This window comes from Stenotrophomonas sp. LARHCG68 (assembly GCF_052871705.1).
This window is the reverse complement of sequence record NZ_JBIXJV010000006.1, coordinates 113,400-169,070: the sequence shown is the minus strand read 5'-3', so window position 1 is coordinate 169,070 and position 55,671 is coordinate 113,400. Positions and strand designations below refer to the sequence as shown.

Annotated in this window: 54 protein-coding genes and 1 pseudogene (2 of these 55 running past the window's edge); 22 read left to right on the top strand and 33 right to left on the bottom strand. The window is 67.2% G+C overall.

All coding sequences use genetic code 11. The features are described 5' to 3' along the window. The 14 genes from ACIPR8_RS17285 to ACIPR8_RS17220 all read right to left on the bottom strand — a co-directional run. Positions 1-125, bottom strand: the 5' portion of a protein-coding gene (locus ACIPR8_RS17285; protein ID WP_192285809.1) for a flagellin. It extends 1,108 nt beyond the left edge of the window; the window shows 125 of its 1,233 coding nt (coding positions 1-125); it begins with the start codon at positions 123-125; the stop codon falls past the left edge of the window. A 274-nt stretch (positions 126-399) separates the two neighbouring features. Beyond that, a complete protein-coding gene (locus ACIPR8_RS17280; RefSeq protein ID WP_132863483.1) occupies positions 400-1,614 on the bottom strand; it encodes a flagellin in 1,215 nt (404 codons plus the stop codon). A 79-nt stretch (positions 1,615-1,693) separates the two neighbouring features. Beyond that, positions 1,694-2,896, bottom strand: coding sequence for a flagellar hook-associated protein FlgL (gene flgL, locus ACIPR8_RS17275; RefSeq protein ID WP_446541818.1), 1,203 nt, complete (start codon positions 2,894-2,896; stop codon positions 1,694-1,696). Continuing rightward, complete coding sequence (flgK, locus tag ACIPR8_RS17270) at positions 2,896-4,773, bottom strand: flagellar hook-associated protein FlgK (protein WP_446541817.1); 1,878 nt, start codon at positions 4,771-4,773, stop codon at positions 2,896-2,898. Before flgK ends, flgL begins: the two co-directional genes overlap by 1 nt. An 11-nt stretch (positions 4,774-4,784) precedes the next feature. Next, complete coding sequence (gene flgJ, locus ACIPR8_RS17265) at positions 4,785-5,975, bottom strand: flagellar assembly peptidoglycan hydrolase FlgJ (RefSeq protein WP_446541816.1); 1,191 nt, start codon at positions 5,973-5,975, stop codon at positions 4,785-4,787. A 1-nt stretch (position 5,976) separates the two neighbouring features. After that, entirely contained in the window at positions 5,977-7,089 is a 1,113-nt protein-coding gene (locus ACIPR8_RS17260) for a flagellar basal body P-ring protein FlgI (RefSeq protein WP_225591547.1), read from the bottom strand. An 8-nt stretch (positions 7,090-7,097) separates the two neighbouring features. Beyond that, on the bottom strand, positions 7,098-7,787 hold the full coding sequence (flgH, locus tag ACIPR8_RS17255) for a flagellar basal body L-ring protein FlgH (protein ID WP_446541815.1): 690 nt from the start codon (positions 7,785-7,787) through the stop codon (positions 7,098-7,100). Positions 7,788-7,810: 23 nt separating this feature from the next. Then, complete coding sequence (gene flgG, locus ACIPR8_RS17250) at positions 7,811-8,596, bottom strand: flagellar basal-body rod protein FlgG (protein ID WP_132863491.1); 786 nt, start codon at positions 8,594-8,596, stop codon at positions 7,811-7,813. Between the two features lie 258 nt (positions 8,597-8,854). After that, on the bottom strand, positions 8,855-9,604 hold the full coding sequence (locus ACIPR8_RS17245) for a flagellar basal body rod protein FlgF (RefSeq protein WP_132863492.1): 750 nt from the start codon (positions 9,602-9,604) through the stop codon (positions 8,855-8,857). Positions 9,605-9,738: 134 nt separating this feature from the next. Continuing rightward, a complete protein-coding gene (gene flgE / locus ACIPR8_RS17240) occupies positions 9,739-10,959 on the bottom strand; it encodes a flagellar hook protein FlgE (RefSeq protein WP_192285803.1) in 1,221 nt (406 codons plus the stop codon). A 29-nt stretch (positions 10,960-10,988) separates the two neighbouring features. Further along, positions 10,989-11,660 carry a flagellar hook capping FlgD N-terminal domain-containing protein gene (locus ACIPR8_RS17235; RefSeq protein ID WP_132863495.1) on the bottom strand — a complete coding sequence of 224 codons (672 nt, stop codon included), beginning with the start codon at positions 11,658-11,660 and terminating at the stop codon, positions 10,989-10,991. Between the two features lie 26 nt (positions 11,661-11,686). Next, a complete protein-coding gene (gene flgC / locus ACIPR8_RS17230) occupies positions 11,687-12,094 on the bottom strand; it encodes a flagellar basal body rod protein FlgC (RefSeq protein WP_192285801.1) in 408 nt (135 codons plus the stop codon). An 11-nt stretch (positions 12,095-12,105) separates the two neighbouring features. After that, a complete protein-coding gene (flgB, locus tag ACIPR8_RS17225; protein WP_132863498.1) occupies positions 12,106-12,504 on the bottom strand; it encodes a flagellar basal body rod protein FlgB in 399 nt (132 codons plus the stop codon). A 191-nt stretch (positions 12,505-12,695) separates the two neighbouring features. Continuing rightward, positions 12,696-13,640 carry a chemotaxis protein gene (locus ACIPR8_RS17220; RefSeq protein WP_132863500.1) on the bottom strand — a complete coding sequence of 315 codons (945 nt, stop codon included), beginning with the start codon at positions 13,638-13,640 and terminating at the stop codon, positions 12,696-12,698. A 110-nt stretch (positions 13,641-13,750) separates the two neighbouring features. Here ACIPR8_RS17220 and flgA point away from each other — a divergent pair, with 110 nt between their 5' ends. The 4 genes from flgA to ACIPR8_RS17200 all read left to right on the top strand — a co-directional run bounded on the left by flgA (position 13,751) and on the right by ACIPR8_RS17200 (position 16,429). Continuing rightward, positions 13,751-14,395 (top strand): flagellar basal body P-ring formation chaperone FlgA, encoded by a 645-nt coding sequence (flgA, locus tag ACIPR8_RS17215; RefSeq protein ID WP_446541814.1) that lies wholly within the window; start codon positions 13,751-13,753, stop codon positions 14,393-14,395. A 65-nt stretch (positions 14,396-14,460) separates the two neighbouring features. Next, a complete protein-coding gene (flgM, locus tag ACIPR8_RS17210; protein ID WP_446541813.1) occupies positions 14,461-14,763 on the top strand; it encodes a flagellar biosynthesis anti-sigma factor FlgM in 303 nt (100 codons plus the stop codon). A gap of 8 nt (positions 14,764-14,771) precedes the next feature. After that, on the top strand, positions 14,772-15,098 hold the full coding sequence (locus tag ACIPR8_RS17205) for a flagellar protein FlgN (RefSeq protein WP_446541812.1): 327 nt from the start codon (positions 14,772-14,774) through the stop codon (positions 15,096-15,098). Positions 15,099-15,208: 110 nt separating this feature from the next. Continuing rightward, positions 15,209-16,429 (top strand): ATP-binding protein, encoded by a 1,221-nt coding sequence (locus tag ACIPR8_RS17200; RefSeq protein WP_132863506.1) that lies wholly within the window; start codon positions 15,209-15,211, stop codon positions 16,427-16,429. A 44-nt stretch (positions 16,430-16,473) separates the two neighbouring features. Here the strand turns inward: ACIPR8_RS17200 and ACIPR8_RS17195 are convergent, their stop codons facing one another. Both ACIPR8_RS17195 and ACIPR8_RS17190 read right to left on the bottom strand, forming a co-directional pair. Continuing rightward, positions 16,474-18,204 (bottom strand): EAL domain-containing protein, encoded by a 1,731-nt coding sequence (locus tag ACIPR8_RS17195; RefSeq protein ID WP_132863507.1) that lies wholly within the window; start codon positions 18,202-18,204, stop codon positions 16,474-16,476. Positions 18,205-18,227: 23 nt separating this feature from the next. Then, positions 18,228-19,193, bottom strand: a pseudogene (locus tag ACIPR8_RS17190) (ATP-binding protein); the annotation flags it as partial. Between the two features lie 404 nt (positions 19,194-19,597). Between ACIPR8_RS17190 and ACIPR8_RS17185 the strand changes: the two are divergent. After that, on the top strand, positions 19,598-22,357 hold the full coding sequence (locus tag ACIPR8_RS17185) for a bifunctional diguanylate cyclase/phosphodiesterase (RefSeq protein WP_446541811.1): 2,760 nt from the start codon (positions 19,598-19,600) through the stop codon (positions 22,355-22,357). 402 nt (positions 22,358-22,759) lie between these two features. Here ACIPR8_RS17185 and ACIPR8_RS17180 read toward each other — a convergent pair whose 3' ends face one another. From ACIPR8_RS17180 to ACIPR8_RS17155, 6 genes are all read right to left on the bottom strand, one after another. Then, complete coding sequence (locus ACIPR8_RS17180; RefSeq protein WP_446541810.1) at positions 22,760-22,951, bottom strand: hypothetical protein; 192 nt, start codon at positions 22,949-22,951, stop codon at positions 22,760-22,762. An 85-nt stretch (positions 22,952-23,036) separates the two neighbouring features. After that, complete coding sequence (locus tag ACIPR8_RS17175; RefSeq protein WP_132863514.1) at positions 23,037-24,227, bottom strand: methyl-accepting chemotaxis protein; 1,191 nt, start codon at positions 24,225-24,227, stop codon at positions 23,037-23,039. A gap of 124 nt (positions 24,228-24,351) precedes the next feature. Further along, the gene (hflD, locus tag ACIPR8_RS17170) at positions 24,352-24,966 is read right to left on the bottom strand and encodes a high frequency lysogenization protein HflD (protein WP_132863515.1); all 615 of its coding nucleotides are present in this window, start codon (positions 24,964-24,966) and stop codon (positions 24,352-24,354) included. A gap of 9 nt (positions 24,967-24,975) precedes the next feature. Further along, positions 24,976-26,097, bottom strand: a complete 1,122-nt coding sequence (gene mnmA / locus ACIPR8_RS17165) for a tRNA 2-thiouridine(34) synthase MnmA (protein WP_446541809.1) — start codon at positions 26,095-26,097, stop codon at positions 24,976-24,978. Continuing rightward, positions 26,094-26,555 (bottom strand): NUDIX hydrolase, encoded by a 462-nt coding sequence (locus ACIPR8_RS17160; RefSeq protein WP_446541808.1) that lies wholly within the window; start codon positions 26,553-26,555, stop codon positions 26,094-26,096. The genes mnmA and ACIPR8_RS17160 overlap by 4 nt, the downstream gene beginning before the upstream one ends. Positions 26,556-26,557: 2 nt before the next feature. Continuing rightward, positions 26,558-27,040, bottom strand: a complete 483-nt coding sequence (locus ACIPR8_RS17155; protein WP_446541807.1) for a YbjN domain-containing protein — start codon at positions 27,038-27,040, stop codon at positions 26,558-26,560. Positions 27,041-27,143: 103 nt separating this feature from the next. On the opposite strand from ACIPR8_RS17155, the gene clpS reads away from it, so the two are divergent. Further along, positions 27,144-27,464, top strand: a complete 321-nt coding sequence (gene clpS / locus ACIPR8_RS17150) for an ATP-dependent Clp protease adapter ClpS (RefSeq protein ID WP_132863519.1) — start codon at positions 27,144-27,146, stop codon at positions 27,462-27,464. A 277-nt stretch (positions 27,465-27,741) separates the two neighbouring features. Beyond that, the gene (gene clpA, locus ACIPR8_RS17145) at positions 27,742-30,024 is read left to right on the top strand and encodes an ATP-dependent Clp protease ATP-binding subunit ClpA (protein WP_192285783.1); all 2,283 of its coding nucleotides are present in this window, start codon (positions 27,742-27,744) and stop codon (positions 30,022-30,024) included. Between the two features lie 271 nt (positions 30,025-30,295). On the opposite strand, the gene infA is transcribed toward clpA, so the two are convergent. From infA to trxB, 5 genes are all read right to left on the bottom strand, one after another. Next, positions 30,296-30,514, bottom strand: coding sequence for a translation initiation factor IF-1 (gene infA, locus ACIPR8_RS17140; protein ID WP_005409596.1), 219 nt, complete (start codon positions 30,512-30,514; stop codon positions 30,296-30,298). A gap of 85 nt (positions 30,515-30,599) precedes the next feature. Further along, positions 30,600-31,349: a leucyl/phenylalanyl-tRNA--protein transferase gene (gene aat, locus ACIPR8_RS17135; RefSeq protein WP_446541806.1), complete on the bottom strand. Its 750-nt coding sequence runs from the start codon at positions 31,347-31,349 to the stop codon at positions 30,600-30,602. Beyond that, positions 31,346-32,482: a GNAT family N-acetyltransferase gene (locus ACIPR8_RS17130; RefSeq protein ID WP_446541805.1), complete on the bottom strand. Its 1,137-nt coding sequence runs from the start codon at positions 32,480-32,482 to the stop codon at positions 31,346-31,348. The genes aat and ACIPR8_RS17130 overlap by 4 nt, the downstream gene beginning before the upstream one ends. After that, positions 32,479-33,372 carry a metallophosphoesterase gene (locus ACIPR8_RS17125; RefSeq protein ID WP_446541804.1) on the bottom strand — a complete coding sequence of 298 codons (894 nt, stop codon included), beginning with the start codon at positions 33,370-33,372 and terminating at the stop codon, positions 32,479-32,481. The genes ACIPR8_RS17130 and ACIPR8_RS17125 overlap by 4 nt, the downstream gene beginning before the upstream one ends. Before the next feature lie 24 nt (positions 33,373-33,396). Next, complete coding sequence (gene trxB / locus ACIPR8_RS17120; protein WP_192285775.1) at positions 33,397-34,374, bottom strand: thioredoxin-disulfide reductase; 978 nt, start codon at positions 34,372-34,374, stop codon at positions 33,397-33,399. A gap of 279 nt (positions 34,375-34,653) precedes the next feature. On the opposite strand from trxB, the gene ACIPR8_RS17115 reads away from it, so the two are divergent. Beyond that, positions 34,654-37,011, top strand: coding sequence for a DNA translocase FtsK (locus ACIPR8_RS17115; protein WP_132863529.1), 2,358 nt, complete (start codon positions 34,654-34,656; stop codon positions 37,009-37,011). Positions 37,012-37,060: 49 nt separating this feature from the next. Here ACIPR8_RS17115 and ACIPR8_RS17110 read toward each other — a convergent pair whose 3' ends face one another. Next, positions 37,061-37,672, bottom strand: a complete 612-nt coding sequence (locus tag ACIPR8_RS17110) for a hypothetical protein (protein ID WP_446541803.1) — start codon at positions 37,670-37,672, stop codon at positions 37,061-37,063. A gap of 13 nt (positions 37,673-37,685) precedes the next feature. Next, positions 37,686-39,902: a hypothetical protein gene (locus ACIPR8_RS17105; protein ID WP_446541802.1), complete on the bottom strand. Its 2,217-nt coding sequence runs from the start codon at positions 39,900-39,902 to the stop codon at positions 37,686-37,688. 281 nt (positions 39,903-40,183) lie between these two features. Here ACIPR8_RS17105 and lolA point away from each other — a divergent pair, with 281 nt between their 5' ends. The 10 genes from lolA to ACIPR8_RS17055 all read left to right on the top strand — a co-directional run bounded on the left by lolA (position 40,184) and on the right by ACIPR8_RS17055 (position 50,652). Continuing rightward, a complete protein-coding gene (lolA, locus tag ACIPR8_RS17100) occupies positions 40,184-40,825 on the top strand; it encodes an outer membrane lipoprotein chaperone LolA (RefSeq protein ID WP_192285769.1) in 642 nt (213 codons plus the stop codon). A 119-nt stretch (positions 40,826-40,944) separates the two neighbouring features. Further along, a complete protein-coding gene (locus ACIPR8_RS17095) occupies positions 40,945-42,255 on the top strand; it encodes a replication-associated recombination protein A (RefSeq protein ID WP_446541851.1) in 1,311 nt (436 codons plus the stop codon). Positions 42,256-42,294: 39 nt separating this feature from the next. Further along, entirely contained in the window at positions 42,295-42,681 is a 387-nt protein-coding gene (gene crcB / locus ACIPR8_RS17090; protein ID WP_446541801.1) for a fluoride efflux transporter CrcB, read from the top strand. Between the two features lie 90 nt (positions 42,682-42,771). Continuing rightward, positions 42,772-43,815, top strand: coding sequence for a glucokinase (locus tag ACIPR8_RS17085; RefSeq protein WP_446541800.1), 1,044 nt, complete (start codon positions 42,772-42,774; stop codon positions 43,813-43,815). A 30-nt stretch (positions 43,816-43,845) separates the two neighbouring features. After that, complete coding sequence (locus ACIPR8_RS17080) at positions 43,846-44,850, top strand: N(4)-(beta-N-acetylglucosaminyl)-L-asparaginase (protein WP_446541799.1); 1,005 nt, start codon at positions 43,846-43,848, stop codon at positions 44,848-44,850. Then, the gene (locus ACIPR8_RS17075) at positions 44,847-45,584 is read left to right on the top strand and encodes a copper homeostasis protein CutC (protein WP_446541798.1); all 738 of its coding nucleotides are present in this window, start codon (positions 44,847-44,849) and stop codon (positions 45,582-45,584) included. The genes ACIPR8_RS17080 and ACIPR8_RS17075 overlap by 4 nt, the downstream gene beginning before the upstream one ends. Positions 45,585-45,950: 366 nt before the next feature. Beyond that, positions 45,951-46,247: a hypothetical protein gene (locus tag ACIPR8_RS17070; protein WP_446541797.1), complete on the top strand. Its 297-nt coding sequence runs from the start codon at positions 45,951-45,953 to the stop codon at positions 46,245-46,247. Next, positions 46,247-47,296, top strand: coding sequence for a multidrug transporter subunit MdtN (gene mdtN, locus ACIPR8_RS17065; protein WP_446541796.1), 1,050 nt, complete (start codon positions 46,247-46,249; stop codon positions 47,294-47,296). The genes ACIPR8_RS17070 and mdtN overlap by 1 nt, the downstream gene beginning before the upstream one ends. Then, positions 47,277-49,142, top strand: a complete 1,866-nt coding sequence (locus tag ACIPR8_RS17060; protein ID WP_446541795.1) for an FUSC family protein — start codon at positions 47,277-47,279, stop codon at positions 49,140-49,142. Before mdtN ends, ACIPR8_RS17060 begins: the two co-directional genes overlap by 20 nt. 109 nt (positions 49,143-49,251) lie before the next feature. Continuing rightward, the gene (locus ACIPR8_RS17055; protein WP_446541794.1) at positions 49,252-50,652 is read left to right on the top strand and encodes a TolC family protein; all 1,401 of its coding nucleotides are present in this window, start codon (positions 49,252-49,254) and stop codon (positions 50,650-50,652) included. A 67-nt stretch (positions 50,653-50,719) separates the two neighbouring features. On the opposite strand, the gene ACIPR8_RS17050 is transcribed toward ACIPR8_RS17055, so the two are convergent. Both ACIPR8_RS17050 and ACIPR8_RS17045 read right to left on the bottom strand, forming a co-directional pair. Next, complete coding sequence (locus tag ACIPR8_RS17050) at positions 50,720-52,072, bottom strand: GntP family permease (RefSeq protein WP_446541793.1); 1,353 nt, start codon at positions 52,070-52,072, stop codon at positions 50,720-50,722. An 81-nt stretch (positions 52,073-52,153) separates the two neighbouring features. After that, positions 52,154-52,732, bottom strand: a complete 579-nt coding sequence (locus tag ACIPR8_RS17045; protein ID WP_446541792.1) for a gluconokinase — start codon at positions 52,730-52,732, stop codon at positions 52,154-52,156. Positions 52,733-52,883: 151 nt separating this feature from the next. Here ACIPR8_RS17045 and ACIPR8_RS17040 point away from each other — a divergent pair, with 151 nt between their 5' ends. Further along, positions 52,884-53,927, top strand: coding sequence for a LacI family DNA-binding transcriptional regulator (locus ACIPR8_RS17040; protein WP_446541791.1), 1,044 nt, complete (start codon positions 52,884-52,886; stop codon positions 53,925-53,927). A 219-nt stretch (positions 53,928-54,146) separates the two neighbouring features. Here the strand turns inward: ACIPR8_RS17040 and ACIPR8_RS17035 are convergent, their stop codons facing one another. Continuing rightward, positions 54,147-54,503 carry a hypothetical protein gene (locus tag ACIPR8_RS17035; protein WP_446541790.1) on the bottom strand — a complete coding sequence of 119 codons (357 nt, stop codon included), beginning with the start codon at positions 54,501-54,503 and terminating at the stop codon, positions 54,147-54,149. Positions 54,504-54,597: 94 nt separating this feature from the next. Continuing rightward, complete coding sequence (locus tag ACIPR8_RS17030) at positions 54,598-54,996, bottom strand: DUF3693 domain-containing protein (RefSeq protein ID WP_446541789.1); 399 nt, start codon at positions 54,994-54,996, stop codon at positions 54,598-54,600. 138 nt (positions 54,997-55,134) lie between these two features. Here ACIPR8_RS17030 and ACIPR8_RS17025 point away from each other — a divergent pair, with 138 nt between their 5' ends. The 3 genes in view from ACIPR8_RS17025 to ACIPR8_RS17015 are tightly spaced (each overlapping or abutting the next) and all read left to right on the top strand, a layout consistent with a single transcriptional unit that may run on beyond the window. Beyond that, entirely contained in the window at positions 55,135-55,311 is a 177-nt protein-coding gene (locus tag ACIPR8_RS17025; protein ID WP_446541788.1) for a hypothetical protein, read from the top strand. After that, positions 55,308-55,514 (top strand): hypothetical protein, encoded by a 207-nt coding sequence (locus ACIPR8_RS17020; RefSeq protein WP_446541787.1) that lies wholly within the window; start codon positions 55,308-55,310, stop codon positions 55,512-55,514. Before ACIPR8_RS17025 ends, ACIPR8_RS17020 begins: the two co-directional genes overlap by 4 nt. Beyond that, a protein-coding gene (locus ACIPR8_RS17015; RefSeq protein WP_446541786.1) for a hypothetical protein crosses the window boundary here: on the top strand, positions 55,507-55,671 show its 5' portion. It continues 30 nt past the right edge of the window; only the first 165 of its 195 coding nucleotides appear in the window; the start codon lies at positions 55,507-55,509; its stop codon lies beyond the right edge, outside the window. Before ACIPR8_RS17020 ends, ACIPR8_RS17015 begins: the two co-directional genes overlap by 8 nt.

Sequence of the window (55,671 nt, the reverse complement as noted above, 5' to 3'; positions counted from 1 at the left end):
TTGGCGCTGTTGATGCGCAGGCCCGAGGACAGGCGCTGAATCGAGGTGGCCAGGCTGGTGCCGCTGGTGTTCAGGTTGCGCTGAGCATTGAGCGACATGATGTTGGTGTTGATGACTTGTGCCATGATTCGGATTCCTTTTTGGCGTTTGATCCGGCAGCTCAACCTGACCGGTACTGGATGCAGTGGGGGTGGCGTAGGGCGCCGCAGTACCGCTGCTGATATCAATAACGGCACACACCCCGGCAGCTTTAGGCCCCGACGACAAGGTTTTTTTTCCGCCGGGCAGGGCGCCGGAAAAGCAGCCGGCAGCGCCGGCAAGCGGGTGCCCCGGCATGGTCGCCCCCAACGAAAAGGCCCCGGCATGCCGGGGCCTTTTCTGTTTGCCTCGCTGCAACGGTTACTGCTGCAGCAGGCTCAGCACGCTCTGCGGCTGCTGGTTGGCCTGTGCCAGCATGGCGGTACCGGCCTGCTGCAGGATCTGCGTGCGGGTCAGCTCGGCGGTTTCCTTGGCGTAATCGGTGTCGCGGATGCGGCTGCGCGAGGCCGACAGGTTTTCCGAGGTGGTGGTGAGGTTGGCGATGGTGGAGGTGAAGCGGTTCTGGATCGCGCCCATCTCCGCACGCGAGTTGCTGACCGCGGTCAGGGCCTTGTCGACGATCTCCAGTGCGCGCTGCGCGCCGGTGAAGTCGCGGATGTCCAGGTCCTCGGCATGCTGGGTGGACATGGTGGTCGGCACCGTCAAGGCACCGCCGGTGTAGGTCAGGCCGGTGCCGCCGGTCAGCGTGCCGAGGTTGGCGGCGGTGATGGTCTGGCCGGCCTTGAGCGACTGGAAGGTGAGCTCGCCGGTGGTGCCGTCCACCGAGGCGTACAGGCCGGTCTGGTCCAGCTTGTCGTTGATGGCCTGGGTGAGCTTGCGGTTGATGTCGGCGGCGGTGTCACCCACGTCGACCTTGATGTCGTCGATCTTGATCTGGGTGGCGCTGCTGGCACCGGCGGCCTGGACGCTGATGGTGATCCCGGAGACCTTGCCGACGGCGGTGCCGGAGGCGGCCGAGGGCACCGCGCCGATGCCGGTCATGTCACCGGCGAAGCCGGCCGTGCCGATGGTGTCGGTGTTGACGTCGACGATGCTGTTGATGCCGATGGTCTGGCCGGCGTCGGCGCCGACCTGGAACAGGGCCCCGGCGAAGCTGCCATCCAGCAGCTTGGTGCCGTTGAAGTTGGTCTGGTTGGCGACGCGGTCGACCTCCGAGAGCAGCTGGCGCACTTCGGCGTTCAGCGCTTCGCGGTCGGTATCGGAGTTGGTGGCGTTGGCCGACTGCACGGCCAGCTCGCGGATGCGCTGCAGGTTGTTGCCGATCTCCACCATCGCGCCTTCGGCGGTCTGGGCCAGCGAGATGCCGTCATTGGCATTGCGCACGGCCACGTCCAGGCCACGGATCTGGGTGGTGAAGCGCTCGGAGATGGCCAGGCCGGCCGCATCATCCTTTGCACTGTTGATGCGCAGGCCCGAGGACAGGCGCTGGATGCTGGTCGCCAGGCTGGTGCCGCTGGTGTTCAGGTTGCGCTGGGCGTTCAGCGACATGATGTTGGTGTTGATGACTTGTGCCATGGGACTTCTCCGTTGTGTTCTATGCCTGCATCAGGCGATGCGGTGATTCGGTTTGGCAGTGCGGCTGCCGTCAGGTGGGTCAGCGGATCATGTTGAACAGCGACATCGACTGCATCTGGGTGAAGATGGTCTGGGCCGCCTGGAGCGCCGCACCCTCGAGCTTGTATTGCCCGATGGCCTCGGCGTAATCGACGTCGCGCAACTGCGACAGCGAGCTTTTCAGGGTGACGGTGTTGGCCTCGCGCAGCGAGGCGGCGTCGTCGATGGTCTTCAGCTGCGCGCCGCCGGCGGCGCGTGCATCGATCATCAACTCGGCCGCGCGCGAGACATCACGCAGGCTCGCCTGCAGCCCGTTCTGCTGCGCGGTACGGCCGGCTTCGGTGGACACGTCCATGTCCAGTGCCTGCACCAGCCGGTCGATGGTGGAGAACACGTCGCGGCTCTGGGCCTGCCCGGCGCTGAACTCGTCGCCCGCCGCCGGCTCGCCCTCGATGCGCATGCGCAGCCCCCCGAAGGTGATGTCGTCGCCGCTGGTGTACGTGCCGGTGCTGACCACGGTGTTGCTCGCGTCGACGATCTCGTAGCTGTCGGCGGCGGTGAAGCGAACGGTATAGCTGCTGCCGTCCCAACTGCCGGAACCGTCGCGGCTCAGGTCGGTGAGCACGCCCTTGCCGGTGTTGGTGGCCGCAGCGCTGCCGTCGACCGTCCCATCGCCGGTGCGGATGCGCAGGAAGATCTCGCTGCCGGGCTGCGCGTCGCTGACGAACGTGCCCGGCGCCACTTCGACCTTGCGCTGGATCTGGTCGCCGTTGTAGGTGACCACGCCATTGCTGAGCGTGAACGGGGCATCGCCATCGGAGGCCCCGCCGAACAGGTAGCGGCCATTGCCGTCGGTGGTGTTGGCCAGCGCCAGCATCTGTTGCTTGATCGACTTCAGCTCGCTGGAGACAGCCTTGCGGTCATCGCTGGACAGCGAGGCGTTGTTGGCCTGGATGGTCAGGTCGGAGACGCGCTGCAGCAGTTCGCCGGCCTGGGCCAGGGCGTTCTCCTGCAGGCCCAGCCGGTTCTGGACGGTGTTGGCGTTGGCGCCGAGCTTTTCCAGTTCGGCCAGCATGCGGTCCATGCCGACCGCGGTACCGGCGCCGACCGGGTCGTCCTTGGCGGTGACGATCTTGCTGCCGGTGGAGAGCTGCTGCTCCAGGTGCGACAGCTTGCTCTGCTTGGATTGCATCAGCGCCACCGAGCGGTCGTAGATCATGCTGCTGGAGATGCGGGTATTCATCAGCCCACCGCCCTGAGGATTGTCTGGAACATGTTTTCTGCCGTGGAGATCAGCTGCGAAGCAGCCTGGTAAGCCTGTTGCAGGCGGAGCATGTCGGCCGCTTCCTCATCCAGGTTCACCCCGGACACCGAGTCGCGCGCGGCCTGCGCGTTGTCGTTGATGACCTGCTGGGCCTGCAGCGAGTATTCGGCCGAACGTGCCGCCGCACCGACCTGGGTGGTCAGGCCACCGAGGGCGCCGTTGAGGGTGACGGTGCCGCCGCTGAGCGCCTTGGCATCCTCCACGCCGGCCAGGCGCGAGGCGTTGCCGTTGTCACTGGAGCCGGGGCCGGTCTTGCCGATGGTGAAGGTGTCGCCAGCGGCGGGCTTGCCGTCCAGCACCAGGCTCCAGCCGTTCGCGCTGATGGCCTGGCCTGGCGTGTAGGTGAAGGGACCGGCGCCGTCGATGGTGTACTGGTTGGCGTCGATGAACTCGATGCTGGCGGGGTTGAGCAGGGCCGGGTCGGAGGCGTCGAGCACATCCAGCTTGCCCAGCACGCCGGTGCCGGTGTTGGCCAGGTCCGCTCCGGCCTTGACCGGGTTGGCCGCGGCGATGCGCGAGGGATCGGTGATGGCCACCGATAAGCCGGTGATCGCCGCGCCGGTGGGCTGCAGCAGGAAGCGATCATTCAATCCCGGGGTACCGCCCACCTCGAAGCGCACGCCATTGACAACGAACGGGTCGGCGGCGGTGCCGGTGCCGGTCATGGCGACGCTGGCACCGGTGTCGGCGCGGGTGGCCTCCCAACCGGTGCCGTTGTACTTGAGCAGGATGTTCTGGCCATCCAGGGCGGCCAGGTCGCCATAACTGGCGGTCAGGGTGGCGCTGCCGGTATTGCCGCTGTGCGCGCTCACCTTGGGCGTGCCCAGGTTGAAGAAGTCCGTGCCCATGTCCCCGTACAGGTCCATGCCCTCGGCGTGGGCCTGGTTGAACGTGATGGCCATGCCGACGGCGATCCTGCCCAGTTCATTCTGGGCAGGGGTGAGGACGCGGTCGCGGAACTCGAGCATGCCGCCGATCTGGCCACCGAGCGCATTGCCATCCAGCACGATGGTCATGCCCTGGGTCTTGATCGCCAGCTGCAGGCGCTCGGGCTGGTAGGGGTCGGCTGCGGTGGTGATCTGCGAGGCGGTCGAGCCGACCACCAGCGCCTGGCCACCGGCCGAATAGACATTGGTGATGCCGCCATCCTGGATCACCGCCGTACCCCCGGTGTAGCCGACCAGCTGGGTGATCAGCTGGTCGCGGCGGTCCAGCAGGTCCGGCGCGGCGGCATTGCCCTTGCTGCCGATCGCACCATTGAGCTGGGCGATCTCGGCGGCCAGCCGGTTGACCTCGGTGGTCGCGGCCAGCAGCCCGTTGTTCACCTCGCTGTTGAGGCTGTCCAGGCTGTTGTTGAGCTGCTTGAAGCGATCGACCAGGGTGGACGCGCTGTCGAGCATGTCGCGGCGTTCGGTGGTGGCCGCAGCGTTGGAGGACAGGCCGTTGACGGCATCGAAGAACTTGGACCAGACCCCGGTGACGTTGGTTGCGGTATCGGAGAGCAGCGCATCGACGCGATCGGACAGCGTGGACAGCTTTTCCAGCCGCGCCAGTTCGCCGCTGCTGTCCAGCAGCCGCGAGATGGCGAGCTGGTCGGCGACGCGACGGATGTCCACGATGCGGGTACCGGTGCCCACATCGCCATAGCCGACGTTGACCGAGGGCGCCGTGGCGAAGTCCACGGTCTGCCGGCTGTATCCGTCGGTCTTGATGTTGGCGACGTTGTTGCTGACCGTTGCCAGGGCGCGCTGGAACGCGATCAGGGCACTGGTGCTGGTGGAAAGAACACTGGACATGGACGTCTATCTCAACGACGGGTGAGGCCGGTCAACCCGGCGGCGGAAGCGAGGGTCTGGCCGAAGCGGTTGCCGACCTCGGCAATCGCACCGACCGCGCGGTCGATGGTCGGGCCGGCGGCAATGGCGGCGATCTTGGCGGCGTAGGACGGGTCGGTCGCATAACCGGCACGCTGCAAGCCCTGTGCAAAACCACGCACGTCGCTGCCGGCCTTCAACGCGGCCTGGTAGCGCGGGCTGTTCTTCAGCATTCGCACGTAGTCGTTGAAGCTGTCGGCCACCGAGCCATAGGCACGGAAGCTGGCGCGTTCGGAGCGGCGCTGTCCGTCCACGTACTCATGCGTGCCGGCGCTGGCACGCTCACCGCTCCAGCCGGTGGCCTTGATCCCGAACAGGTTGTGGCTGCTCTGGCCGTTCTCCCGCTTGATGTGGCGCTTGCCCCAGCCGGTCTCCAATGCCGCCTGAGCGACCAGGGCGCGTGGGTTCACGCCCAGCTCCTGCGCGGCACGCTGCGCGTGCGGCCAGATGCTGGCGACGAACCCTTCCGGCGTATGCGTGCCCAGGCTGCTGGCGGCCAGGTTGGCCTGCGTCGTGTCCACGGCGTCACCGCGTTCGGCGGCGGTCACCGCGCTCCAGCGGTCATCGGCGATTGTCCATTCGGCCTGCGCCGGCATGCCGCTGCCGTCGTACGGATGGGCGCTGCCCAACGCTGCGTGCAGCTCGCCGGTGTCACGCCCGGCGATCAGGTCCAACGCCTGCGATTGCGGGGCAAGATAGGCGGCGCGTTCGCTGGCGTCGAGCGCGGCGAACGGGTCTTCGCCGGGGCCGGGCTGCAAGGGCAGGGCAGGCGGGCGGATGTCCGGTGCGGCCAACTGGTAGGCGCGTGCCGCCGCGGCAGGCGTGATCGCCGGATCCACCGGCGCCGCGGTGGCCTGCTGTCCGCCGCCCAACTGCCTTGCGATCATCGCCGACAGGCCCAGGCCGCGCCCCCGCGTCATCGCCTCGGCGATGCGCTGGTCGTACATCTCGCGGAACATCTGGTTCTCGCCGGGGAACAGCGAGTCGCCGAAGCTGGCCTCGCGCATGCTCTTGATCAACATCTGCGCGAACTGGCCTTCCAGCTGGCGCGCGACCTTGTCGATCTTGGCCGGATCGTTGGCCGTGGCCGGGTTCAGCTCGAACGGCGCAGGAGCGATACGCATGTCAGATGACCTCGAGATCGGCGCTCAATGCACCGGCCTGCTTGAGGGCTTCCAGGATGGCGATCAGGTCACCCGGTGCCGCACCCACCTCGTTCACGGCTCGCACGATTTCGTCCAGCGTCGCGCCGCCGTCGAAGCGGAACATGCGGCTGCCTTCGTTGCTGGCGGTGATGGTCGATTGCGGGCTGGCGACGGTCTGGCCGTTGCCGAACGCATTGGGCTGGCTGACCTGGGTCGATTCGCTGACGGTCACCGTCAAGGAACCGTGCGAGATCGCCGCCGGGCTGACGCGCACCTGCGAGCCGATGACCACGGTGCCGGTGCGGGAGTTGACCACTACGCGCGCCGGCGCGGTGCCGGGCGACAGTTCCACGTTCTCGATGCGCGCCAGCATGCCGATGCGCGCGCCCGGATCGGTAGGGGCCTGCACCGCCACGGTGACGCCGTCGACCGCGCGCGCCGCGCCTTCGCCAAAGGTGGCGTTCAAGGCGCTGACCATGCGCGAGACGGTGGTGAAATCGTTCTGGTGCAGGTTCAGGGTGATCTCCCCGGAAGCACCGAACACATCGGGCAGGGCGCGTTCGACCGTGGCGCCGTTGGGCACGCGCCCAACGCTGGGAATGTTCACCGACACGCGTGAGCCGTCCTTGCCCTGTGCGCCGAAGCCGCCCACCACCAGGTTGCCCTGCGCGATCGCATAGACCTGGCCGTCGGCACCCTTCAGCGGCGCCATCAGCAGCGAGCCACCACGCAGGGAGACCGCGTTGCCCACCGAGGACACGGTGATGTCGATGGTCTGGCCGGGCTTGGCGAACGGCGGCAGTTCGGCGTGGATCGCCACCGCGGCGACGTTCTTCAACTGCGGGTTGACGTTGGCCGGCACGTTGACGCCCAGCTCGCCCAGCAGGTTCTTCAGGCTCTGCACGGTGAACGGGGCCTGGCTGGTGCGGTCGCCGCTGCCGTCCAGGCCGACGACCAGGCCGTAGCCGACCAGGGCATTGCCGCGCACGCCGCCGACCTGCGCCAGGTCCTTGATGCGTTCGGCGTGGGCGGGCAGGGCACAGCCCACCACCAGGGTGAGGAGCAGGCAACGGAAGAGGGAAACGGTTCGCATGGTCATGCTCAGAACAGCGCGAAGGCGGAGTTGAAGAAGCGGCCCAGCCAGCCCATGGCGTTGGACTGGGCAACCGCGCCGCGACCGCCGTAGGCGATGCGTGCATCGGCGACCTTGCTTGAGGCGATGGTGTTGTCCGGCGCGATGTCGGCGGCGCGGACCACGCCCTGGATCTGCACCAGTTCATCGCCCTGGTTCAGGCGCAGGTTCTTCTGGCCCTGCACCACCAGGTTGCCGTTGGGCAGGCGCTGGATGACGGTCACCGTCAGGCTGCCTTGCAGGCGGTTGCTCTGCGCGCTGTTGCCCTTGCCGTTGAAGTCGCGCGAGCTTTCCGCCGAGGCCCCTAGGATGTCCTTGCCGCCCAGCGTGACCGGGGCACCGAACAGGGTCGGCGTGCCGACGTCCAGCTTGGAATCCTTCTGGATGGCGGTGCTGGCCGTGGTGGTGGCGGTGGTGTTCTCGATCAGGGTGATGGTCAGCAGGTCGCCGACGTCACGTGCACGCCGGTCGCCGTACAGGTTCAGTCCCGGGCCGGCGGCATAGATGGCGCCGGCGGTGGGGGTCGCGGAGGGGGCGATGACCGGCTGGATCGGCGCCATCGGCGCGTAGGGGCGCACGTCGCCGGCCAGCGTGCAGCCGGCGCTGAGCACGGCGCACAAGGCGACGGGAAGCTGACGGAAGAATGGGGTGCGGCTCATGGCATTGATCCTGTGGCGACCGGTCAGACGTTGCTGTTGAGGTAGCCGAGCATGGCGTCGGTGGTGGAGATGGCCTTGGCGTTCATCTCGTAGGCGCGCTGGGTCTCGATCATCGCCACCAGCTCTTCCACCACGTTGACGTTGCTGCCTTCCAGTGCGCCCTGCACCACGGTGCCCAGCCCGTTGAGGCCGGGCGTGCCGTTCTGCGCCGGCCCGGAGGCCGTGGTCTCCACGTACAGGTTCTCGCCCTTGGCCTGCAGGCCCGCCGGGTTGATGAAATCAGTCAACGTCAGCGAGCCGATCTCCACCGATGCGGCCTCGCCGGCCATCTTCACGCTGATGGTGCCGTCGCTGCCGATGGTCAACGATTGGGTGCCCTCGGGAACCTGGATGCCCGGCTGCACCGGGTAGCCGCTGTTGGTGACCAGCTCCCCCTGCGCGTTGATCTGGAAGCTGCCGTCGCGCGTGTAGGCGGAGGTGCCGTCGGGCATCATCACCTCGAAGAAGCCACGACCATTGACCATCACATCCAGCGCCTTGCCGGTCTGCTGCTGCGTGCCCTGGTCGAAGTTCTTGGACGTGGCGACCACGCGCACACCGGTGCCCAGCTGCAGGCCGGTGGGCAGCTGGGTCTGCGCAGAAGAGGAACCGCCGGGCTGGCGAACCTGCTGGTAAAGCAGGTCCTCGAAGCTGGCACGGTCGCGCTTGAAGCCGGTGGTGTTGGTGTTGGCCAGGTTGTTGGAGACCACGGACATGCGCGTCTGCTGCGCATCCAGCCCGGTCTTGGCGACCCACAATGCCTGATTCATGACGCGTTCCTCTGCTGCTGATGCCGGCCGATGCGGCCCTTGCCAGGTTCAATGCATGGGCCGTGCCAAAACCGGCGACGGGATGCCGTCGCGAGCAGATCGCCGGTGGCAGCGGCCCGGGCCGCGAAGCAGGAAGCCGCCGAACCGCACGCATGAAAACGCCCGGACGCGATCTGCGCGCCCGGGCGACAGGGAACAACGACGACGTGATCGACTGCGGCCGGGATCAGATCCCGGCCGCAGGAGCCAATGGCCCGATCAACCGTTCAAGCGCAGCAGGGTGTTCGCGCTGCGCGCGTTCTCGTCGCCGTGCTTGATGACCTTCACCTGCATTTCGAACTGGCGCTGCAGCTGGATCATCTGCACCAGCGCGCCGGCGGCATCGACGTTGCTGGATTCCAGCATGCCGCTGTCCAGCGCCTTGCCCTGGCGTTGCGCGAAGGGCTGGGTGGGGTCGGTGTTGCGCATCAGCCCGTCCAGGCCGCGGGCCAGGCGTTCGTCGGGCGCCTCGACGACCTTCAATCGTCCGATCATCGCCATCGTCTGCGGGCCTTCGCCCAACGGGATGATCGACACGGTGCCGTCGTGGCCGATCTCCATCGCCTGGTGCGGCGGAATGGCGATCGGGTTGCCGTTGTCGTCGAGTACGGTGTTGCCTTCGGCGGTGACCAGTTGGCCGTTGGGCGTCATCGACAACGCGCCAGCGCGGGTGTACGCCTCACTGCCGTCGTTGGACTGCACCGCAAGCCAGCTGCCCGGCTGCAGCGAAAGATCCAGCGCGTTGCCGGTGATCTGCTGCGCGCCGATGCGACGATTGAAGCCGGCATCCACGTGCAGTGCGTCCACGCGCGAAGCGTAACCCGGGCCCTGGATGCGGAATGCCTCGGTGTTGGCCAGCGCTTCCTTGAAGCCCGGCGTGTCGGCATTGGCCAGGTTGTGCGACACGGTCCCCTGCGCCTGCAGCGAGGCGCGGGCGCCGGTCATGGCAACGTAAAGGGCTTTGTCCATTTGGGGGCAGGGAACAGGAAGTAGGGAAGGGGAGGCGGTGCGTCACCGGCAACGGGAAAAGGCGGGTGGGCGGTGGCTCCAGGCGATACCTGAGGCCCTCAACCCACCACCACGTCCTGTTCCCGATCCGGCGGTTAGCGGATGTTGATGACGGTCTGCGTGATCTGGTCCTGCGTCGAGACCATCTGCGCATTGGCCTGGAAGTTGCGCTGAGCCACGATCATGTTGACCAGCTGTTCGGTCAGGTCGACGGTGGACGCTTCCAGCGAGCCGGACTGGATCTGGCCCAGGTCGGAGGTGTCCGGTGCGCCGGTGCGTGCGATGCCGGACGCATTGGTCTCGGTCCACACGTTGTTGCCCATGCTCTGCAGGCCCTGCGGGTTGTTGAAGTTGGTCAGGGCAACCTGGCCGAGCGCGGTGTCGGCACCGTTGGAGTAACGCGCGTAGACCACGCCGGTGGTGTCGATGCTGATTTCGGTCAGCTTGCCCGAGGCGTAGCCGTCCTGGCGGGTGTCGCGTAGCGCGAACTTCTCGCCGTACTGCGTGGAGCCGCTCACGTCCAAGGTCAGGTTGAGCACGCCGGCGCCGGTGGCGGGCGTGAACGGATCCAGCGTGATCTGGCCGTTGGCCGGATTCAGCAGCGCACCGCTGTTGGAGAACTCCAGCGTGGTCGGCGCACCGACGGACTGGCCGTCGACATAGTTGTAGACCTGCCACTCGTTGGCGTTGGCACCCTTGACGAAGTAGGACGTCTGGGTGTGGCTGACGCCCAGCGAGTCGTACACGGTCACGCCACCGGTGGACTGGTTGTAGCTGTTGGAGTTGCTCGGGTCGAACGTTGCGATGGTCGGTTCGCTGGCGTTGGCCGGCAGGGTGAAGGCCAGGTTGACCAGGCCGGTCTGCTTGGGCGCGCTGTCGGTGGCCAGCACCTGCAGGTCGGTCAGCGTGCCGTCGAAGCGGGTGCCATCGGCGCTCGGCGCGTAGACCTGAAGGCGTGCGCCCTGCGGGTTGACGACATAGCCGCTCTTGTCGGTCTGGAAATTGCCGGCGCGCGAGTACACGCGCGTGCCGTTCATGCTCAGCGTGAAGAAGCCTTCGCCCTCGATGGCCATGTCCAGGCTGCGCCCGGTCTGGTCGATGTTGCCCTGCGAGAACTGCTGCGCCACGCCACTCAGGCGCACGCCCGAACCAATCGCATTGCGCGAAAGCCCGTAGCTGGTCGAGTTGAACAGGTCGGCGAACTCCGCACGCGACTCCTTGAAGCCGGTGGTGTTGACGTTGGCGATGTTGTTGGCGGTGACGTTCAGGTCGGCGTTGGCGGCGTTGATGCCGGACAGCGATACGTTGAAGCCCATGGTGGTAACTCCTGGCGGGTTCGGGGGGCTCAGCTGACGCGGAGCACGTAGTCGAGCGGGGCAGTGCCCAGGCCCTTGAGGTTCAGGTAGAGGCCGTCGGAACCGACGGTCACGCTTTCCACCTCGGCCTGCACGTAGGTGTTCAGCTTGGTCGAGGCGCCGCTGCTGTCCGAGTGGGTGGCGGCGATGGTGTAGCTGCCGGCGGGCATGCGGTTGCCGCTGGCGTCGGTGCCGTCCCACTGGAAGTTGACTTCGCCGGCGGCGTCGGCCGGCACACTCAGCGTGGTGACCTTCTGGCCGTTCGCATCGGTGATCTCGACGGTGACGGTGCCGGCCGATGGGGCCGCCACGGTGCCGCTGGTACCCCCTTCGCCTTCGAGGCTGAACTTGGTCGAAGGCACCATCACCTCGTGGCCGACCAGCGAGGCGCCCTTGAGGATCTGGTCGCTGGACATCGCCGACTGGAAGGTCTTGACGGTGGTGTTCAGGTCGGTGATGCCCTGCACGGTGGACAGCTGGGCCATCTGCGACACCATCTGGCTGTTGTCCATCGGCTTGGTCGGGTCCTGGTGCTGCAGCTGGGTGGTCATCAGCTTCAGGAAGTCGGCCTGGTCGAGGCTGTCGTTCTTCTTGGTCTTGGCATTGGCCGTGGCGTTCAGGCCGAGCGAGCCGTAGATATCGGAGGAGACGCTGGTGGTCATGTCGGTGGGTTCCGGTTGGGCGGGCGTCAACGGCCCATCGTCAGCGTGGCCAGGGCCAGTTCCTTGGCGGTGCTGAGCATCTCCACGCCGGCCTGGTAGTTGCGGGAGGTCGAGATCAGGTTGACCATCTGCGCCACCGGATCGACGTCGGGGGAGTAGACGTAACCGTCGCCGTCGGCCAGCGGGTGGTTGGGTTCATACCGCTTGATCGGGGCCGCATCGCTCTGCGTGACTTCCTTGACCTGCACGCCGGTGAGGTTGGGATCGGTGCGGCTGGTCACGGCCTGGAACACCGGTTCCAGCGGCTTGTACACCGCCTCCGGCGAACCGGCGATGGAATCGGCGTTGGCCAGGTTGGAGGCGATGGTGCTCATGCGCACCGACTGCGCCTGCAGCGCGGAGCCGGCGATGTCGAAGATCGGCAGGTTGCTCATGGCATCGTTCCTTACTGGCCGGTGATGGCGGTGAGCATCGTGCGCACCTTCGATTCGACGAAGCTCAGCGAGGCGCGGTATTCCAGCGCGGCGCGGCCGTAGGCGGCGCGCTCGGCGTCGGGATCGACGGTGTTGCCATCCAGGCTGGGCTGGGCCGCCTCGCGGGTGATCTGGAACGGATTCAGCCCGTCCCCGCCGATGGCGTAGTGCTGTTCGGCCGTGGCGGCCAGCTGGCCATTGCCGGCCATGCCCTGGGCGTGGCGCAGGGCGGCATCGAAGTCGATGTCACGCGCCTTGTACCCCGGCGTGTCGGCATTGCTCAGGTTGCTGGCGATCAGCTTCATGCGCTGCTCGCGCAACGGCATGGCCTGGGCATGGATGCCCAGATAGTCGGAAATCAGGTTGGCCATGTGGTGGCTCCCACGGAACGTTGCCGGGGGAGCTGCAAGCCGCGTGCCAGAACGCCCGGCTCGGCCCGCCTCAGTCACCTGGCGGGCAGCAGGTCAGCCAGGTTGCGGGGAAAGGCAGGAAACCGTTCCCTTCCCCCGCCAGCGGGGGAAGGTGCCCGAAGGGCGGCAGGGGGCGCGCTTCCGGCCCCGGCTCAGGCCGCTTCAGCTACGTGCCGGAGGCGCTGCAGCACGAAGTCGGCCAGTTCGTGCGGGCTGTACTTGGCGACGAAGGCGTTGGCCCCGACGCGCTCGACCATGGCGTTGTTGAATACGCCGGACAAGGACGTGTGCAGCAGCACGTACAGGCCCGACAGGCCTGGATGGCGGCGGATTTCCGTCGTCAGCGTGTAGCCGTCCATGGCCGGCATCTCGATGTCGGAGATGACCATGGCATAGCGTTGCGCCGGGTCTTCGCCGGCGGCCTGGATCTGCAGCAGGTGCTCCAGCGCCTGCTTGCCGTCGGACAGCAGGGTGGCGGTGACCCCCAGTTGGTCCAGCACGCTGCGGATCTGCTGGCGGGCCACGCGCGAGTCATCCACGACCAGTACCTGCATCGGCGGTGCGTCGGCCGGCAGCGCCATCGATGGATCCAGCACGGCTTCGCCGCGGACCTGGGCAATGTCGGCCAGCACGCTTTCCACGTCGATGACCTGGATCAGCTCGCCCTGAAAGCGCGTCACCGCGGTCAGGTAGGTGGACTCGGCACCCAGCTCCGGCGGCGGCTGGATGTCCTCCACCGCGATGTTGACGATCCGCTCCACGCCGCTGACCAGGAAGCCCTGCACCGAGCGGTTGAATTCGGTGACCACCAGGTAGCCCGGGGCAGTATCGGCTTCCGGCTCCCGCTCGGGGTGGCCGATCGCCAGGCCCAGGTCCAACACCGGCACCGAGCGCCCGCGCACGTCGGCCACGCCGGCGAACTGGCCGGGAAGGCCGGGCACCTGGAACAACGCCGGGCGCCGCAGCACTTCCTGCACCTTGAACACGTTCACGCCAAAAAGCTGACGGCCGCCAAGGCGGAACAGCAGCAGCGCGAGGCGATTGTGGCCGGCCAGCCGGGTGCGCTGGTCGATGCGATTGAGCAGGTCTTGTGACATGCAGCCTGTATCGGCGCGGGTCGGGGACAACTTGAGGCCGGCCTGGGCCGGGTTCTGGCACGCCGCTTGCCTGTGACCGGGCTGGAGTCGTTTGTCCGGAGCCCAGATCCATGCGCCTGTTCCTGTTGGCCAGCCTGCTGCTGCCGCTGAGTGCCCTTGCCACCGAGTTCCAGCCGGTGGAGAGCATCCGTGCGGCGGCGTTGTCGACCCTGGCGACCGGGGAGCAGGGCGAGGCTGGGGTCGACGCCGGCCTGCGCATGCCGCGCTGCGCGCAGGGGTTGCGGGCCCAGGCCACGGCCAACACCACGGTGGAAGTGAGTTGCCCGGACGCCGGTGGCTGGCGCCTGTTCGTGCCGGTCAAGGTGCGCCGCGAGCAGGCGGTGCTGGTGCTGGCACGCGGCGTGGCTGCTGGAGAAACCCTGGCCGCGGCCGATATCAGTACGGTCCGGCGCGACACCGCGCGGATCGCCGGCGCGGTACTCTCGGCGCCTGAACTGGCGGTGGGGCGGGTTGCGCGGCGCACCTTGAGTGCCGGCAGCCTGCTCTCGTCCAGCGACCTGGTGGCCCAGCGGATCGTCCGTCGGGGCGACAGCGTCGCCCTGGTCTCGCGGCGGGGCGGGGTGGAAGTCCGGATGGCGGGCCGTGCCCTGGGCGACGCCGGCGAGGGCGAGCGGGTATCGGTCGAGAACCTGTCTTCACGCCGAGTGATGCAGGGTGTCACCACGGCGGCCGGCGATGTGCTGGTCAGCCGGTAAATTTCCCTAAAGAACCCCCGGCCGCTGCCGTTATCGTTTTCGAACCGAATCAGGAATCCCATCACATGAGCCAGAAAATCGACGGCGGAATCGCAGCAGCGGCGCAGATGCGCAGTATTGCGGTCAACACCCGGGTCGCCCCGGCCGGCGAGTCCAAGGCCCAGGCGGTGCAGGCGGCCGACAGCGTCCGCCTGACCGGTGAGGCCACCCAGTTGCAGGCCATGCAGCGCGAGCTGAGCAACGCCTCGGCCATCGACCCGTCCCGCGTGCAGGCCGTGCGCCAGGCCCTGGAGAACGGCAGCTACCGGATCAACCCCGACGCCATTGCCTCGCGCATGCTGGACCTGGACCGGCAGCTGCAGGGATGAACCTCACCATGGCCGATCCGCTGCAGCGGTTGAGCGAGGCGCTGGAAGGCGAGCAGCGCGCCCTGGTCGAGCATGACGTGCCGGCACTGGTCGCCGCGACCGGCCGGAAGCTGGAAGCCCTGCGCGAACTGGAGCGCAATCCGCCGCTCAACGCTGCCGGTCGCCTGAAGGAACTGGCCGAACGCAACCAGGCCAACGGCGTACTGCTGTCGCGCCGCCGCCGCGAGGTCAACTGGACCTTGCGCCAGCTCGGTCGCAGCGAAGATGCCCCGGCATACGACGCCAAGGGCCAGACTGAAACCCTGCAGGCACGCCGACCGTTGGCAGTGGCCTGAGTCCGGCCGCCCGCTGCGGCGGCTGTTGAAGCACGCAAACGCGCAGTCCGGCAGCAAACGCCTGCCGGCATCCGGCTATAGTGACGGCCCCGTTTCAGTGCCGTACCGCCGTGACCCAGATCGATACCCCTTCCCTGGCCCCCCTTCCGTCGTCGGCCGCCCTGCGCGCCCTTGGTGAGCGGGTCAAGCATGGCCTGCTGGTGTTCAACAACCGGCTGGAGGTGAGCATCGCCAATGCGCTGGTACGTGAGCTGTTCGGCGTCGATGAAGCCGGCAGCAGCGGCCTGGCCCGCGAGCTGGAACGGCTGTTGCCGTCCTTCGCGATCCCGCAGGTCCGCGAGAGTGGCAACTGGAATGGCAGCCTGCCGATCGGCGAGCGCGTGATCACCGTGCACCTGCACCATCATGCCGACGCGGCCGGGGAATCCTTCCTGGCGTTGTTCCAGCAGGTGGATGGCCCGGAGGACTACGAGCGCGAGCTGCAGCAGCGCCACGCCGAGCTGCGCCAGGCCTACCTGCGCCTCAACGGTGCCCAGGAGAAGCTGCTGCAGTCGGAGAAGATGGCCTCCATCGGCCAGCTGGCCGCGGGCGTGGCCCACGAGATCAACAACCCGATCGGTTACGTGCATTCCAACCTGGGCAGCCTGCAGGAATACCTGCGCAGCCTGTTCACCGTCATCGAGGCCTACGAGCGCGCCTTGCGTGCGCCGGACCCCAAGGCGCTGATCGCCGAGATCGACGACATCCGCGACCGCCTGGACATCGACTTCATCAGCCGCGACCTGCCGCAGCTGATGGCCGAATCCCGCGAGGGCATCGAGCGGGTGACCCGTATCGTGCGCGACCTGAAGGACTTCTCGTACTCCGGCCGCGACGAGTCCTGGAAGCTGGCCGACCTGCACGCCGGCCTCGAGTCGACCATCAACATCATCTGGAACGAGCTCAAGTACAAGGTCACGCTGGAGCGCCATTACGGCGAGCTGCCGATGATCGAGTGCCTGCCGTCGGAGTTGAACCAGGTCTACATGAACCTGCTGCTCAACGCCGGCCACGCCATCGCCGAGCGCGGCAACATCATCGTCAGCACCGGGGTGGAGGGCGAGGAGGTCTGGGTGCAGTTCGAGGACGACGGCGCCGGCATCTCGCCGGAACTGCGCCAGCGCATCTTCGACCCGTTCTTCACCACCAAGCCGGTCGGCAGCGGTACCGGCCTGGGCCTGTCGATCTCCTACGGCATCATCAACAAGCACCACGGCCGCATCGACGTGGAGAGCACGGTTGGCGAAGGTTCGCGCTTCCGCATCGTGCTGCCGGTCCGCCAGCCCAAGTAGCAACACCCCCGGGCGCGAAGCCGAACCGCCCGTCCACGCCGGCGCTACGTCGGAATCCCGCCGCGCTTCTCGTCGTGGGTGCGGAAGGCCTGGCGGATGTGCTCGCGCAGCTCGTCGTCGTTCCACGGCTTGGTCAGGAAGCGATAGATCGCGCCGCGGTTGATCGCGTCGGTGACGGTGTTCAGGTCGGTGTAGCCGGACAGCACCAGCCGGATCGTGTCCGGATAGAGCATCTTCACCCGGCCCAGGAACTCGGTGCCGCTCATGTCGCTCATGCGCTGGTCGGACAGGATCACCTGCACGTCGTTGATCGCCAGCAGGTCGAAGGCGTCACGCACATTGCCGGCGGCCAGGATGCGGTAACCGTCGCGGCGGAACAGGCGCACCAGCGAACGCAGCACGTTCTCCTCGTCATCGAGCAGCAGCAGGGTGCGGTCCGGGCGGGTCTCGGCGAAGGCTTCCGGGCGCAGGTAGCGGCGGCGCAACGTCATGCCGGCCGCGTCGGAGGACATCGGCTCGCCGAACAGGTAGCCCTGGAACACATCGCAGTCATTGCGGCGCAGGAAGCCGAGCTGTGCCTGCGATTCCACGCCATTGGCGATCACGGTCATGCCCAGCTGGTGACCCATGGCGATGATGGCGCGACTGATGGCCGCCTCGCGGTTGGCCGCCGGCGCGCTCTTGATGAAGCTGCGGTCGATCTTGAGCTTGTCCACCGGATAGCGGACCAACGCGCTCAGGCTGGAATCACCGGTGCCGAAGTTGTCCAGGCACAGGCTGATGCCTTCGTTGCGCAGGTTGGCCAGGGTCTCGTGGACGAAGTTGACGTTGTTGGTCAGCGCGCTTTCGTTGATCTCCAGGGTCAGCATGCGCGGGGGGACGCCGATGCCCTGCAGCAGCGCCATCACCTCGGTGAAGAAGTTCGGGCGCAGCAGCTGCAGGGTGGAGACATTGACGGCGACGTTGAAGTCCTCGAAGCCCTGGTCGCGCCACAGCCGGGCCTGGCGCAGGGTCATCTCCAGTACCCACGCACCGATCTGCACGATGATGCCCAGCCGCTCGGCGGTGCGCATGAAGCGCTCGGGTACCAGCATGCCGAGGGTGGGTGACTGCCAGCGCAGCAGCGCTTCCATGCCGACCACGTGGCCGTCGCGCGCACTCACCAGCGGCTGGTAGCGCAGGCGCAGCTCGCCGTTGTCGATGGCATCCACCAGTTGCCGCGAAATGATGCTCTCGCTGTGCGCGCTGCTGGGCTTGTGCAGCACGTGCACGTGCACCGCGTTGCCGCCCTCGCGCGCGGCCTGGTGCAGCGCATCCTCGGCCAAGTCCAGCAGGGTGGTGGGGTTGGTGGCATGTTCGGGGCACAGCGCCGCGCCGATCTTGCCGGTCAGGAACAGGGTGTACGGCAACACCGACAGGGGCAGCTCGATCTGCTGGCGCAGCTGCTCGGCCAATTCCTCCGGCGGCGGCACATTGCCGCCGCGCTCCACCGCGATCAGGAATTCATCGCTGCCGTGCCGCCACAGCTTGCCGCGGCCATCCAGGAAGTTGCGCAGCCGGTCGGCGATCAGTACCAGTGCCTGGTCGCCCACTTCGGCGCTCATGTTCTCGTTGACCGAGGCGAAGTGGTCGATGTCCAGGTGCAACAGCATCATCGACGGGCCGTTGCGGCGAGCGGACTCGACCATCGCGGCGAACTCGGGATTGCCGGCGCCGAGGCGCACGGGGCGCACATCGTTGCGATCGGCAAGCACGGCGGCGGGGGAATTCCACATCGGCGGGGGTCCTGGAAAATCGGTTAATGCGGGAGCGCGGGGCAGGGCAGGTGCAGGTCGATGCAGGTGCCTTCGCCCGGCGCGGTTTCGATGCGCAGGCGGCCACCGGCACTCTGCGCGCGTTCGCGCATCACGATCATGCCCAATCCGCGCGGTCCGTTGGGGTCGAATCCCTCGCCATCGTCGATCACCCGCAGGTGCAGGCCGCCTTCGGGGGCGTCCTGCAGCAGCAGCGAGACCTGGCTGGCACGGGCATGGCGCAGCGCATTGGTCAGCCCTTCCTGGGCGATGCGGAAGCAGGCCTGCTCCACCTCGTTGCCCGGGCGCTGGCTGAGCGTGCGCACGTCCAGCAGCAGCTCCACCGGCGTGGAGCGGAACAGCATGCCGGCCTGCCAGCGCAAGGCAGCCTCCAGTCCGAGCGCGTCCAGCTGCGGCGGGCGCAACAGCATGGACAGGTTGCGCAACCGGATCACGGTGCTGTCGGCCAGTTCGATGATCTGGTCGATGTCCTCGCGGCGGCGTTCGGCCAGCTCTTCCTCGCGGGCGGCGAAGGCAGCCAGCTTCATCGCGGTGATCGCCTGGCCGATGTCGTCGTGCAGGTCACGGGAAATCGAGCGGCGTTCGTCCTCCTGCAGCGAGAACAACCGCCCGGCCATGGCCTGCAGTTCGGCATTGCTGGCCGCCAGCGCGGCGCGTCCCTGTTCCAGCTCGCTCAGGTCACGGATGACGAAGCGCTCGGCGGCCTGGCCCTCATGAACCACCGGGCCCGCGCTGAGCGATGCCTGGAACGCACCGCCGCAGGGGTGATGCAGCAGCAGGCGCGCGAGCGAAGGTTGTTGGGTGCGCGCGGCGCGCAGTTCGGACAGTGCGGTGGCGGGCATCCCGGTGCGGATCCCGAGCATGCGCCCGGCAGAGGCGTTGGCGTACAGCACCTGGTCGGCGCCAGCGATGATCACCGCGTCGGGCAGGTTGTCACTGATCTGCCTGAAGGACGAGGGCGCCGCCGGTGGGGTGGGGGCCTGCCGCATGCCGGACGGACGGCACAGCCAGCCGATCAGGATCCCGCCAACGGTCAACGCCACTGCGATGAACATCACATTTTCTGAAGGGCTGCCGACGAGCAGCCGCATGAACAGAAATGCCACCGCCAGCACCAGCCCGCACAGCCCGACCACCCGCAAAAGCACGCGGTGCTGTCGCTGGAGGCGACGGACAGGCACGGACGCGGGTGGAATGGGGGCCTTGCCGGCTTCCATGTTCGACATGCTGGGTATGGATTGCGTGATGTCATCTTAACGAGTTGTCCGGGTGCCGCGCGACGTAATGCTCAATTCCACCGGATTGCTGCCGTTATCACTCCTGTCCCCGGATTCCCGGGCAGGAGAAAGAGCGCGTGGATCGCGGGGTAATCGCAAGCCTGCTTAACCACCCATTGAACGCGGCCCTGGTGCTGCTGGACGTGGATGGACAGCCCCTGGCGGCCAACGCCAAGGCCAGGGAATTGCGCCTGCACGAACGCTTGTCGCGCTATTGCGCGCAGTTGGCGGGCTGTCGGGCGCAGGCGCCCGGGCAGAAGGCGGTCAGCTGCCCGTTGCCGGATGGCCAGGCGCGGCTGGATGGCTGGCTCAGCGCCGTCCACGATCCGGGCGGGAGCCTGCTCGGCTACCTGTATTCGTACTCCACCGACGCCTCCGCGCACGCCGCCCAATGGCTGGCGGCCATGGAGGCCGGTGGCAACGTCGCCTGGGACTGGGACGTGGCCGCCGACCGGCTCACCCGCCGCGGACCGCACGGAACCCACACCGAGCTGCGGCTGATGGACAGCGTGCATCCGGACGAGCAGCCGCTGCTGCGCCAGGCCATCGCCGCGCACCTGCACGACCCCGCGCAGCCCTTCGCCTGCCAGTTCCGCATCCGTGACGCCCAGGGCCAGTGGCGCTGGGTGCTGGACCGCGGCAGGGTGGTGGCGCACGCGGCCGACGGCCAGCCGCTGCGCATGGCCGGCACCTACACCGACATCCAGCCGCTGAAGGCGCTGGAAGACGACCTGCGTGCGCAGCACGCGCTGCTGTGCCGCGCCCAGCGCGTGGCCGGCATGGGCAGCTGGAGCTGGGATTGCGGCCGGCAACGGATGCAATGGTCGCCCGAGAGCCACGCCGCGATCGGCGTGGAGGCAGGCTCCCTGCCATCGGGCTGGGGCTGGATGCGGCAGCTCGGGCGCGACGCCCGTCGCCACCTGCTGACGGTCTGGCGACGCCTGCATGCCGACCCGCAGGCCACCGAGTTCGAAGTGTGCTGGGGCCGCGAGCCGGTGCTGCAACAGCAGCTGCGGGTCTGGCTGGAGCCCGAGCACGATGCGTCCGGGCGGCTGCGGCGCGTGGTTGGCCAGGTACAGAACATCAGCGGCCAGCACCGTACCGACGCGTTGATCCGTTGGCGTACCGAGCTGCTCAACCGCGTATCCGCGCTGGGCAGGATCGGTGGCTGCGAGATCGAGGCCAGTACCCGCGAGATGCAATGGACCGAGGAGTGCTACCGCATCCATGGCCTGCGCAAGGCACCGGTCACGCTGGACCAGGCGCTGGCCCTGTACACGCCGGACTCGCGCGACAGCTTCGAGGCGGCCCTGGCGCGCATCGCCCAGGGCGGGCTGCCCGAGCAGTTGGACCTGTGCTTCTATCGTCCCTCCGGACAACGTGTCTGGGTGCAGGTGCTGATCGAGCTGGACCGCCGCGACGGCCTGCCGGAGCGCCATGTGGTGCTGTTCCGCGACATCACCCGCGAGCGCGAGGCCGATGAGCGCCTGGAACTGCTGGCCCACTACGACCTGCTCACCGGTCTGCCGAACCGCATGCTGCTGCGCGAGCAGGCCTCCGAGGCCATCCTCGAAGCACGCGAGCGCGGCGCGATACTGGCCATGCTGTTCGTCGACCTGGACGGCTTCAAGGGCATCAACGACACCTTCGGCCATGCCACCGGCGACATCCTGCTCAAGGCCGCCGCCTCGCGCCTGCACCAGAACCTGCGCAACGCCGACCTGTTCGCCCGCTTCAACGGCGACGAGTTCATCGTCGTGCTGCGCAACCTGGCCGAGCCGGAGGACGCCGGCCACGTGGCCCGCAAGCTGATCGCCTCGTTGGCCGAGCCGCTGTATCGCGAGGACGCCACCCTCAAGGTGGGCGCCAGCGTGGGCATCGCCCTGCTGGACGAGACCCGCAACGACTTCGACACCTTGCTGCGCGCGGCCGATGCGGCCATGCATGCCGCCAAGGAAGCCGGCCGCAACACCTACCAGTACTACAGCCAGGATGCGCTGGCACGCACCCAGCGGTTGCTCGAGATCGAGCACGCACTGAACGGTGCGCTGGACCGGGACGAGTTCAGCCTGGCCTACCAGCCGCTGATCCATACCCGCGAAGGCCATGCGCCTTCCATCGAGGCACTGCTGCGCTGGAACACCCCCCGCATCGGTCCGTGCAGTCCGGCCGAGTTCATCCCGATCGCGGAGAAGTGCGGGGAAATCATCCGCATCGGCGATTGGGTCCTGAACGAGGTATGCCGCCAGGCCGTGGTCTGGGAGCAGGCCGGGCTGCGTTTTGACCGCATCGCGGTCAATGTCTCGGCCATCCAGTTGCGCGAGCGCGGCTTCGCCGAGCGCGTGATCGCGATCTGCGACCGTCACGGCTGGTCGCCGCGGCGCCTGGAGCTGGAGCTGACCGAGTCGGCCCTGATCCGCGACACCGAGGCCCTGCGCCAGTGCTTCGACGTGTTCGAGCAGCATGGCGTGCCGCTGGCGGTGGATGACTTTGGTACCGGATTCTCCAACCTGCATTACCTCAACCGGTTCCCGGTGCAGCGGCTGAAGATCGACCGCAGCTTCGTGCAGGGCATGCTGCATGACGCCGGTACCGCCGAGGTCACCCAGGCCATCGTGCACCTGGGCCACGCGCTGGGCATGCGGGTGGTGGCCGAAGGCGTGGAAACAACCGCCGAGGAGGCCATGCTGCGCCGGCAGGGCTGCGACGAGCTGCAGGGCTACCTGTACTCCAAGCCCTTGCGTTCACGCGAGATGATGCGCTGGCTGCGCGAGGGGGGCTGCGACACCAGCACGCCTCCTCCGGCCGAACACAGCCGGATCACCGCCACCCTGTGAGCGCGCAGGCCCGGCAGGAGCGCCTTCGGGCGCGAAACCACGATTGCCTCCGGAGCCGGTAGCCGCATTGCGTTACCGACGCACATGGTCTGCATCAACACCGGCATCGCGGCCAAGGCCGCTCCAACAGCACTGACACGGTAGGAGAGCGCCCTGGGACGCGAAACCACGGCTGCCACCGGAGCCGGTAACTGCATTGCATTCCCGACACGCGCGGTCTGCACCAACACCAGCTTCGCGGCCAAGACCGCTCCAGCAGCACTGACGCGTTAGGAGCGCCCTCGGGGGCGAAACCGCGGCTGCAACCGAAGCTCAAGCACGCTTCCGGCTTCCCCGGCCAACTGCCCCAGGGCAGCGGCAAGTCCCGCAGCCACGGCGACGACGCCCCGCGTCCGTCGCCGCCTAGACCACCGCCAGGTCCCATTGGATGCTGGTCACCAGCCACTCCTCGCTTGCCACGCCAATCCGTGCATCGCGGTACAGCGCCATCAGCTCATCGCGGCTGGACTGCTCCAGTCGCTGCAACTGTTCGGCGCGGCTCAGGCAGGAGGGGGCGGCCAAGACCACCCCGTCATCGGCCGCTTGGTGGCTCATCCGGGTCTCCCGTGATCCGCCCAGCGACGGACATGACAAAGCCCCGGCTTTCGCCGGGGCCGGGTTCTGGACGCCTGGTGGGGTATCAGAACAGCTCAACCGTACCTGCGCCCATGCTCTGCTGGGTCACCGGCTTGTGCGGCGGGCGTTCCCACTCGCTGCGCAGCTCGCGCAGGCGGCTGCCGGTGCGCTGCAGGGCGTTGACCAGTTCGCCATCGAACACGCCGCCATTGCGATGCAGCAGCTCCTGCAGGGCCACGGCTTCGCGGTTGATGGTGCCCAGGCGGTCCAGGTGGGTGTGCACGCCGCCCAGGGTCTGGGTGGCGATGTCCTCGAACTGCAGTGCACGCACCGCTTCGGCGACACTGCCGTCGATGGCGCGGCCGCACTCGGAGATCTCGCGCATGCCGTCGCCCAGCGACGCGTTGATCGCGGCCACGTTGTCGAGCATGGCGGCGGCTTCGTGGCGGGCTTCACGCGAGCGGTCCATGTCGCGCGAGGCCATGTGCGAGACGGTCTCGCGCACCTTGGCGATGGCGTCCTTGGAGCTGTGGGCCAACTTGCGGATCTGCTCGTTGAAGGTGGTCGAACGCTCGGACAGGTTGCGCACCTCGTCGGCCACCACGGCGAAACCTCGGCCGGCTTCGCCGGCGCGGGCCGCTTCGATCGCGGCATTGAGGGCGAGCAGGTTGGTCTGGTCGGCGATGGACTTCACGTCCTCCAGCAGCGAGAAGATGCCATCCAGGTGCTGGGCCATCTGGTCGATGTGCTGCACGGTGGTGCTGCTCTGGCCGCTGACTTCCTCCAGTGCCTCGACCAGCTGTTCCATCTGCTGGCTGGCGTGCTGGGCGAAACGGGCCACGTCCACGCCGGCGCTGCCGTCTTCACCGGCACGGTCGACCACGCGGGCCAGGGCCTGGCTCTGCTGGCGCGACTTGCGGTTCATCGCATCGAAGCTGCTGCCCAGCCCGGCGACGGCCTGGCGGATCAGTTCGCGGGCGCGCTCGACTTCATTGCGCGAGCCTTCGATCTCGTTGCTGACGAAGCTGCGCAGCTCGTTGAGCAGCATGTCCTGTTCGCGCATCACGCGGGCATGCTCGGGCGAGCGTTGGGTCTGCGAATGCACGCTCCACCAGGCAAACACCAGCCAGCTGAGCACCATGGTGGTCAGGATTGCCCAGAGCACCGCGGCGGGCCAGGTGAATGCCACGGCGAGCGGCAGCAGGAAAGTAAGGACCAGGGGGGCGGCCAGGCGGATTGCAATACGTGCGTACATGGACGTTCTCGGGAGAGTCACGGTTGCTGTATCGGCCGTGGGCAGGGTGTCTTTAGCCCTGCGCGCGCAATCCGGGGACATCGGCGTGAAGGCCTGCGGCCGGGGAGGGCGGCAGGCCGTTGCCTCAACGCACGCGGCGCTCGATGGCTTCGAGCATGCTCCGGCGCGAGAACAGGAAATCCCAGTAGGTGCCGCCCAGCTGGCGCCACAGCACCGCCGAGCGTACCGCCGCCAGCAGCAGCGCCCGGATCTCTGAGACCACCGCGGCCTGGCCGAGGTAGTGCGGGTTGCCCTGGACCATGATCCGCGGCTTGAGCTGGCTGATGGTGTCGGCATACAGAGTGCCCATGGCCATCAACACGTCCGGGTGGCTGCTGTCGCCCAGCTCCAGGGCGCGGTCGGCGGTGCGGCGGATGCCGGCGGTCACCTTGTCCACGGCCGCGTCCTCGCGGACGAAGCGGCGCTCCAGCTGCATCACCGACAGCGCCAGGCGCGGCAGCAGGTCGTCCTTGCCCTGGTTGCGGAAGTAGTCGCGCACCAGGCGCAGGCCCGGCTCCACCTGCGTGACGCTGCCGTACACCGCAGCCGGGGAGGCCGCGTCGATGCGCATCACGCTGTCCATCGCGGTCCGCACGATGGCGTTGTCCGAATGGCCGGTTTCGGCGATGCGACGTACCTGCTGCAGCGCCTGGGCAATGCCGGCCACGGCAAGCACGCGGTCATCGATGGAAAAACTCATGGTTACCTCTCAAGGGGAAACGGGAGCGCCAAGCCGGCGCTCCAAGGGAGCATCGGTGGCGGCGATCACGGCGCCGCCCAGGCACTCGGCGCCGTCGTACAGCACCAGCGACTGGCCGGGGGTCACCGCCCGCTGCGGGCGGGTGAAATGCACGTCCAGCGTGCCATCGTCACGTACCTGGACGGTACAGGGCTCGTCCGGCTGGCGGTAGCGGGTCTGTGCGGTGCAGTCGAAGCGCCGCGCCGGGGGCGCGCCGGCAATCCAGTGCATGGCCTCGCTGCGCAGCCAGTTGGACTGCAGCCACGGGCTGTCATGGCCCTGGTCCACGTACAGCACGTTGCGCGCCACGTCCTTGCCGACCACGAACCACGGCGCGGCCGGACGGCCACGTACCCCGCCGATGTTCAGGCCTTCGCGCTGGCCCAGGGTGAAGTAGAACACCCCCGGGTGGCGGGCGATGACCTTGCCGTCCGGGTCCTGGATCTCGCCCTCGCGGGCGGGCAGGTACTGGCCCAGGAACTCGCGGAAATCACGTTCGCCGATGAAACAGATGCCGGTGGAGTCCTTCTTGGCATGGGTAGGCAGGCCGGTCTCGCGGGCGATGCGGCGCAGCGCGCTCTTCTCCAGGTGGCCGATCGGGAACAGCGTGGCCGCCAGCTGGGCCTGGCCCAACTGGTGCAGGAAGTAGCTCTGGTCCTTGCCACGGTCGGCGCCGCGCAGCAGCCGCCAACGGCCGCCGGACTCCACCACCTGGGCATAGTGGCCGGTGGCGATGCGCTCGGCGCCCAGCTCGCGGGCCGCGTCCAGGAAGTGCTTGAACTTCACCTCGCGGTTGCACAGCACGTCCGGGTTGGGCGTGCGGCCGGCCGCGTATTCGGCGAGGAAGTGCTCGAACACGCCCTGCCAGTATTCGTTGGAAAAATCACGGAAGTGGAACGGGATGCCCAGCCGGCCACACACCGCCACCGCGTCGCGGCGATCTTCCTCGGCGCGGCAATGGCCGCTGCCGTCATCGGCCCAGTTCTGCATGAACAGGCCGGCCACGTCCAGGCCGTTCTGGACCAGGGTCAACGCGGCGACGGACGAATCCACGCCACCGGACACCCCTACGACTACACCGGGACTACTCACTGCACCTGCCTCAACATCGACAACGGATAACGCTGGCCAGCCAGCCAATCGGAAACGGTCTGCCAGACCAGCGGACTGCGCAGGCGGGCCATGTCGGCCTGCAGCGCGGTTGGGGTAAGCCACAACGCCTGCACGATGCCGTCGTCCAGCGCCTGCTCCGGGTGGTGGCGCAACGGCTCGGCGGCGAAGGCGAAACGCAGGAACGGCGTGCCATCGCCGGCCACCCACTGGTAGGTGCCGATGAAGCCGGTCAGCTTCACCTCCCAGCCGGTCTCCTCGCGGGTTTCGCGGATAGCGGCTTCCAGCAGGGTTTCACCGGCCTCCAGGTGGCCGGCCGGTTGGTTCAGCACCCGCCGGCCGCCTTTTTCCTCTTCCACCAGCAGCAGTTGCCCCGCGCGGGAGACAACGGTGGCCACGGTCACGCGTGGCGACCAGCGCGGGGGCTGCGCGGTGTCCACGCTCAGTATTCGTCCGCCTTGGTCAGCTCCAGCTCAATCTCGTCGGCGCTGGCCGAGGCCGCGTCGATGGCATCGGAAAGCTGCTTGGCAGTGGCGTCGGCGTCGGCGTCGATCTTGACCACGAACACCGCCAGGTCCTGCTGCTTCACCCAGGCGCCCAGCTTGGAGGCATTGGAGTCCTCGAGCAGGCGGTTGGCGACGCTGGCCGGGAAGTCCGGGCTCGGCGACTTGTAGCCGGGCGACCAGATCTCGCGGACGTTATGGGTGCCGTAGGACTCGACGTTGGAGCGCACGTAGACCAGCTGGGTACGGTCGTTGTCCAGCTCGAACACCAGCCGGTAGTCACCGTCCTCGTCGACCTCGTACTTGTACTCCAGTGAATCCAGCAGGCGACCGATGGCACGGTCCGGTTCACCGGCGACTGCGCTTCCTGCGGCTGCGGTCATCAGTGCTGCGATGACGATGCCGGTTACAGACTTCTTCATGTTTTCCCCGTCAGTGGTTGGTTGACCTGCAAATTGTGCGGTGGGCAGGGGGGTGTCGTCCAATGGCTGAAGGTCGAAGCCGGCAAACCGCTATAATTGCCCGATGCCCCAGAAGCCCCAACATGACAACGAGCACGGCCTGCTGGTTGCCCCCGGCAAGCCCGAGATCGCGCCGCCGCCGCAGTACCAGGTGATGCTGCTCAACGACGACTACACCCCGATGGACTTCGTGGTGACGGTGCTGCAGAACTTCTTCTCGATGGACCTGGACAAGGCCACGCAGGTGATGCTGCACGTCCATACCCGCGGCCGCGGCATCTGCGGGGTGTACAGCCGTGAGGTGGCCGAGACCAAGGTCGCCCAGGTCAACGAGTTCTCGCGGATGAACCAGCATCCGCTGCTGTGCACGATGGAGCGCGCCTGAGCCGCCCGCCGTCGCCGCTCGCGCACCTGCCTGCCGGGCCGGTTTTCCAGGGCGCCGGCTGTGTCCCCGATGGGAAACACTTTCCCGCCTGCGCCACCGTTGGCCGCCCCTCGGGGCGCAACGGCCGTCACGCCTTGCTCTTGAAGCTGAATGCCGGATTCACCGGGTGAACGAATCCCCACTTCCTGCTGACGTGGCCTCTACATGAACGCCGCTAGGGTGCTGGAAAACGTGCAGTCAGGCCGCATATTGTCAGCAACCGGAACCGGAGTGCCTCATGTTCAGTAAAGACCTCGAGCAGACCATTGGTCAGTGCTACAAGCGCGCCCGGGAAGCCCGTCATGAATACATGACGGTGGAGCACCTGTTGTTGGCCCTGCTTGAGAATGCATCCGCCCAGGCCGTCCTGAAGGCCTGCGGAGCCGACCTCGAGCGCCTGCACAGCGAACTGGAGAAGGCGATCAACGCCTCGGTCTCGCTGCTGGCCGAAGACGATGGCCGCGATACGCAACCCACCCTGGGCTTCCAGCGCGTCCTGCAACGTGCCGTCTACCATGTGCAGTCCTCGGGCAAGAAGGAGGTCACCGGCGCCAACGTGCTGGTGGCGATCTTCGGCGAGAAGGAATCCCACGCCGTCTACTACCTCAACCAGCAGGACGTTACCCGGCTGGACGTGGTCAATTACCTGTCTCACGGCGTGGCCAAGAGTGGCGACGAGTCGGACATGTCCTCGCCGCTGGAAGGCGAGGGCCGTGCCGAGGGCGGTGAGGGCGAGTCCAAGGGCGATTCGCTGACCGAGTTCGCCAGCAACCTCAACGAGCAGGCCAAGGCCGGTCGGATCGATCCGCTGGTCGGCCGGCGCGACGAGATCGAACGCACCATCCAGGTGCTGTGCCGCCGCCGCAAGAACAACCCGCTGTACGTGGGCGAGGCCGGCGTGGGCAAGACCGCCATCGCCGAAGGGCTGGCCAAGCGCATCGTCGATGGCGAGGTGCCCGAGGTGCTCGCCGACGCGGTGATCTACTCGCTGGACCTGGGTGCGCTGGTCGCCGGCACCAAGTACCGCGGCGACTTCGAGAAGCGCCTGAAGGGCGTGATCGGCGCACTGAAGAAGATCCCCAACGCGGTGCTGTTCATCGACGAGATCCACACCATCATCGGTGCCGGTTCGGCCTCGGGCGGCACCATGGACGCCTCCAACCTGATCAAGCCGGCGCTGGCCTCGGGCGAGCTGCGCTGCATCGGTTCGACCACGTTCCAGGAATACCGCGGCATCTTCGAGAAGGACCGCGCCCTGGCCCGTCGCTTCCAGAAGATCGACATCGTCGAGCCGACGGTGGGCGAGGCCTACGAGATCCTCAAAGGGCTGCGCCCGAAGTACGAGGCGCACCACGGCGTGACCTACGGCGATGACGCGCTGCAGGCCGCGGTGGACCTGTCGGTCAAGCACATCGGCGACCGCCTGCTGCCGGACAAGGCCATCGACGTGATCGATGAGGCCGGTGCCCGCCAGCGCCTGCTGCCCGAAGGGCAGCGCAAGTCGCACATCGACATCGAGGAAGTGGAGACCATCATCGCCAAGATGGCACGCATCCCGGCCAAGCAGGTCACCGCCACCGACAAGGACGTGCTCAAGCACCTGGAGCGCAACCTGAAGATGGTGATCTTCGGCCAGGACCCGGCCATCGACAGCCTGGCCTCGGCCATCAAGCTGTCGCGCTCGGGCCTGGGCAACCCGGACAAGCCGATCGGCAACTTCCTGTTCGCCGGCCCGACCGGCGTGGGCAAGACCGAGGTCACCCGCCAGCTCGCGCTGCAGCTGGGCATCGAGCTGGTGCGCTTTGACATGAGCGAGTACATGGAGCCGCATTCGATCAGCCGCCTGATCGGTGCGCCCCCGGGCTACGTCGGCTTCGACCAGGGTGGCCTGCTGACCGAGAAGATCGTCAAGACGCCGCACTGCGTGCTGTTGCTGGACGAGGTGGAGAAGGCGCACCCGGACATCTTCAACATCCTGTTGCAGGTCATGGACCGCGGCATCCTCACCGATACCAACGGCCGTGAAGCCAACTTCAAGAACGTGATCCTGGTGATGACCACCAATGCCGGCGCCACCCAGGCGGCACGTCGCTCGATCGGCTTCACCAAGCAGGACCATGCCACCGATGCGATGGAAGTGATCCGCAAGAGCTTCACGCCGGAGTTCCGCAACCGCCTGGACGCGGTGGTGCAGTTCCAGCCGCTGGGCTTCGACCACATCCTGCGCGTGGTGGACAAGTTCCTGATCGAGCTGGAGATGCTGCTGCAGGACAAGCACGTCTCGTTGTCGGCCACCCCGGCCGCCCGCGACTGGCTGGCCCAGCACGGCTTCGACCCGGAGATGGGTGCCCGCCCGATGAGTCGCGTGATCCAGGACAAGATCAAGCGTCCGCTGGCCGACGAGCTGCTGTTCGGCAAGCTGGTGGATGGCGGCAAGGTCAGCATCGACGTGCGCGACGGCGAGTTGATCGTCGAGACCCAGGCCGAGCCGGAGCACCTGCTGCCGGCCACGGTCGAGTAAGCCGGGCGGCTGATGCCGGACACCCGATGCCCGCATCCAACGATGCGGGCATTTTTGTGGGACGGGCAGGGGGTGGCCTTGGCCGCGAAGCCTCGAACGCATCACCGCAGGAAGATCCTGCACGCCGATCCTCGGCCTGCTTTCCGCGGCGAACCTGAGGCGGGGCCAGGTATTGCCCGCTCCGCGGCCGGGGCCATTCCTGCGAAATTTCGCCACGCAAAAAAGCCAGCGCGCGGGCTGGCTTTCCTGGCATAACGCCCGGCTTACCGCATTACTTCATGCGGTAGGTGATACGGCCCTTGGTCAGGTCGTACGGCGTCATCTCGACCTTGACGCGATCGCCGGTCAGGATGCGGATGTAGTTCTTGCGCATGCGGCCGGAGATGTGGGCGATGATTTCATGCCCATTTTCCAGGCGAACGCGGAAAGTGGTGTTCGGCAGCGTCTCACTGACGGTGCCTTCGAACTCGATGGAGTCGTCTTTCGACATGTAGTCCTGTGCGGTTCTGCGGACGGCCCCGAGGGCCTAAGGGCGGGCATTTTACGCCGCCGGGCGGATTCATGCAAAGTTTGCGTTAAACGCCGGCCGGTTCAGCCAGCGTGCTGGCGGGGAATTCCCCGAAGCCGCGTGTCCACGGGCCAACATCGGCCGGTTCGCGGACCAGTCGCCGCACCTGGGCCAGGAACGGCGCCCGTTCCAGCCGTTCGGCGCCCATCCGCACCAGGTGCGGGTTCTCGACCTGGGCGTCGATCAGCGGCCAGCCCCAGCCGGACAGCGTCCGGGCCAGCGCGGCCAGGGCGATCTTGGAGCCGCCAGTGCGGCCACTGAACATGCTTTCGCCAAAGAACATCCGACCGATCGCCACGCCGTAGATACCGCCGACCAGGGCATCCCCGTCGTAGACCTCCACGGAGTGCGCGTAGCCCAGCCGGTGCAACTGGAGGTAGGCCGCGAGCATGTCGTCGGTGATCCAGGTGCCGTCCTGGCCCGGGCGGGGCGCCTGGGCGCAGGCCTGCATCACCTCGGGGAACGCGGTATCGGCGCGGACCCGCCAGTCGCTGCCGCGCAATGCGCGACGGAAGCGCGAGGACAAATGGACCCCGTCGGTACGGAACACCATGCGCGGGTCCGGCGACCACCACAGCAGCGGCTGGCCGTCGGAAAACCACGGGAAGATCCCGTCCGCATAGGCGTTGAGCAGGCGTATGGGGCTCAGGTCACCGCCGACGGCGAGCAGGCCGTCGGGTTCGTGCAACGCCAGCTCGGCCGGGGGGAACGGCGAATCGCTGGCCTCGTCGAGCAGGTAGGGGCCTTTCGGGGTCATGGCCGGTGTTCGTCGGACTTGAACGGTGAATGATGCTGCAGCGCCTGCGCGTAGCGGGCAGCATCCTCGCGCTCGCGGGCACACCAGTCGCGCAGGGCCTGCCGGAACTGCGGGTGGGCGATCCAGTGGTGGCTGCGCACTTGCGTGGGCAGGAAGCCACGGGCCAGCTTGTGTTCGCCCTGCGCGCCCGGCTCGAAGCGCTGCAGGCCTTCGCGCAGGCAGTATTCGATGCCTTGGTAGTAGCAGGTTTCGAAATGCAGCCCGGGCAGGGCCGCGCCGCCCCAGTAGCGCCCGTACAAGGTATCGTCGCCGCGCAGGCACAGCGCGCCGGCCACCGGTTCACCATCCTGCAGGGCCAGGAACAGCACCAGCTGGCGCGGCAGTTGCGTGGCCAGGTGGCGCAGGAAGGGCAGGGTCAGCGCCGGCGCGTTGCCGTACTCGGCAAAGGTCTGCAGGTAGAAGCCGTGCATGGCACGCAGCTCGTCGGCACTGGCTTCGTTTCCGTGACGCGTCACGAAGGTGATCCCGGCGCGGGCGACCTTGGCGCGCTCCTGGCGGATGTTCTTGCGTCGCTTGTGGTCCATCGCGGCAAGGAAGTCATCGAAGGCCTGCCAGTCCGGCTCGCGCTGCCACTGGAACTGCACGTCGGTGCGCAGCAGCCATTGCCCGTCGAAACACGCCGTCTCCCCGGGCAGGTGGAAGTTGATGTGCGCGGAGGAAAGCTGTTCGGCCTGCACGTGCGCGACGATGGCATCGCGCAGGGCGCGGCGGTCCTGGTCATTGCGTGCCAGCAGCCGCGGCCCGGTCACCGGCGAATACGGCACCGCGCCCAGCCACTTGGGGAAATAGTCCAGGCCATTGCGCGCATAGGCATTGGCCCAGGCGTGGTCGAACACGAACTCGCCGTGTGAGTTGTACTTGCGGTAGCCCGGCGCGGCAGCGACCAGTGCGCCATCACGCCACAGGGTCAGGTGCTCGGGTTGCCAGCCCCAGTCCGGACGCAGGCAGCCGTGTTGTTCCAGGCCGCTCAGAAACGCATGGCTGATGAACGGATTGCCGCCGTCGTGCAGGGCATCCCACGCGGCCTTGTCAATCGCGTCCAGCGCGGAAATGGCGCGCAGTTGCAGGCTCATGGCTGGAGCTGCAGCACGTCGATGGTGGGCGGGTTGAACAGGCGCAAGGGCAGGCCGATTTCCCCCAGGCCCCGGGTGGTGAATACCCGCACCGGGCCGGCAGGTGTGCGCGCGATCTGTTCGCCGCGATCAAAGTCGTATTGGGTCGGGATGACCCGGCGGTACAGCCACGGGATACGGATCTGTCCACCATGGGTGTGGCCGGCAAGCACGACGGCGGCATCGGCCGGACGTAATCCCATGGCGCTGTCGGGGTTGTGGGCGATGACGATGGCCGGATGGGTAATGGCGTCGGCGACGCGCAGGAATGCGGGATCGTCCTTTCCGGCCCAGCGATCGCCGAGCCCCACCCATTGGCGGCCCTGGCTGTCGGTGATGATCTGGCCTTCGATGACCTGCACGCCATGGTGGCGCAGGGCCGTGCGCAGTGGCAGATCGATATCCGGACCGGGGGCTTGCTGGTCATGGTTGCCCAGCACGGCGTAGGCCGGTGGCTTCAATCGGGCCAGTGGCGCGAACAGATCCTGCAGTTCGCTGGCCTTGGGTTCGTAGGTCAGGTCGCCGGCGATGACCACCGCATCGACGGGCAGTGCATTGATCCGGTCGACCACCCGTTCCAGAAAGGCGCGGTTCTTGTACACGCCTAGATGGATGTCACTGATCAACGCGACCCGCGCGGTGATACCGGTGCCGGGCAGGGTGGTCTGCTCGACCTGGATGATCTGCGGTTCGATGAAGCGCGCCCAGGTGAACACGCCGCAGCCCAGCAGCAACAGCGCGAGCAGCCAGCGATGGCGGCCGCCACGCCAGCGCCACGACAGCCAGGCAATGGCAGGGAAGACCAGCCAGCTGCCGTGAAACAGCAGCTGCTTGATCAGCACCTTGTCCATGCCGGCAGCCGTGGCGGTCCGCCGTCAGAGGCTCTGCGCGTCCAGGAAGCGTTCGGCGTCCAGTGCGGCCATGCAGCCGAAGCCGGCCGAGGTGATGGCCTGGCGGTAGTGCTGGTCGGCCACGTCGCCGGCGGCGAACACGCCCTCCACGGAGGTCTGGGTGGCGTTGCCGCCCAGGCCCGAGCGGATTTCCAGGTAGCCGTTGTTCATCGCCAGCTGGCCCTTGAACAGGTCGGTGTTGGGCTGGTGGCCAATGGCCACGAAGAAGCCGTGCGCGTCGATGTCGCGGGTGCTGCCGTCCTGGGTGGACTTCACGCGCACGCCGGTCACACCCATCTCGTTGCCGAGCACTTCGTCGACCTGGTGGTGCCAGACGGTCTCGATCTTGCCGGCGGCCACCTTGGCGAACAGCTTGTCCTGCATGATCTTTTCCGCCTTCAAGGTGTCGCGGCGGTGCACCAGGTAGACCTTGCGGGCGATGTTGGACAGGTACAGGGCCTCTTCCACGGCGGTGTTGCCGCCGCCCACCACGACCACGTCCTGCTCCTTGTAGAAGAAGCCGTCGCAGGTGGCGCAGGCCGAGACGCCGCGGCCCTTGAAGGCTTCCTCGGACGGGATGCCCAGGTATTTGGCGGTGGCGCCGGTGGCGATGATCACCGCGTCGGCGGTGTACTGGGCGTTGTCACCAGTCAGGGTGAACGGACGCTTGGACAGGTCGGCGGTGTGGATGTGGTCGAACACCACCTCGGTGTCGAAACGCTCGGCGTGGGCCTGCATGCGCGCCATCAGGTCCGGGCCCATCAGGCCATGCGCGTCGCCCGGCCAGTTGTCCACTTCGGTGGTGGTCATCAGCTGGCCGCCCTGCTGCAGGCCGGTGATCACCAGCGGCTTGAGGTTGGCGCGGGCGGCATAGACGGCGGCGGTCCAGCCGGCCGGGCCGGAGCCCAGGATGATCAGCTTCTCGTGGCGGGAGGGCAGGGACGGGTGGCTGGAAGTGCTCATGTATACTCGCGAAAGTTCAGGATTGGCGGCCCGTTGGCGTGCTTCCGCAACTGTCCGGGCAAGCCCATAGAGTGGCGGTCGGCTCCCGGTGAATCAAGGCACGTGAATGGAATGGCGCGGCCCGTCGGATACAGTCTCCCTTCTTCCTCCCGGTTGGCTTGCCCTTGTGCGGCGGGTTTCTGACGCGTTCCGTACGTGTGCATCGTCGACGGGGTGAAACACAGCGGTCCGTCGTTTAATATCAATCACTAACCGTGCATTTCTAAGGTCTGGTCAAAGGTGGCGAAACAGGTCCCGGAACGTGGCAAGAACCCCAGCGCCGGCAATGCCGCGCGCAAGCCGGCCGCCGCGGCGGACAAGCCGCGGCGACACAAGTTATGGCGTGACCTTGCGCTGATCGCGATTGCCCCGGCGCTGCTGTATCTGCTGGCAAGCCTGTTCACGTATTCCCCCGCGGACCCGGGCTGGTCGCAGTCCGGCTCGGTGGTCGCGCCCGTGCACAACATGGGCGGCAGGGTCGGTGCGTACATCGCCGACGTGATGCGCCAGCTGTTCGGCTACGTGGCCTACCTGATCCCGCTGATGCTGGCGGCGGTGGCGTGGATCGCCATGTTCGGCCTGAACCGCGAGGAGCGCGGCCAGGACGACCTGGGCCCGGCGCTGCGGCTGGTCGGCATCGTCGGCTTCCTGATCGGCGCGACCGGCTTCCTGTACCTGCGCCTGCCGCCGGGGGATGTCGCCCGCGCCGGCGGTGGCCTGGGCGTGCTGGTCGGCAAGTCGCTGCAGACCGGCTTTGGCCCGGTTGGCAGCAACCTGTTCCTGCTGGTGCTGCTGCTGACCTCGATCACGCTGGCGACCGGGCTGTCCTGGTTCGTGGTGATGGAGAAGATCGGCAAGTGGGTGATGGCGCTGGGGCCGATGTTCGAGAAGAAGAAGGAACAGGCCAACGAGTGGCAACAGACCCGTGCGCTGCGCGAGGAACGCGAGGAAGTGCGCAAGGTCGACGCCGAAGTGCGCGCCAAGCGCGAGCCGGTGAAGATCGAACCGCGCCCGGCGCCGGTCATCGAGAAGAGCGACCGTGCCAAGCGCGAGACCCAGATCCCGATGTTCCAGGGCGTCAATGGCGATGGTTCGGACCTGCCGCCGCTGGCGCTGCTGGATGACCCCAAGCCGCAGCCCAAGGGCTACGACGAGCAGACGCTGGAAACGCTGTCGCGCCAGATCGAGTTCAAGCTCAAGGACTTCCGCATCGACGCGCAGGTGGTGGGCGCCTATCCGGGCCCGGTGATCACCCGCTTCGAGATCGAGCCGGCACCGGGCATCAAGGTCAGCCAGATCAGCTCGCTGGACAAGGACATCGCCCGCGGCCTGTCGGTCAAGTCGGTGCGTGTCGTCGACGTGATCCCGGGCAAGTCGGTGATCGGCCTGGAAATCCCCAACGTCACCCGCGAGATGATCTTCCTGTCCGAGCTGCTGCGCTCGAAGGAATACGACAAGTCGGCCAGCGTGCTGACCCTGGCGCTGGGCAAGGACATCGCCGGCCGCCCGACCGTGGCCGACCTGGCACGCATGCCGCACCTGCTGGTGGCCGGTACCACCGGTTCGGGCAAGTCGGTGGCGGTCAACGCGATGGTGCTGAGCCTGCTCTACAAGGCCAGCCCGAAAGACCTGCGCATGCTGATGATCGACCCGAAGATGCTCGAACTGAGCGTCTACCAGGGCATCCCGCACCTGCTCGCGCCGGTGGTGACCGACATGAAGGAGGCCGCCAACGGCCTGCGTTGGTGCGTGGCCGAAATGGAGCGCCGCTACAAGTTGATGAGCGCGGTCGGCGTGCGCAACCTGGCCGGCTTCAACAAGAAGATCAAGGACGCCATCGACGCCGGCCAGCCGTTGATGGACCCGCTGTTCCAGCCGAACCCGGAAATGGGCGAGGCCCCGCGTCCGTTGGAGCCGCTGCCGTTCATCGTCATCTTCATCGACGAATTCGCCGACATGATGATGATCGTCGGCAAGAAGGTCGAAGAACTGATCGCGCGCCTGGCGCAGAAGGCGCGTGCGGCCGGCATCCACCTGATCCTGGCCACCCAGCGCCCGTCGGTGGACGTGATCACTGGCTTGATCAAGGCCAACATCCCGACCCGCATCGCCTTCCAGGTCAGTTCGAAGATCGACTCGCGCACCATCCTGGACCAGTCCGGCGCCGAGGCCCTGCTGGGCAACGGCGACATGCTGTACCTGCCGCCGGGCACCGCCATGCCGGACCGCGTGCACGGAGCCTTCGTTTCCGACGAGGAAGTGCATCGCGTGGTCGAGCACCTCAAGGCCAGCGGTCCGGCCGAGTACATCGAGGGCGTGCTGGACGAGGTGCAGACCATGGGCGACGGCGTGGTGGTCGGTGCCACTGGCCTGCCGGAAAGCAGCGCGGCCGGCGACGAGTCCGACCCGCTGTACGACGAGGCGTTGCGGATCGTCACCGAAACCCGTCGTGCGTCGATTTCCGGCGTGCAGCGGCGCCTGAAGATCGGCTACAACCGTGCCGCGCGCCTGATCGAGGCGCTGGAAGCCGCCGGCGTGGTCACCCCGCCGGAGCACAATGGTGATCGTACCGTGCTGGCACCGCCGCCGCCGAAGTAAGTCGGCGGGGCAGGGCAGGCCGCCAGCGGGCGGCCTGCATGCCGGCGTGTCAATTGCCGGCGGTGAAATCCATCGACTTGAACAGGGCCGCCAGGGCCTGGCCGTCCTCGCTGCTGTGCGGGGACCGCGTGGACAGCCAGTGCACGTAGGCCACCGAGCGGTCATCGTTGCCCGCCACCAGGATCAGCTGGCCGGTGGTGCCATTGCGGATCATCGAGGCAGGGCGCTTGCTGGCTTCGGTTTCGGCCAGTGCCAGTTCACCATGGGGCAGGGCCTGGGTTTGAGCGTGCTTCAGCGTGAACACGACGCTGGCATCTGGGGCGGCAGGCAGCAGCTGCGGCGGGCTGCCCGGATCCACTACCAGGCCGCGTTCCCGGGCCGCCTCACGCAGCGGCACCTGTTTGACCTCAAGCACGTAGTCGGCGAGTTCACGCCAGCCTTCGACCTGTCCCACCGTCGCGGGGGTCGGCTTGCCGGCGCGGGCGAAAGCGATGATGCACAGCGTGCCGGCCTCGCGTTCGGCGTCGGTGATCTCCAGCTGGCGCAGTCCGGTCGGGGTTTGGAACGATACTCCGCAGTCCGGTCGATCAACACGGGTGGCGGCGGCATGGCAGGCCAATGTGGTCAGCAACAGGCCGCCGCACAGCAGGAGGGTTCCCACGCGTTGGATCATTTCAGGTCTCCGGGATTTCCTTGTACTCGGCATGCATCTGGGTGGCGTCATTGAGCACGTAGTACGCATGCTGGAAGCCCTGCTGGCGGAAATCAAAATGCAGCTGGGCCGGATTGATTGATCGGGTGACGTTGCGCTGCGCGGTCTCGGCGATGCCGCCATCAGCCCAGGAGTTGATGCTCAGCTTGCCCAGAGGAACAAGCTTCTTCTGCTTGTTCTCGGTGTAGCGCTGCTTGCTGGCCCAATAGTAGCCCGAGCCGTCACAGGTGTTGAAGGGATCGCTCTGCAGCAGCGGACTGTTCTGGTCATCGGTGAATGTCAGCCCGCGGTAAGCACCATATTGCCGGTAGTTGTTCCGACCGGTCAGCTGGATGAGGCCGCGTCCCTTGAATCGCACACCGTCCCCCACCTCGGTGTTGCCCAGCTTGCGGCCTTGGTCCGTGCCCGGTTCATACTTGTCGAAATAGGAGTCGCCCCCCCCTTCGACCATGAATTCCAAGCGGCCCGTTTCGGCGGTCAGCTGCCCCCACAGGTGCGCGGTACGCACACGCGTGGCTGCGATGCCGTACTTGCGGGCCATCTTCTGCATGTTGACGTGTAAACCAGCGGGGCGGCGGGTAGAGGCGGTTGTGAGGCGTGCGGTGACGTCGGCCCAGCTCACGGCCACGACTTCCCTGCCGCCTTCGCGCAGAGTCTGGCGGATCATCCGCGTGGCTTCTCGCTGGCTGAGCCACCCACACTTGCGGAAGTGCTGGATGAAGCGTTTGGGATGGAAGTGCCAATGCGCCGCGTTCAGGTTGGGAATGGCGGCATCCTCCCAGAACGCCAACGCTTCGACGTGACGTTGGAATTGCGGGAAGTCCGAGGCGGAAAGGTAGGTGCTCGCCCCCATCGTCGGTGCGCTGCCGCGTGCAGATCCAGGACCCTCGATCTTCAGCCATCCCCAGCGCGTTTCTATCCCGCTGCGTTGCCATTCAGTCGGGAACTTGCATACCAAGCCCTGCAGCTTGGGCTGCAATGCGGCATCACGCAGACGCTGCTCGGCCTGTTCGGCGGTCGGCGCAGGTTCGCCTTCGCGCTCAAGCAGGCGCCGTACCGCAGCCGCATCGCAACGGCTGTCGTTGTCCTGGAAGTCTTCCACGATGGCCCAATGTGCCCATCGCGGTGCATCGGCGTCGCTGAACTTGTGCACATTGGCGGCGTTGAGATTCACCCAGCCCGTAGTGGAGCCCGTGGAGATCTGGCGCCAATGCGGCGTGTCGGCCGGAGTGAGGGTATCCGGACCGCCCAGGGTGCGGCCAAAGCGCAGCAGCTCGTAGACCGCCGCCCTGTTCGGCACCGCCGCTGCGCGGGCGTTTGAGTACGCGGTAACCGTGGCACCTGCGGTGTCATACAGGTTGTACTCGGCGTCAACTTCGGCCAGTTGGGTGCCGATGCGGGCGCCGTCCAGGTCGTAGGTCGTTACCTGTGCGTCGCCCCCATAGGCGCTCTGCGCATTGGCAGGAGCGCTGTAGCGGATGCCGACCACGCGTTCGGCCCCCAACGCCGCGCCCGTACCTGCGGTGCCACTGGTGGCATTGAGCGCCGGCCGGCTCGGGAAGACCGGGGTATCCGCCGGCAGGTGGAAGTAGACCTCGCCGAACACGGCGTCGGTGCGGCCGTGATTGGCGACGTTGACGTCGCCGGATGCCCGTCCCAGCAGGCGAGCCAGGTTGGCGTCGTCGCAGATGATCTCAAAATGGATGAGATCAGCCTGGCCGTCGATCGAACCGGCATCGCCAATCTCCACCTTGCGGTAGATGCGTCGGCCAACCACGACGTTGGCGGTGCGGATGCGGGTCAGGTGCATGTAGATCGAATAGAACTGGACCTGGGTTTCCTGGTTGCCCGTGGCGCCAATGGCGGTGTCATGGCGGATGACGACGCAACCGTTGTCGGACCACCCCAGATATCCCTGCGCATGAGCGTCCACTTCGGCCGGGGTGCCGGGGCGTGCGGTCGCTGCCCGGACATACACCACGGTGCCATCGGCAATGGCACGGACCGGCTCACGGCCGTTGCCGCGCGCGGGAGCGCGCAGGTGCAAGCCACCATGCCAGGAGAGCTTGTTGCTGACCGGATAGTGCCCGTGTTCCACGGTCGACATCGCGGCATCTAGAAAGCGGGCGTCGTCGTCAGTGTCGGCGCGGGCTGGAAGAAACGGGGGACTGATGATCATGGGCATTCCTTTGCACGACGGTCCGGACCTGCAATGACACGGAGAACGTCGTTGTGATCGTGTAGTTCAGCAAGGCAGATGACGCGGTACTGACCGACTGGCCGAGCACCGGCGCAGAACATACCCCGGATAGTGTGGTCAGTGCTTTCACATTTCGTTGACATCCGGCGGTTGCCCGCGCTCGGCGCACGCGGGAAGGCGCATAATTGCGCTATCACCCCATTCAGAATCGGGCGGGCAGACTGCGCCCTGGTTCATCACTTCCGGTGCAGACTCCCCGCATGAACACGAATTTCCGCCGCCATGTCATCACCTCCGCGCTGCTGCTCGCCGGCGCTGCCAGCACCTCGGCCTGGGCCGGGGCACGTGACGACCTGAGGTCCTTCACCAACGGCCTGCGTGGCCTGGACGGGCAGTTTGCCCAGCAGGTGTTCGACTCGCGCGGCCGGGTCAAGGAGTCGTCCAGTGGCCGCGTCGCACTGTCGGCGCCGCGCCTGTTCCGCTGGGAATACACCCGTCCGCACCCGCAGCTGATCATCGCCGACGGCAGCAAGGTGTGGGTCTACGAGCCGGACCTGGAGCAGGCCACGGTGACCCCGCAGGGGGCCGAGGAACAGAACAGCCCGCTGGTCGCGCTGATCAACCCGGCCCAGCTCGAGCGCCAGTACGACGTCAGCGAAGAAGCCGCGCCGCGCGATGGCATGCAGTGGCTGTCGCTGACGCCCAAGCGCGAGACCGAGACCAACTTCCAGTCCGCCTCGCTGGGCTTCGCCAATGGCGGGCTGGCGCGCATGGAGGTGGTGGACGCGGTCGGCCAGCGCACGGTCATCAATTTCACCGACTGGAAGAAGAATCCGGGCTTTGCCGCCGGTACCTTCCGCTTCGTGCCGGGCAAGGACGTGGACGTGGTCGGCGAGCGCTGATCACCACGTCGGGCCGCGAGCCCGGGTTGCGCCCGCGTTAGAATGCGGGCGTGGCCAGATCCCGAAACATCTTCATAGACGACGCCCCCGCCGACCTGCTGAGCGCGGACCGCGAAAGCATGCGCCCGCTCGCCGAGCGCATGCGTCCGCGCACGCTTGACGAGATGGTGGGGCAGAAACGCCTGCTGGCGCCGAACACGGCGCTGCGCCGCGCGGTCGAGTCCGGCCGCGTCCATTCGATGATCCTGTGGGGGCCGCCCGGCTGCGGCAAGACCACCCTGGCGCTGCTGCTGGCGCAGTATGCCGACGCCGAGTTCAAGGCGATCTCGGCCGTGCTGTCCGGCCTGCCCGAGGTACGCCAGGTGCTGGCCGAGGCCGCCCAGCGTTTCGCCGGCGGCCGTCGCACGGTGCTGTTCGTCGACGAGGTGCATCGCTTCAACAAGGCCCAGCAGGATGCGTTCCTGCCGCATATCGAGCGCGGCACCATCATTTTCGTCGGTGCCACCACCGAGAACCCGTCCTTCGAACTGAATTCGGCGTTGCTGTCGCGCTGCCGCGTGCACGTGCTGGAGTCGGTATCGCCGGAGGACGTGGTCGAGGCGCTGGAGCGGGCGTTGGGTGACAGCGAGCGCGGGTTGGGCGAACAGGCCATCCGCGTCACGCGCGAGTCCCTGCTGGAAATCGCCCGCGCCGCCGACGGTGACGTGCGTCGCGCCCTGACCCTGCTGGAGATCGCCGCCGAACTGGCCAGCGGCGAAGAGGGGGAAATCACCCCGGAAACCCTGCTGCAGGTGCTGGCCGACCGCACCCGCCGCTTCGACAAGGGCGGCGAGCAGTTCTACGACCAGATATCGGCCCTGCACAAGTCGGTGCGCAGTTCCAACCCGGACGGCGCCATTTACTGGCTGGCGCGCATGCTCGACGGCGGTTGCGACCCGTCCTATATCCTGCGCAGGATGACCATCATGGCAGTGGAGGACGTTGGCCTGGCCGACCCACGGGCACTGGAGATGGCGATCAATGTCTGGAGCGCCTACGACCGGATCGGGCCACCGGAAGGCGACATCGCGCTGTCCAACCTGGCCATCTACCTGGCCAGCACCGCCAAGTCGAACGCCAGCTACATGGCCTTGAACAAGGCCCGTGCCGACATCGCCGAACTGGGCACGCAACCGGTGCCCCTGCACCTGCGCAACGCACCGACGCGCTTGATGAAGACCTTGGGCTACGGCCAGGGCTACCAGTACGACCACGACGTCGAAGGCGGCATCGCGCTGGACCAGACCGCGTTCCCGGACGACATGGGTGAACGCGTCTATTACGCCCCGGCCGAACGTGGCCTGGAGATCAAGCTGAAGGAAAAGCTGGACCGGCTGCGCGCGGCCCGCGAGCAGGCCCGTGCCCAGCGCAAGCCGGGCGCTGATCGATGAGCGGTACGGTGGCCGGACATGCAGGGGAGGACTAGGCGGATGTGGCTTTCTTTCCTGGCCATCGGCCTCGGGGCGGCCATCGGGGCGTGGCTGCGGTTCGGCCTGAGCGTGTGGTTGAACCCGATGCACCAGAACCTGCCGATGGGCACGCTGGCGGCCAACCTGGTTGGCGGCTACGTCATCGGGCTGGCGCTGGCGTTCTTCAGCTCGCGGCCTGAACTGGCGCCGGCGTGGCGGCTGTTCGTGGTCACCGGGATGTTGGGCGGCCTGACCACCTTTTCCACGTTCTCCGCCGAAGTGGTGGACCAGCTGCAGCGCGGACACCTGGGCTGGGCGCTGGCGACCATCGGCCTGCACCTGGGCGGCTCGCTGTCGATGACGGCGCTGGGCTGGTGGTCGTGGCGGGCCTTGCGCCACCTGACTTGAGGCCGCTTTCCAAACCGGGAAAGCATGACGCATCATTCCGCATCGATTGCCAGAGCATCTGAATGACATGCTGTACAAGCAGGAACAGGAATGAGCAGGCCTGAGGTAGAGCCCGCCGAACGGCCCCCCGCGGAATCGCCCGCGTTTCCCCCGACTTCCTCCTGTGTCATCGGTGCCGATGTGGGCGGGACCTATGCCCGCCTGGCCTGGGCCGAACTCCGTCCGGGGACGCCGCCGCGGATCCGCGACTTCCGCAAGTACGCGTGCGCCGAACATCCCAGCCTGGCCGCGATCCTGCGTGACTACCTGCAGCAGGTGCGGCAGTCGCCCGGCGCGCCGGCGCTGGACCACGCGGTGGTGGCGATCGCCGGCATCGTCGATGGCGATGCCCTGCTCAACGTCAACCTGCCGTGGCCGGTCTCGATCGCGCAGACGCGCCAGGACGCAGGGCTGGCCAGCCTTGAACTGATCAATGACTTCGTCGCGGTGGCGCAGGCGATGCCGCCCGCCGAGCGCGACAGCCTGCACCTGGTGTGCGGCGACGCCAGCGCCGATGCGTGCGGGCCGGCCCTGGTGCTGGGCCCGGGTACCGGACTCGGCGTTGCCGTGCGCCTGGTCGGCGGGCGGCCCTCGGTGCTGGCGAGCGAGGGCGGCCACGCGGCGCTTGCGGCCGCCACGCCGCTTGAGCAGGACGTGCTTCGCCTGTTGTCGCAGCGCTACGCCTACGTGGACAGCGAGCGCGTGCTGTCCGGGCCCGGCCTGATGACGCTGTACGACTGCCTGTGCGAACTGCGCGGGCAGCCGGTGCGCTGGCAGGCCCCCGATGCACTGGTCCAGGCCAGCCGCAACGGTGATGCCCTGGCCGCCGAATGCGTGGACACCTTCTGTGGCTGGCTGGGCAGCCTTGCCGGCGACCTGGCCCTGACCTTTGCCGCGCGTTCGGTCTACCTGACCGGTGGCGTGGCTGGCCACCTGGCCGCGGAACTGCATGGCGGCACGTTCGGACGTCGCTTCCGTGCCAAGGGAGGGCTGTCGCCCGCGCTCGCGCATACGCCGGTATGGCGCGTGGAGCACGGTGAACTGGGCGTGCTGGGAGCGTTGTCCTGGCACGCCGAGCAGCACGCGCGCATCTGAGATTCGCAACAACGAGGGAGAGTTCCGGGCATGAGTACACGCAGGCAGTTCCTGCAGACATCACTGCTGTTGGGGGCCGCCGGTGCGGCACCGGGGTTGCTGGCCAATGCGCCCGCCGCGACCGGTGCACGGGTGGTATCGACCTGGGATTTCGGCGTGGGTGCCAACCAGGCGGCGTGGAAGGTGCTGGCCGCCGGTGGCAGCGCGCTGGACGCCGTGGAAGCCGGGGCACGCTGGGCCGAGAGCGATCTGTGCAACCCCACGGTCGGGCGGTGCGGCAACCCCGATCGCGATGGCGTGCTGACCCTGGACGCCAGCATCATGAACGGTGATGGCCGCTGTGGTTCGGTGGCCGCGCTGGCCGATATCGGCCACCCGATCTCGGTCGCCCGCGCGGTGATGGAGAAGACGCCGCACGTGATGCTGGTGGGCGAGGGGGCGCAGCAGTTCGCCGTGCAGCAGGGTTTCCCGAAGCAGAACCTGCTCACCGCCGAGGCCGAACGGGCGTGGCGCGAGTGGCTCAAGACCGAGCACTACGCCCCGCAGATCAACGCCGAGCGCCGCGGCCTGCCCGGTGACAAAAACAACCACGACACGCTGGGCATGCTGGCCATCGATGCCAACGGACAGATGGCCGGTGCCTGCACCACCAGTGGCATGGCCTTCAAGATGCACGGCCGGGTCGGCGACAGCCCGATCATCGGTGCAGGGTTGTATGTCGACAATGAAGTCGGTGCAGCAACCGCCTCGGGCATGGGCGAGGAGATGATCCGCAACGCGGCCTCGTTCCTGGTGGTGGAGCTGATGCGCCAGGGGTTGTCGCCGGCCGAGGCGTGCTGTGAAGCGATCGCACGCGTGGTGCGCAAGCGCCCGGAGGCCAGCCGCACCCTGCAGGTCTGCTTCCTGGCGCTCAACCGCAATGGTGAAGTCGGTGCCTACGCGCTGCACCGCGGCTTCGTCTACGCGGTCTGCGACGCCAAGCGCCAGGATGCACTGCTGGACTCGGACGCGGTCTACACGAGCACGCAGGCGTGAGCCCATCGCGCCTGCTGGAGATCGCCTGCAATTCGGCCGCCTCGGCGCTGGCGGCGCAGCAGGGTGGGGCGGACCGCGTCGAGCTGTTCGAAAACCTGGAACAGGGCGGTACCACACCGTCGTACGGCACACTCGCCGTCGCGCGCGACCGCCTGCAAATTCCGCTCTACGTGCTGGTACGCCCACGGCCGGGGGATTTCCATTACGGGCCGGTGGAAGCGGAGATCATGCTGCGTGACATCGCCGCGTGCCGGCAGCTTGGTTGCGACGGTGTCGTGATCGGTGCGCTGGACGCCGATGGCGGCATCGACCTGCCGCTGTGCCGGGAGCTGGTCAACGCGGCCGGACCGATGGGGGTCACGTTCCATCGTGCCTTCGACGCGGCGCGTGACTTGCCCGCCGCCCTGGAGCAGGTGGTCGGCCTGGGCTGCGAGCGTGTGCTCAGTTCCGGCGGACAAGCCGGTGCGCAGGCCGGCGTGGCCATGCTGGCGGCGTTGGTGCGCCAGGCCGGTACGCGGCTGTCGGTCATGGCAGGTGCCGGCCTGACCGCTGCGAACATCGGTGCGGTCGCGCGCGAAAGCGGGTGCCGGGAACTGCACGCGTCGGCCAAGGCCGTGCGACGCTCGGCGATGCACGATTACAACCCGGCGCTGGTCGGTTTGGAGCGCGACTGGCTGCAGAGCGACGCGACGCAGGTAGCTGCACTGCGGCAGGCGTTGTCGTCGCTGGATTGAGACAGGGCGCGGGGGATCTACGCGCCTGAGCCATAGCCGCCGCTGCCATGCAGGGCCCGGGCAGCGGCGACGATGACCTCCAGGGCAGCGCCCATCGCGCCGGGCCATCGGTGTCCACGCCGGGTGCGGCGATCCCGTGGACCTACTGCCGGTGACGAGGAGCCAAAGCTGTCTCAATGAGGGCGCGCGGCGCTTCCATGCCGTGCTGGACCGGCCAGACGAATCCGCTATCGATGCATGCGGATTTCGTCCTGCTGTTTCGGCGCGGCCGGGAGTAAAAAGTGCTGAACCCTAGACCTGGTGAAGCGCCATGGACGTGTATGTGCGGCTGTCAGCTGCGCTTGCTGACGATGCGGCCGGATCGGCATGATGCTGCGTCGGCAGGCCCGTGAGCGTTGCATCGCGATGAAGCAGGGCGGCCCGTTGCTGCTGGTCCCCGTGCTGGCCGGTTGCCATGCCGAGGGCAGCCCGAGCCTGGCGATCTTCGGCGCCTACTTCCCCGGCTGGCTGGTGTTGGCCGCCACGGCCATCGTGCTGGGCGTGCTGGCCAGGGCGCTGGTCCTGCGTGCGCTCGGGCCGGGGCGCGTGCCGTTTCCGTTGTGGACGTTCGCGGCCATCGGATTGATTGCAGCTTGCCTGCTCGCATGGGCGGTGGGGCCCTGATGCGCGCCGCCGAAGCCATCGCACCCTCCCCGTGGACACGTCGCGTCGCGCTGCTGTTGATCGTGGTGGCGCTCGTGCTGCTGCTTGGGCTGTTGTATCGCGCGTACCGCCTTCCTTCCACCGACGCGGCGACCCTCGATGCCGAGGTGGTGCACATCGCACCGGAGGTCGGTGGGCGCCTGGTCGAGTTGCGCGTGCAGGAGAACAGTACGGTGGTGCGCGACGAGGTGCTGTTCCGGATCGACGCGGCCCCGTTCGTTCATGCCATTGGCGCCGCCCGCGCCGAACTGGCACTGGCCGAAGCCAATCTGGCGACCCAGCAGCGCGTGGTCGCCAGCCAAGGCGCCACCGCCGCGATTGCCGCGGTGCAGGCCCGCAAGGCGCAGACCGGCACCGGCCTGGCGCGGCGCACGGTGGAACGGCTGCGCCCATTGGCACGCGATGGGTACGTGCCGTGGCAGCAACTCGATCAGGCAGAACTGACCGCCAGCGACGCGCAGCGGACGCTGGAGCAGGCGCGCCGGCAGCAGACGTCGTTGCAACAGGCGGTGGATACCACCGCCGCCGCGCAGGCGGCCGTGGAGGCGCGGCGCGCCGCCCTGGCCGAGGCCGAGCGGGCGTTGCGGCTGACCACCGTACGTGCACCGCATGCCGGACACGTGGCCGGCCTGGACGTGACGACTGGCGAAGTGCTTGCGCCCTCGCAACCCGTGTTCACCCTGATCACCAACGAGCAGTGGTTTGCCAACGGCAATTTTCGCGAGACCGAGCTGCAGCGCATCCCGCTGGGCGCATGTGCGACGGTGTACTCCATGATCGACCGGTCACGCCCGTTGCGGGGCAGGGTGGTCGGGATCGGCGCGGGGGTGCTGGACAGCGCCAAGGTGGATGTTCCGCGCAATGTGCCGTACGTGGAGCGCTCCCTGAACTGGGTGCGGGTCGCCCAGCGCTTCCCGGTGCGGGTGGCGCTGCAGGACCCACCGGCGGGGCTGATGCGGCTGGGAGCCAGCGCCGTCATCGAGATCGGCCATGGCAATGCCTGCCGCTGAACCGGCGCTTGGTCGCTTCCTGCCACGGCTGCGCGACATCGTCGCGCCCCGGCCCGGCCGTACCGCATTCGCTTTGCGGATCGCGCTGATCTGTACGTTGACCGTGCTGGTCGCCGAGATCAATGGCATCCCGGAGATCGCGCTGGCCGCCTATGTCGTGTTCTTCATGAACGATGCGGACCGCACCCGCAGTGTCCTGGCCGCGACGCTGTTCCTGTTGCTGACCAACGTACTGATCGGCACGTTGATCCTGGTCGCCGGGCAGGTGCTGGATTGGCCGCCGTTGCGGTTGCTGGCGATGGTGGGCTTCTCGGTGGTGCTGCTGTTCCTGGCCTCGGCCAGCCGGCTCAAGCCGCTGGCGCCGATCATCGCGATGATCCTGGTCTACGCCTTGGATGCCATCGGCCGTTTGCCCGGCGCGGAGCTGGCGACGCGTGCCTTGCTCTACGCCTGGTTGCTGATCGCACTGCCCAGTGCGGTGACCCTGGTGGTCAACCTGTTGATCGGGCCGGCGCCGGTGCCGTTGGCCCGGCAAGGGATGGCGACGGCGCTACGCGACACCGCGAAACTGTTGCGTCAATCAAACCCCGACACCCGAGCATGCCTGCAGGCCCAGCGTGGCCAGGGATCCGCGGCGGTGCTGGCGTTGCTGCATGTTGCCGGCCTGGGCAAGGAGGCCCCGCTTGGCACGCTGGCGGCCTTGCGTGCGGCGGCCAGCACGACCGAGGCCCTGCTGATGCTGGGCCTGGCCATCGATGCACGCGAGGGCGTTCCCGATGCCTGGAAGCACGGCGCCGCCGAAAGGCTCGACGGGATGGCCGCGATCCTCGCTGCCGGCAGCCATCCCGTCGACATCACTGCGGTTGCCTTCGATGCGCAGTGCGCCAGCACGCCGGTGGCGCTGCTGCAGGACTTCAATGCCTTGCTCGTGCAGTTCGCGACCGATGCATCGGACGGCGCCAACGCACCACCCGCAGCATCGCCCGGCTTCCTCGCCGCCGATGCGTGGACCAACCCCGCGCATGTACGCCACGCCCTGAAGGTGACCACCGCGGCGATGCTGTGCTACCTGTTCTATTCGGCCACGGAGTGGCAGGGCATCCATACCAGCCTGATCACCTGCTACATGGTCGCGTTGGGCAGCACGGCGGAAACCACCGAGAAACTGCTGCTGCGCATCACCGGCGCCGTGGCCGGTGCGATCGTCGGCCTGGCGTTGATCGTCTGGGTACTGCCCGGGCTGGATGACATCGGTGGGTTGCTGGCGCTGGTTGCCGGTGCGGCCTTCGTCGGTGGCTGGATCGTTGCCAGTGGGCCGCGGGTCGGCTACATCGGCTTCCAGTTCAGTTTTGCCGTCTTTCTGTGCGTGATCCAGGGCACCGCACCCGCGTTCGACCTGGCGGTGGCGCGCGATCGCATTGTCGGCATCCTGATCGGCAATGCGGTGGTCTACCTGATGTTCGCCCACGTCTGGCCGGTCAGCATCGCCGGCACCATTGATTCCGCCAGCGCCGCACTGCTGCGGCAGTTGGTACGGCTGGCGCGGATGCCTGCCGGCATCGCGCGACTGAAAGCACTGGCCGCTGTGCGCGCGCAGGCGCAGGCCATTGCCCACCAGCTGGAGGTGGCGGGGCTTGAACCTCGCCGGTTGCGCAAGCCCTCAGCATGGTTCACGAAACACGGGCAGGTGTTGCGGGAAGCCGCCGCAGCCGAACAGCACCTGCTGCTCGAACCGGCCGCTGCGGAGACGTGCGTCCAACAGCTGCAGCAGTTGGCTGACACGCTGGATCACTCGCCCTCCGACGACGCCGTCGATACGCCGGGAGCCGCGCGTCATGCGAATTGAGGCCTGCCTCCTGCCGTTGTTGCTGTCCGCGTGTGCCAGTACGGGGATCGACCGTGCACCGTCGCAACCGGATCGCCCGTGGGTGCCGCACACGGATGCGGACGGAGGCTTGTCGGTACGGCCGACCGACGCTGCCGTGCAGCAGCACGGCTTCACCTTGCCGGCCAATCCGTCGGTCGACCTGCCCGGGGGCGCAGCACCGGTGACAGGCAAGCGCTATGCATTGGCCGACTTGATCGATCTGGCCCAGGAATTGAACCCGGAGACCCGCATTGCCTGGAACCAGGCCCGTGATGCCGCCCTGGCCGCCGGCATTGCACGCAGTGCCTACCTGCCACGTCTCACCGCAAGCGTACTGGCCGGCGCGCAATCCGAGCATGGCGGCAGTGCCGCACTTGGACAGTCGATCGACCCGCGCAATCGCGCCAATGGCTCGTTGGCGGTACTCTCCCTGCAATGGCTGCTGTTTGACTTCGGCCAGCGTGAGGCGCTGGTGACGATGGCCGACCAGCACACGGTGATTGCCAACATCCAGTTCACCCAGGCCCACCAGCGGCTGATCCATGCGGTGAGCCTGGCGTTCCTTCGTCATGCCACCGCCCGCACACGTATGGATGCGACGACGGCCGCGCAAGCCGATGCCAAGGGCCTGCTGGCCGCCGCACAGGCGCGCCTGCAGCATGGGCAGGGCACGGTGATGGACGTAGCGCAGGCACGGCAGCAGGTCGCGCAGGCCGCCTTGGCACAGGTCGCGGCGCAGGGCGAGCAGGAAGAGGCGTATCAGCAGTTGCTGGCCACCATCGGTATTTCGCCGTTGGCCACGCTGGAGATCGCCGATGCGCCAGCCCGTCCGGTGTCGCACGTGGACGAGGCGCTGCTCGATGACGTGGTGCGCAGCGCGCTGCAACGACGGCCGGACGTGTTGGCCGCCGTCGCGGCGCAGCAGGCGGCCAGTGCCGGCGTTCGCGCGGCCCGTGCCGACTTCCTGCCGCGGTTGTTCGTTTCGGCCTCCGGCTCGCGCAGCAATGGCGACATGGACATCTCCGCCGTGCCGTCGGTGGGCGAGCAGGCCCCGACGGTCAACCTCTCCAGCCATCGTTGGAGCAGCAGCCTGCTGCTCGGCGTGAGCGTGCCGTTGTACAGCGGTGGTGAACGAAACGCGCGGCTCGCACAGGCACGCAACCGCGCCGCAATGGCGGCGGACAGTCTGGACCGGGTGAAGCTGGATGCCGTTGCCGAGATCGTTGCTGCCCACTCGCGGTTGCGTACACGCCTGCAGGCGACACACGCGGCGCAGGCGCTGCTGGAGGCATCACAACTGGCCCATGACGCCGCCAGCGCAGCCTACCAACGCGGCGTTGGCAGCCTGACCGACGTGCTTGCCGCGGACCGCCAGCTGCTGCAGGCCCGCATCTCCGTGGCCGATGCCGATGGCGCCGCCCGCGCGGCATCGGTCGACCTCGCGCTGGCCTGCGGGAACCTGGGCACGGCACCGGGGCAGGGGGATTGAGTACTTATTCGTGACGCGTCACGTTATTTGCCGCGATACGTCCCCGGGTGCCGGGCAGGTCAAGGGCTCAGACCACCAGTGACAGCAGCAGGATAAAGCCCAGCCCGATCACCGACAGCAGGGTTTCCATCACCGTCCAGGTCTTGAACGTCTCGGTCACGCTCATGTTGAAGTACTGCTTGACCATCCAGAAACCGGCATCGTTGACGTGCGACAGGATCACCGAGCCGGCGCCGGTCGCCAGGACGAGCAGTTCCCGATTGACGCCTGGCACGCGTTCGATCACCGGCACCACGATGCCCGCGCCGGTGATGGTGGCCACCGTCGCCGAACCGGTCGCGATGCGGATCAGGGCGGCCACCAGCCAGGCCAGCACGATCGGCGAGATCCGCGCCTGCACGGCCAGATGCCCGATCACGTCACCCACGCCGCTGTTCACCAGCATCTGCTTGAAGCCGCCGCCGGCACCGATGACCATCACGATGGCCGCGGTCGGTGCCAGGCTCTTCTCCAGCAGGCCGAGGATCTGCCTGGCGTCGCGCCCGCGGGCATGGCCGAAGGTGTAGAGCGACAACAGCAACGCCAGCAGCAGTGCAGTGATCGGGTGCCCGATCAGGTCCAGCCACGCACGCACCGCGTGGCCATCGGGCAGCACCACGTCGGCGCCGGTCTTGAGCAGCATCAGGGCCACCGGCAGCAGCACGGTGAGGAGAGTGATGCCGAAGCCGGGCAGGGAGCCCGCCTCCGGTTCGCGGACGACGTGCGCCAACAGGTCTTCCGACGCGTGGCCGGGGATGCGCTTGGCAATCCAACTGCCATACAGGGGCCCGGCGATGGCCGCGGTGGGCAGCGCCACCAGCAGGCCGTAGAAGATGGTGGTGCCGATGTCGGCACCAAACACGCCGATGGCCATCAATGGGCCCGGGTGGGGCGGCACCAGTCCATGCACGGCCGATAGGCCGGCAAGCAGCGGGATACCGACCTTGACCAACGCCACGCCGCTGCGGCGGGCGACGATGAACACCAACGGGATCAGCAGGATGAAACCGATCTCGAAGAACAACGGAATGCCGACCAGGAAGGCGGCCAGCATCATTGCCCAGTGCACGCGTTGCTTGCCGAACGCGCGGATCAGGGTCTCGGCGATCTGATCGGCGCCGCCGGAATCGGCCATCATCTTGCCGAGCATGGTGCCCAGCGCCAGCACCACGCCGACGAAACCGAGCACCCCGCCAAAGCCCTCCTGGAAGGAACTGACGATGGTGGCCACCGGCATGCCCGCACTGAGCCCCAGGAACCCGGCAGCGATGATCAGGGCAACGAAAGGATGCAGCTTCAGCCGCGTGATCAGCAGGATCAGGCCGATGATGGTGACCACCGCATCCAACAACAGATAGGTCTCGTGCGACATACCGGGCATGCAAGTTCCAGGCGGCAAGGGCGCAGGAGGCGCCGGGGATGGGATAGCGCTATCTTCGGTGATCGACCGGACGTGCTGCGATCAACGGGGATGCCGTCGCCACCAGAGGTCGGCGGCTTCAGCGAGTTCGTCCACCGGGCAGGTGGCGTCCAGGCGCAGGGTCAGGGGTTCGTCCAGCGGCGGCTCGAGCGTTGCGAATTGGCTGTCGACCAGGCTCGCCGGCATGAAATGGCCCGGCCGGTGGGTCACGCGCTCGGCGGCAGCTTCGCGGCTCAGTTCCAGGAACACCACGCCGAGCGCCGGTACCGCCAGGCGCAAACGGTCCCTATAACTCCGCTTCAGCGCCGAACAGGTCAGTACTGGCTTCAAACCGGCAGCAGCTGCCTGCCGCAGCTGGTCGGCCAGGGTGTCCAGCCATCCGGCGCGGTCCGCGTCGGTGAGCGGGATGCCGGCCCGCATCCTGGCGATGTTGGCGGGCGGGTGGAAAGCATCACCCTCGATGGCAAATGCACCGTCGCGCAGGCAAAGCGCACGGCTCACGCTGGACTTCCCACAGCCGGAAACGCCCATGATCAGCAGGGCATCGATGCCGGAATGACTGCCATCCTGTTTCGAGATAGCGCTGTCTTCTGAGGTTGAAGCCATTGGCACCACGGGCATTGCTCCGGTTTCATGTCACTTCAGGGAGGGCATCAGCCGCTGGAAGGCCGAGCCGGGCAATAAGGGCAGGCACCGACCACTCCGCTGTAATTGCCCGGCATTCAAGACAGCGCTACCTTAGACACAGTCTTTTCGCTTGGCAAACTGTCTGATGACGGCCGGGAACAGTGACAGGAAACACCGCAGGACTTCCCGGGCTACCGGCCGCGTCACGCTGGACCAGGTAGCCCGCCATGCCGGCGTCAGCCCGATCACCGCATCACGTGCACTACGCGACGTGGCCTCGGTCGCGCCCGACCTGAGCGACCGGGTACGTCAGGCAGCCGATGCACTCGGTTACGTGGCCAACCCGGCCGCCCGTGCCCTGGCCTCGCAGCAGAGCCAGAACGTCGTCGTGCTGGTGCCTTCGCTGGGCAACCAGTTGTTCATCGACATGCTGGAAGCCATCCACGCCGTCATGCAGCCGCACGGCCTGGAAGTGCTGATCGGCAACCATCACTACGACCGCGACGAAGAAGAGAAGCTGCTGCGCAACTACCTTTCCTACCAACCGCGCGGCCTGCTGCTCACCGGCTTCGATCGCACCGAGTCCACTCGTCGCCTGGTCGAGGCCAGCGCTGTGCCCTGTGTCTACATGATGGATCTGGATCCGGGGGCCGGGCTGCATTGCGTGGGTTTTTCGCAGGTGAGGGCAGGGGAGACGGCGGCCCGGCACCTGTTGCAGCGCGGGCGCAAGCGCCTGGCCTACGTGGGCGCGCAGTTGGACCAGCGCACCCTGCTGCGTGGCGAAGGCTACCGTCGCGCCCTGCAGCAGGCTGGTTGCTACGACCCTTCGCTGGAAGTGCTGACCCCGCGTTCCTCGTCGGTCGGGCTGGGCGGCGAGTTGTTCGGCCAACTGCTGGCCAATCATCCCGACGTGGACGCGATCTTCTTCGGCAACGACGACCTGGCGCAGGGCGCATTGCTCGAGGCGCTGCGCAAGGGCATTCGCGTTCCGGAACAGGTCGCCGTACTGGGATTCAACGACCTGCCCAGTTCGGAGTTCATGGTTCCGCGGCTGTCCAGCATCCGCACGCCGCGCAAGGCCATCGGCAGGCATGCGGCCGAGCGGTTGCTCGACCTGATCCACGGCAGGATGGTCGACGTACCCATGCTGGATCTGGGATTCGAACTGATGGAGCGGGAAAGCAGCTGACCTGCCCGCGATGACTGATCGCATTGAGGACGCGTTGGCTTCCGCAAAGGGACGATTCCGCGATCAAGGCTTGGCACGATCAGGCTGGCCCAATGATCATTTAAGTGACTTGTCACTTAAATGATCCGTAGAGGGCGGGCAATGATTGGCCGATGACGAGGAAGTAGGCCGGCAGCCAGCAGCTAGGCAATTAACGTGATTCGTCACTAAATTACCAGATCAGCAGCGTTCGCCAGGCACGTTCTCCCAGCCGCCCGGGATCTTCCGGAACGGTATGCCATCGATGCAACGCCACGAAGCGCGCTCCCTGGCGTCCTGTTCGGCGCGTTGGCGCGCGTTCTGGACATCCCGCAGGTGTTCAACCGGATCGTCGGCTGAGACGTCAACGGGCAACGCCGGGGTTGCCGGTGAAATCCGGGCGCTTCCAGCGCGCTCGAACCGCGCATTCCACGCAATCTGGGTATCGATGTGCTGCTTGATCCCGAATGCACCCAGCGCGAGCAGGACAGCCGCGATGAAAAGCAGCCATGGAAAGTTCCAACGCCGAGGCTTGAAATCCGGCCGTTGTCGTTCCATGAACCCACCTGGATTTCATCCTGGGCGGATTGTAAGGGGCAGCGGAGCATGGGGGCTGGGGAGGTCGATGTGATGCGGGAGGTTCCGGGTTTCGTTACGGGCTCTTGGTTGAGTTGTTCTTTACATAATATACAAACCCCGGCGCATTCTCAGTGTAACCATCTGATTTAACAGGGGTTTCAGCATTCGCGAAGGCGCTCAACGGCACAAGGAAAATCGCCGCCGCAGCCAGCCGGGTAAGCATCTTTGACCACAAGGCGCGTTCCGCAGGGGACTGCGCTTTCTCCGCGTGGATGCGTGCCATCCATTCCGGACCGTCCAGCTTTGCCAGCGCGCATAGCTGCGCAATTCGCTCATCCGGAAGCGGGTAATAGTCCTTCCGCCAGCCGCTGACGGTCGCACGCGTCACGCCAAGTTTCTGAGCTAAGGCATTGTCGGAAGGGAGATTTGTTGCCTCGCGTGCACTGTCGAGCAATTGGGCTGCGGCGCTCATGTACGGAAGTCCCTTGACGTTGATGTACGGAACCCACTATACAACCGCCCGTGTACGGGGAACCCCGTACGCACCCGCCCCGGTCTCCCCCTAGAGCCGGGAGCGGGTTTCTAGGGCGAGGGGGTAGGGGAGGGACACATGGACCCGGTCACGCTTGCACGGCGCAATACGCTGGCTTGTCTGCATCACAACCTGAGCGGCTATTGCCGCCACGGCAATGAGGTCATGGCGTCCCTTTTCCGCGACGCCATCCAAGTCCGCTATCAGCTGCTCGCCCTTGGTGAACTGCAAGTCGGTCAGTGGGGGCAGAAGTGAGCATCGTCTCTGCTGACCCGCAGGTAGCGATTGCCGTTGTGGCCTGTGGCCTGGCATTGCTGCTGGTGTGCGTGCTGACCGCGATCGTCGCGTGCCGTGATTACGCCAATGACCTTGATGCCAACCGTGAGCGCCGGCAGGAACGGCTGCTCTCCCTGCACCTGTATGCGTTGACGCTGAAAGAGCAGGTGCACCGTGGCTGACCCGACCTGCTACGTCATCAGCGCCGCCGACTGGAATTCGCTGATGTGGGTGATTGCCATGTTCTGCGTTTTCGGCCCAGTCGTTTGGTGGCTTATCGATCTCGACTGGGGTCGGATCGTCTATGCGGTGCGCGTGCTTCTTCGCCGCCGTCGCCTT

What these genes read in the sequence shown, in the direction of transcription:
- ACIPR8_RS17280 (WP_132863483.1), bottom strand. Translation starts at nt 1,614, where the DNA reads ATGGCACAAGTCATCAACACCAACATCATGTCGCTGAACGCCCAGCGC.
- flgL (WP_446541818.1), bottom strand. Translation starts at nt 2,896, where the DNA reads ATGAATACCCGCATCTCCAGCAGCATGATCTACGACCGCTCGGTGGCG.
- flgK (WP_446541817.1), bottom strand. Translation starts at nt 4,773, where the DNA reads ATGTCCAGTGTTCTTTCCACCAGCACCAGTGCCCTGATCGCGTTCCAG.
- flgJ (WP_446541816.1), bottom strand. Translation starts at nt 5,975, where the DNA reads ATGCGTATCGCTCCTGCGCCGTTCGAGCTGAACCCGGCCACGGCCAAC.
- ACIPR8_RS17260 (WP_225591547.1), bottom strand. Translation starts at nt 7,089, where the DNA reads ATGCGAACCGTTTCCCTCTTCCGTTGCCTGCTCCTCACCCTGGTGGTG.
- flgH (WP_446541815.1), bottom strand. Translation starts at nt 7,787, where the DNA reads ATGAGCCGCACCCCATTCTTCCGTCAGCTTCCCGTCGCCTTGTGCGCC.
- flgG (WP_132863491.1), bottom strand. Translation starts at nt 8,596, where the DNA reads ATGAATCAGGCATTGTGGGTCGCCAAGACCGGGCTGGATGCGCAGCAG.
- ACIPR8_RS17245 (WP_132863492.1), bottom strand. Translation starts at nt 9,604, where the DNA reads ATGGACAAAGCCCTTTACGTTGCCATGACCGGCGCCCGCGCCTCGCTG.
- flgE (WP_192285803.1), bottom strand. Translation starts at nt 10,959, where the DNA reads ATGGGCTTCAACGTATCGCTGTCCGGCATCAACGCCGCCAACGCCGAC.
- ACIPR8_RS17235 (WP_132863495.1), bottom strand. Translation starts at nt 11,660, where the DNA reads ATGACCACCAGCGTCTCCTCCGATATCTACGGCTCGCTCGGCCTGAAC.
- flgC (WP_192285801.1), bottom strand. Translation starts at nt 12,094, where the DNA reads ATGAGCAACCTGCCGATCTTCGACATCGCCGGCTCCGCGCTGCAGGCG.
- flgB (WP_132863498.1), bottom strand. Translation starts at nt 12,504, where the DNA reads ATGGCCAACCTGATTTCCGACTATCTGGGCATCCATGCCCAGGCCATG.
- ACIPR8_RS17220 (WP_132863500.1), bottom strand. Translation starts at nt 13,640, where the DNA reads ATGTCACAAGACCTGCTCAATCGCATCGACCAGCGCACCCGGCTGGCC.
- flgA (WP_446541814.1), top strand. Translation starts at nt 13,751, where the DNA reads ATGCGCCTGTTCCTGTTGGCCAGCCTGCTGCTGCCGCTGAGTGCCCTT.
- flgM (WP_446541813.1), top strand. Translation starts at nt 14,461, where the DNA reads ATGAGCCAGAAAATCGACGGCGGAATCGCAGCAGCGGCGCAGATGCGC.
- ACIPR8_RS17205 (WP_446541812.1), top strand. Translation starts at nt 14,772, where the DNA reads ATGGCCGATCCGCTGCAGCGGTTGAGCGAGGCGCTGGAAGGCGAGCAG.
- ACIPR8_RS17195 (WP_132863507.1), bottom strand. Translation starts at nt 18,204, where the DNA reads ATGTGGAATTCCCCCGCCGCCGTGCTTGCCGATCGCAACGATGTGCGC.
- ACIPR8_RS17180 (WP_446541810.1), bottom strand. Translation starts at nt 22,951, where the DNA reads ATGAGCCACCAAGCGGCCGATGACGGGGTGGTCTTGGCCGCCCCCTCC.
- ACIPR8_RS17175 (WP_132863514.1), bottom strand. Translation starts at nt 24,227, where the DNA reads ATGTACGCACGTATTGCAATCCGCCTGGCCGCCCCCCTGGTCCTTACT.
- hflD (WP_132863515.1), bottom strand. Translation starts at nt 24,966, where the DNA reads ATGAGTTTTTCCATCGATGACCGCGTGCTTGCCGTGGCCGGCATTGCC.
- ACIPR8_RS17155 (WP_446541807.1), bottom strand. Translation starts at nt 27,040, where the DNA reads ATGAAGAAGTCTGTAACCGGCATCGTCATCGCAGCACTGATGACCGCA.
- clpS (WP_132863519.1), top strand. Translation starts at nt 27,144, where the DNA reads ATGCCCCAGAAGCCCCAACATGACAACGAGCACGGCCTGCTGGTTGCC.
- clpA (WP_192285783.1), top strand. Translation starts at nt 27,742, where the DNA reads ATGTTCAGTAAAGACCTCGAGCAGACCATTGGTCAGTGCTACAAGCGC.
- infA (WP_005409596.1), bottom strand. Translation starts at nt 30,514, where the DNA reads ATGTCGAAAGACGACTCCATCGAGTTCGAAGGCACCGTCAGTGAGACG.
- aat (WP_446541806.1), bottom strand. Translation starts at nt 31,349, where the DNA reads ATGACCCCGAAAGGCCCCTACCTGCTCGACGAGGCCAGCGATTCGCCG.
- ACIPR8_RS17130 (WP_446541805.1), bottom strand. Translation starts at nt 32,482, where the DNA reads ATGAGCCTGCAACTGCGCGCCATTTCCGCGCTGGACGCGATTGACAAG.
- ACIPR8_RS17125 (WP_446541804.1), bottom strand. Translation starts at nt 33,372, where the DNA reads ATGGACAAGGTGCTGATCAAGCAGCTGCTGTTTCACGGCAGCTGGCTG.
- trxB (WP_192285775.1), bottom strand. Translation starts at nt 34,374, where the DNA reads ATGAGCACTTCCAGCCACCCGTCCCTGCCCTCCCGCCACGAGAAGCTG.
- ACIPR8_RS17105 (WP_446541802.1), bottom strand. Translation starts at nt 39,902, where the DNA reads ATGATCATCAGTCCCCCGTTTCTTCCAGCCCGCGCCGACACTGACGAC.
- lolA (WP_192285769.1), top strand. Translation starts at nt 40,184, where the DNA reads ATGAACACGAATTTCCGCCGCCATGTCATCACCTCCGCGCTGCTGCTC.
- ACIPR8_RS17095 (WP_446541851.1), top strand. Translation starts at nt 40,945, where the DNA reads ATGCGCCCGCTCGCCGAGCGCATGCGTCCGCGCACGCTTGACGAGATG.
- crcB (WP_446541801.1), top strand. Translation starts at nt 42,295, where the DNA reads ATGTGGCTTTCTTTCCTGGCCATCGGCCTCGGGGCGGCCATCGGGGCG.
- ACIPR8_RS17085 (WP_446541800.1), top strand. Translation starts at nt 42,772, where the DNA reads ATGAGCAGGCCTGAGGTAGAGCCCGCCGAACGGCCCCCCGCGGAATCG.
- ACIPR8_RS17080 (WP_446541799.1), top strand. Translation starts at nt 43,846, where the DNA reads ATGAGTACACGCAGGCAGTTCCTGCAGACATCACTGCTGTTGGGGGCC.
- ACIPR8_RS17070 (WP_446541797.1), top strand. Translation starts at nt 45,951, where the DNA reads ATGATGCTGCGTCGGCAGGCCCGTGAGCGTTGCATCGCGATGAAGCAG.
- mdtN (WP_446541796.1), top strand. Translation starts at nt 46,247, where the DNA reads ATGCGCGCCGCCGAAGCCATCGCACCCTCCCCGTGGACACGTCGCGTC.
- ACIPR8_RS17060 (WP_446541795.1), top strand. Translation starts at nt 47,277, where the DNA reads ATGGCAATGCCTGCCGCTGAACCGGCGCTTGGTCGCTTCCTGCCACGG.
- ACIPR8_RS17050 (WP_446541793.1), bottom strand. Translation starts at nt 52,072, where the DNA reads ATGCCCGGTATGTCGCACGAGACCTATCTGTTGTTGGATGCGGTGGTC.
- ACIPR8_RS17045 (WP_446541792.1), bottom strand. Translation starts at nt 52,732, where the DNA reads ATGCCCGTGGTGCCAATGGCTTCAACCTCAGAAGACAGCGCTATCTCG.
- ACIPR8_RS17040 (WP_446541791.1), top strand. Translation starts at nt 52,884, where the DNA reads ATGACGGCCGGGAACAGTGACAGGAAACACCGCAGGACTTCCCGGGCT.
- ACIPR8_RS17035 (WP_446541790.1), bottom strand. Translation starts at nt 54,503, where the DNA reads ATGGAACGACAACGGCCGGATTTCAAGCCTCGGCGTTGGAACTTTCCA.
- ACIPR8_RS17030 (WP_446541789.1), bottom strand. Translation starts at nt 54,996, where the DNA reads ATGAGCGCCGCAGCCCAATTGCTCGACAGTGCACGCGAGGCAACAAAT.
- ACIPR8_RS17025 (WP_446541788.1), top strand. Translation starts at nt 55,135, where the DNA reads ATGGACCCGGTCACGCTTGCACGGCGCAATACGCTGGCTTGTCTGCAT.